Source organism: Cytobacillus oceanisediminis, from assembly GCF_003182355.1.
GTDB classification, from domain to species: domain Bacteria; phylum Bacillota; class Bacilli; order Bacillales; family Cytobacillaceae; genus Cytobacillus; species Cytobacillus oceanisediminis_A.
This window is the reverse complement of record NZ_QGTW01000004.1, coordinates 346,030-390,297: the sequence shown is the minus strand read 5'-3', so window position 1 is coordinate 390,297 and position 44,268 is coordinate 346,030. Positions and strand designations below refer to the sequence as shown.

48 protein-coding genes and 2 pseudogenes are annotated in these 44,268 nt (G+C 41.9%); 24 read left to right on the top strand and 26 right to left on the bottom strand.

Going from position 1 to position 44,268, the window contains the following annotated elements:
• Positions 1–236, bottom strand: a pseudogene (locus DFO73_RS10850) (L-glutamate gamma-semialdehyde dehydrogenase); the annotation flags it as partial.
• Between the two features lie 217 nt (positions 237–453).
• Here DFO73_RS10850 and DFO73_RS10845 point away from each other — a divergent pair.
• On the top strand, positions 454–1,875 hold the full coding sequence (locus DFO73_RS10845; protein WP_110064795.1) for a sigma-54 interaction domain-containing protein: 1,422 nt from the start codon (positions 454–456) through the stop codon (positions 1,873–1,875).
• A gap of 542 nt (positions 1,876–2,417) precedes the next feature.
• Here DFO73_RS10845 and DFO73_RS10840 read toward each other — a convergent pair.
• The 3 genes from DFO73_RS10840 to yugI form a co-directional block, all read right to left on the bottom strand.
• Complete coding sequence (locus tag DFO73_RS10840) at positions 2,418–2,783, bottom strand: group I truncated hemoglobin (protein ID WP_110064794.1); 366 nt, start codon at positions 2,781–2,783, stop codon at positions 2,418–2,420.
• Positions 2,784–2,934: 151 nt separating this feature from the next.
• On the bottom strand, positions 2,935–4,362 hold the full coding sequence (nhaC, locus tag DFO73_RS10835) for a Na+/H+ antiporter NhaC (protein ID WP_110064793.1): 1,428 nt from the start codon (positions 4,360–4,362) through the stop codon (positions 2,935–2,937).
• Positions 4,363–4,652: 290 nt separating this feature from the next.
• The gene (gene yugI / locus DFO73_RS10830; protein WP_110064792.1) at positions 4,653–5,051 is read right to left on the bottom strand and encodes a S1 domain-containing post-transcriptional regulator GSP13; all 399 of its coding nucleotides are present in this window, start codon (positions 5,049–5,051) and stop codon (positions 4,653–4,655) included.
• 307 nt (positions 5,052–5,358) lie between these two features.
• Between yugI and DFO73_RS10825 the strand changes: the two genes are divergently transcribed.
• Positions 5,359–6,702 (top strand): sodium-dependent transporter, encoded by a 1,344-nt coding sequence (locus DFO73_RS10825; protein ID WP_110064791.1) that lies wholly within the window; start codon positions 5,359–5,361, stop codon positions 6,700–6,702.
• A 243-nt stretch (positions 6,703–6,945) separates the two neighbouring features.
• On the top strand, positions 6,946–7,308 hold the full coding sequence (locus DFO73_RS10820; protein WP_110064790.1) for a helix-turn-helix domain-containing protein: 363 nt from the start codon (positions 6,946–6,948) through the stop codon (positions 7,306–7,308).
• Positions 7,309–7,418: 110 nt separating this feature from the next.
• Here the strand turns inward: DFO73_RS10820 and DFO73_RS10815 are convergent, their stop codons facing one another.
• Positions 7,419–8,594, bottom strand: a complete 1,176-nt coding sequence (locus tag DFO73_RS10815; protein WP_110064789.1) for an aminotransferase — start codon at positions 8,592–8,594, stop codon at positions 7,419–7,421.
• On the bottom strand, positions 8,594–9,097 hold the full coding sequence (locus DFO73_RS10810; protein WP_110064788.1) for an Lrp/AsnC family transcriptional regulator: 504 nt from the start codon (positions 9,095–9,097) through the stop codon (positions 8,594–8,596). Before DFO73_RS10810 ends, DFO73_RS10815 begins: the two co-directional genes overlap by 1 nt.
• A gap of 178 nt (positions 9,098–9,275) precedes the next feature.
• Between DFO73_RS10810 and DFO73_RS10805 the strand changes: the two genes are divergently transcribed.
• Positions 9,276–10,115: an alpha/beta fold hydrolase gene (locus tag DFO73_RS10805; protein ID WP_110064787.1), complete on the top strand. Its 840-nt coding sequence runs from the start codon at positions 9,276–9,278 to the stop codon at positions 10,113–10,115.
• A gap of 74 nt (positions 10,116–10,189) precedes the next feature.
• Here DFO73_RS10805 and DFO73_RS10800 read toward each other — a convergent pair whose 3' ends face one another.
• Entirely contained in the window at positions 10,190–10,450 is a 261-nt protein-coding gene (locus DFO73_RS10800; protein ID WP_110064786.1) for a DUF1871 family protein, read from the bottom strand.
• Positions 10,451–10,568: 118 nt separating this feature from the next.
• On the opposite strand from DFO73_RS10800, the gene DFO73_RS10795 reads away from it, so the two are divergent.
• Positions 10,569–11,738 carry a MalY/PatB family protein gene (locus tag DFO73_RS10795; RefSeq protein ID WP_110064785.1) on the top strand — a complete coding sequence of 390 codons (1,170 nt, stop codon included), beginning with the start codon at positions 10,569–10,571 and terminating at the stop codon, positions 11,736–11,738.
• An 811-nt stretch (positions 11,739–12,549) separates the two neighbouring features.
• Here the strand turns inward: DFO73_RS10795 and DFO73_RS10790 are convergent.
• The 5 genes from DFO73_RS10790 to DFO73_RS10770 all read right to left on the bottom strand — a co-directional run bounded on the left by DFO73_RS10790 (position 12,550) and on the right by DFO73_RS10770 (position 15,790).
• Positions 12,550–13,386, bottom strand: a complete 837-nt coding sequence (locus DFO73_RS10790) for a nuclease-related domain-containing protein (RefSeq protein ID WP_258309383.1) — start codon at positions 13,384–13,386, stop codon at positions 12,550–12,552.
• A 174-nt stretch (positions 13,387–13,560) separates the two neighbouring features.
• Positions 13,561–13,935, bottom strand: a complete 375-nt coding sequence (locus DFO73_RS10785) for a PH domain-containing protein (protein ID WP_110064783.1) — start codon at positions 13,933–13,935, stop codon at positions 13,561–13,563.
• 112 nt (positions 13,936–14,047) lie between these two features.
• On the bottom strand, positions 14,048–14,611 hold the full coding sequence (locus tag DFO73_RS10780; protein ID WP_110064782.1) for a superoxide dismutase family protein: 564 nt from the start codon (positions 14,609–14,611) through the stop codon (positions 14,048–14,050).
• A gap of 108 nt (positions 14,612–14,719) precedes the next feature.
• The gene (locus DFO73_RS10775) at positions 14,720–14,929 is read right to left on the bottom strand and encodes a hypothetical protein (protein ID WP_110064781.1); all 210 of its coding nucleotides are present in this window, start codon (positions 14,927–14,929) and stop codon (positions 14,720–14,722) included.
• Positions 14,930–15,058: 129 nt separating this feature from the next.
• The gene (locus DFO73_RS10770) at positions 15,059–15,790 is read right to left on the bottom strand and encodes a peptidylprolyl isomerase (RefSeq protein WP_110064780.1); all 732 of its coding nucleotides are present in this window, start codon (positions 15,788–15,790) and stop codon (positions 15,059–15,061) included.
• 160 nt (positions 15,791–15,950) lie between these two features.
• Between DFO73_RS10770 and DFO73_RS10765 the strand changes: the two genes are divergently transcribed.
• Positions 15,951–16,331 carry a kinase-associated lipoprotein B gene (locus tag DFO73_RS10765; protein WP_110064779.1) on the top strand — a complete coding sequence of 127 codons (381 nt, stop codon included), beginning with the start codon at positions 15,951–15,953 and terminating at the stop codon, positions 16,329–16,331.
• 39 nt (positions 16,332–16,370) lie between these two features.
• Here the strand turns inward: DFO73_RS10765 and kapD are convergent, their stop codons facing one another.
• On the bottom strand, positions 16,371–16,991 hold the full coding sequence (kapD, locus tag DFO73_RS10760) for a 3'-5' exonuclease KapD (RefSeq protein WP_110064778.1): 621 nt from the start codon (positions 16,989–16,991) through the stop codon (positions 16,371–16,373).
• Between the two features lie 218 nt (positions 16,992–17,209).
• On the opposite strand from kapD, the gene DFO73_RS10755 reads away from it, so the two are divergent.
• Complete coding sequence (locus DFO73_RS10755) at positions 17,210–19,066, top strand: transglycosylase domain-containing protein (RefSeq protein WP_110064777.1); 1,857 nt, start codon at positions 17,210–17,212, stop codon at positions 19,064–19,066.
• Between the two features lie 116 nt (positions 19,067–19,182).
• Here DFO73_RS10755 and DFO73_RS10750 read toward each other — a convergent pair whose 3' ends face one another.
• Complete coding sequence (locus tag DFO73_RS10750; RefSeq protein WP_110064776.1) at positions 19,183–19,740, bottom strand: DUF5366 family protein; 558 nt, start codon at positions 19,738–19,740, stop codon at positions 19,183–19,185.
• 163 nt (positions 19,741–19,903) lie between these two features.
• Between DFO73_RS10750 and DFO73_RS10745 the strand changes: the two genes are divergently transcribed.
• Positions 19,904–20,446 (top strand): hypothetical protein, encoded by a 543-nt coding sequence (locus DFO73_RS10745; RefSeq protein ID WP_258309381.1) that lies wholly within the window; start codon positions 19,904–19,906, stop codon positions 20,444–20,446.
• Positions 20,447–20,549: 103 nt separating this feature from the next.
• Here the strand turns inward: DFO73_RS10745 and DFO73_RS10740 are convergent, their stop codons facing one another.
• A complete protein-coding gene (locus DFO73_RS10740; protein ID WP_110064775.1) occupies positions 20,550–20,768 on the bottom strand; it encodes a hypothetical protein in 219 nt (72 codons plus the stop codon).
• A gap of 577 nt (positions 20,769–21,345) precedes the next feature.
• On the opposite strand from DFO73_RS10740, the gene DFO73_RS10735 reads away from it, so the two are divergent.
• From DFO73_RS10735 to mnhG, 7 genes are read left to right on the top strand one after another with little or no spacing between them, the layout of a single operon-like run.
• Positions 21,346–23,748: a Na+/H+ antiporter subunit A gene (locus DFO73_RS10735; protein ID WP_110064774.1), complete on the top strand. Its 2,403-nt coding sequence runs from the start codon at positions 21,346–21,348 to the stop codon at positions 23,746–23,748.
• Positions 23,735–24,157, top strand: a complete 423-nt coding sequence (locus tag DFO73_RS10730; protein ID WP_026584030.1) for a Na(+)/H(+) antiporter subunit B — start codon at positions 23,735–23,737, stop codon at positions 24,155–24,157. The genes DFO73_RS10735 and DFO73_RS10730 overlap by 14 nt, the downstream gene beginning before the upstream one ends.
• Positions 24,157–24,498, top strand: coding sequence for a Na(+)/H(+) antiporter subunit C (locus tag DFO73_RS10725; RefSeq protein ID WP_110064773.1), 342 nt, complete (start codon positions 24,157–24,159; stop codon positions 24,496–24,498). Before DFO73_RS10730 ends, DFO73_RS10725 begins: the two co-directional genes overlap by 1 nt.
• On the top strand, positions 24,491–25,984 hold the full coding sequence (locus DFO73_RS10720) for a Na+/H+ antiporter subunit D (protein WP_110064772.1): 1,494 nt from the start codon (positions 24,491–24,493) through the stop codon (positions 25,982–25,984). The genes DFO73_RS10725 and DFO73_RS10720 overlap by 8 nt, the downstream gene beginning before the upstream one ends.
• Before the next feature lie 2 nt (positions 25,985–25,986).
• Positions 25,987–26,463: a Na+/H+ antiporter subunit E gene (locus DFO73_RS10715; RefSeq protein ID WP_110064771.1), complete on the top strand. Its 477-nt coding sequence runs from the start codon at positions 25,987–25,989 to the stop codon at positions 26,461–26,463.
• Positions 26,463–26,747, top strand: a complete 285-nt coding sequence (locus DFO73_RS10710; protein WP_110064770.1) for a Na(+)/H(+) antiporter subunit F1 — start codon at positions 26,463–26,465, stop codon at positions 26,745–26,747. The genes DFO73_RS10715 and DFO73_RS10710 overlap by 1 nt, the downstream gene beginning before the upstream one ends.
• Complete coding sequence (mnhG, locus tag DFO73_RS10705; RefSeq protein ID WP_110064769.1) at positions 26,731–27,096, top strand: monovalent cation/H(+) antiporter subunit G; 366 nt, start codon at positions 26,731–26,733, stop codon at positions 27,094–27,096. The genes DFO73_RS10710 and mnhG overlap by 17 nt, the downstream gene beginning before the upstream one ends.
• 69 nt (positions 27,097–27,165) lie before the next feature.
• Here mnhG and DFO73_RS10700 read toward each other — a convergent pair whose 3' ends face one another.
• The gene (locus tag DFO73_RS10700; protein ID WP_110064768.1) at positions 27,166–27,549 is read right to left on the bottom strand and encodes a hotdog fold thioesterase; all 384 of its coding nucleotides are present in this window, start codon (positions 27,547–27,549) and stop codon (positions 27,166–27,168) included.
• A gap of 106 nt (positions 27,550–27,655) precedes the next feature.
• Between DFO73_RS10700 and DFO73_RS10695 the strand changes: the two are divergent.
• Positions 27,656–27,837 (top strand): annotated as a pseudogene (locus DFO73_RS10695) (asparagine synthase).
• 60 nt (positions 27,838–27,897) lie between these two features.
• On the opposite strand, the gene DFO73_RS10690 reads toward DFO73_RS10695, so the two are convergent.
• Positions 27,898–28,521 (bottom strand): DedA family protein, encoded by a 624-nt coding sequence (locus DFO73_RS10690; RefSeq protein WP_110064767.1) that lies wholly within the window; start codon positions 28,519–28,521, stop codon positions 27,898–27,900.
• 282 nt (positions 28,522–28,803) lie between these two features.
• Here DFO73_RS10690 and DFO73_RS10685 point away from each other — a divergent pair, with 282 nt between their 5' ends.
• Complete coding sequence (locus DFO73_RS10685; protein WP_110064766.1) at positions 28,804–29,220, top strand: hypothetical protein; 417 nt, start codon at positions 28,804–28,806, stop codon at positions 29,218–29,220.
• 58 nt (positions 29,221–29,278) lie between these two features.
• On the opposite strand, the gene DFO73_RS10680 is transcribed toward DFO73_RS10685, so the two are convergent.
• The 3 genes from DFO73_RS10680 to DFO73_RS10670 form a co-directional block, all read right to left on the bottom strand.
• Positions 29,279–29,524 carry a hypothetical protein gene (locus tag DFO73_RS10680; protein WP_110064765.1) on the bottom strand — a complete coding sequence of 82 codons (246 nt, stop codon included), beginning with the start codon at positions 29,522–29,524 and terminating at the stop codon, positions 29,279–29,281.
• Positions 29,525–29,914: 390 nt separating this feature from the next.
• On the bottom strand, positions 29,915–31,045 hold the full coding sequence (gene ald / locus DFO73_RS10675) for an alanine dehydrogenase (protein WP_110064764.1): 1,131 nt from the start codon (positions 31,043–31,045) through the stop codon (positions 29,915–29,917).
• 117 nt (positions 31,046–31,162) lie between these two features.
• Positions 31,163–32,419: a PucR family transcriptional regulator gene (locus DFO73_RS10670; protein WP_110064763.1), complete on the bottom strand. Its 1,257-nt coding sequence runs from the start codon at positions 32,417–32,419 to the stop codon at positions 31,163–31,165.
• Between the two features lie 319 nt (positions 32,420–32,738).
• Here DFO73_RS10670 and DFO73_RS10665 point away from each other — a divergent pair, with 319 nt between their 5' ends.
• Complete coding sequence (locus tag DFO73_RS10665; protein ID WP_110064762.1) at positions 32,739–34,148, top strand: alanine/glycine:cation symporter family protein; 1,410 nt, start codon at positions 32,739–32,741, stop codon at positions 34,146–34,148.
• 91 nt (positions 34,149–34,239) lie between these two features.
• Here the strand turns inward: DFO73_RS10665 and DFO73_RS10660 are convergent, their stop codons facing one another.
• On the bottom strand, positions 34,240–34,485 hold the full coding sequence (locus DFO73_RS10660) for a hypothetical protein (protein ID WP_110064761.1): 246 nt from the start codon (positions 34,483–34,485) through the stop codon (positions 34,240–34,242).
• 186 nt (positions 34,486–34,671) lie between these two features.
• Between DFO73_RS10660 and DFO73_RS10655 the strand changes: the two genes are divergently transcribed.
• The 5 genes from DFO73_RS10655 to DFO73_RS10635 all read left to right on the top strand — a co-directional run bounded on the left by DFO73_RS10655 (position 34,672) and on the right by DFO73_RS10635 (position 38,552).
• Entirely contained in the window at positions 34,672–35,445 is a 774-nt protein-coding gene (locus DFO73_RS10655; RefSeq protein ID WP_110064760.1) for an SDR family oxidoreductase, read from the top strand.
• 83 nt (positions 35,446–35,528) lie between these two features.
• Positions 35,529–35,978 carry a hypothetical protein gene (locus DFO73_RS10650; RefSeq protein ID WP_258309380.1) on the top strand — a complete coding sequence of 150 codons (450 nt, stop codon included), beginning with the start codon at positions 35,529–35,531 and terminating at the stop codon, positions 35,976–35,978.
• Position 35,979: 1 nt separating this feature from the next.
• Positions 35,980–37,011, top strand: coding sequence for an alpha/beta fold hydrolase (locus DFO73_RS10645; protein ID WP_110064758.1), 1,032 nt, complete (start codon positions 35,980–35,982; stop codon positions 37,009–37,011).
• 387 nt (positions 37,012–37,398) lie between these two features.
• Complete coding sequence (locus tag DFO73_RS10640; protein ID WP_110064814.1) at positions 37,399–37,929, top strand: undecaprenyl-diphosphatase; 531 nt, start codon at positions 37,399–37,401, stop codon at positions 37,927–37,929.
• Between the two features lie 101 nt (positions 37,930–38,030).
• A complete protein-coding gene (locus DFO73_RS10635; RefSeq protein WP_110064757.1) occupies positions 38,031–38,552 on the top strand; it encodes a MerR family transcriptional regulator in 522 nt (173 codons plus the stop codon).
• 141 nt (positions 38,553–38,693) lie between these two features.
• Here the strand turns inward: DFO73_RS10635 and DFO73_RS10630 are convergent, their stop codons facing one another.
• From DFO73_RS10630 to DFO73_RS10620, 3 genes are all read right to left on the bottom strand, one after another.
• A complete protein-coding gene (locus DFO73_RS10630) occupies positions 38,694–39,455 on the bottom strand; it encodes a DeoR/GlpR family DNA-binding transcription regulator (protein ID WP_110064756.1) in 762 nt (253 codons plus the stop codon).
• Between the two features lie 135 nt (positions 39,456–39,590).
• The gene (locus tag DFO73_RS10625) at positions 39,591–40,184 is read right to left on the bottom strand and encodes a sulfite oxidase-like oxidoreductase (protein ID WP_110064755.1); all 594 of its coding nucleotides are present in this window, start codon (positions 40,182–40,184) and stop codon (positions 39,591–39,593) included.
• Positions 40,185–40,285: 101 nt separating this feature from the next.
• Positions 40,286–41,599 (bottom strand): Na+/H+ antiporter family protein, encoded by a 1,314-nt coding sequence (locus DFO73_RS10620; protein ID WP_110064754.1) that lies wholly within the window; start codon positions 41,597–41,599, stop codon positions 40,286–40,288.
• Between the two features lie 168 nt (positions 41,600–41,767).
• Here DFO73_RS10620 and DFO73_RS10615 point away from each other — a divergent pair, with 168 nt between their 5' ends.
• Entirely contained in the window at positions 41,768–42,025 is a 258-nt protein-coding gene (locus DFO73_RS10615; protein WP_110064753.1) for a hypothetical protein, read from the top strand.
• Between the two features lie 114 nt (positions 42,026–42,139).
• On the opposite strand, the gene DFO73_RS10610 is transcribed toward DFO73_RS10615, so the two are convergent.
• Together DFO73_RS10610 and DFO73_RS10605 are read right to left on the bottom strand one after the other, a co-directional pair.
• Positions 42,140–43,642: a leucyl aminopeptidase gene (locus DFO73_RS10610; protein ID WP_110064752.1), complete on the bottom strand. Its 1,503-nt coding sequence runs from the start codon at positions 43,640–43,642 to the stop codon at positions 42,140–42,142.
• Positions 43,643–43,738: 96 nt separating this feature from the next.
• Positions 43,739–44,116: a DUF309 domain-containing protein gene (locus DFO73_RS10605; RefSeq protein ID WP_110064751.1), complete on the bottom strand. Its 378-nt coding sequence runs from the start codon at positions 44,114–44,116 to the stop codon at positions 43,739–43,741.
• Positions 44,117–44,268: the final 152 nt, after the last annotated feature.

The window sequence follows — 44,268 nt, the reverse complement described above, 5'->3', positions numbered from 1 at the left end:
ATCGCTTTCTCAGCATGCTCGCGGTTTGCCTTTGAAACACGGCCAACCACTTCTTCTTTATTAGAAGGATTGATTGATACGATTTTATCTTCAGTGGAGATTCTCTCTCCCCCAATGAATAAGTCATAGTCCTGGCCCAAATAGCTTTCGACTGTTTTTAATCCCTGTAAGTATGCTTGGCGATTTTCTTCTGTTTTAAAATTTGTGAAAGGTTCATGTTTGTACGGCTGTACCATGATTCCATCCCCCTTTAATTCGGTTTTTTGCATCCGTCATTTTATAATGCAAGAACTGTGCCAACTTTAAAAAGCTATTAAATAAAGATTTGTTGTTTTCGATAGCAAAATATTTTTGCGCATCGATAGACCGAAGTTATCTTTGGGTGCAAATTTCCATTGCACTATTTCAATTTAGTTTATACTATTAAATAAAATACAGGATAAGGAGACCACAATGAATCAGCATGAATTCGAACAGCTTCAATTAAAAAATAAGATCTTTCAGCGAATTTTGGATGAAATTGATGTCGGTGTCCATGTCGTAGATGTCGAGGGAAAAACGATTATCTACAATAAAAAAATGGTTGAGATTGAAGGCATGAACTATGAAGATGTGTTGGATAAGAACCTGCTTGATGTCTTTTCTTTTAACCAAAATGAAGACAGTACACTCCTTCAAGCCCTGCAAAAGGGAAGAAATATTAAAAACGCCAAGCAAACGTACTTTAACAATAAGGGCCAGGAAATTACAACAATTAATAACACTTTTCCAATCATTGAAGGAAGTGTGCAAATTGGCGCCATGGAAATTGCCCGCGATGTTACTAAACTTGAAAAACTGATCCGGGAAAACATGAACAAAAGGGGAGATACGCGCTACACCTTTGATAGCATCATTGGAAGCAGCGATGAGATTCGGGAAGTGATCGAGGCAAGCAAAAGAGCTACCCGGACGAGCTCGTCTGTTTTGATCATCGGCGAAACCGGTACCGGGAAAGAGCTTTTTGCGCAAAGCATCCATAACGGAAGCAGCCGCTCTTCTAAACCATTTATCTCGCAAAACTGTGCAGCATTGCCAGATAGCTTGATAGAAGGCCTTTTGTTTGGCACCAAAAAAGGGGCCTTTACCGGTTCAATTGAGCGCCCGGGATTATTTGAGCAGGCAGATGGCGGAACCCTTCTGCTGGATGAGATCAACTCTCTTAACCCATCCCTGCAAGCGAAACTTCTAAGAGTTTTGCAGGAAAAAACAGTCCGCAGAGTCGGCGATACGAAAGATCGGACCGTAGATGTAAGAATAATTGCCACAATCAACGAAGATCCAATCGATGCGATCTCAGAAGGCCGTTTGCGGAAGGACTTATACTATAGACTAAGTGTCGTGTCCCTCTTCATTCCGCCATTAAGGGAGAGAACAAAAGATATCGGGGACCTCGTTCAATTTTTCATCGAAAAATATAATCAGCTTTTCGGTATGAATGTAGAAGATGTCGACGAAGACGTAATGAGCAAATTCGAGCAATACGACTGGCCTGGGAATGTCCGTGAATTGGAGCATATTATTGAAGGCGCCATGAACCTGATCGACCTGGAAGAAGCCATCAGCTACATCCACCTGCCGCTCCATTTCCGGAACAAACCGCAATTCAAGGAGGAAGAGAACGAGACAGGCACTATGGATGATCTGCTGATCCAGAAAAATAAGCCGATCAAGCCGCTGGAGCAATACATCCAGGAAGCAGAAACCTATTATCTAAAAAAAGTACTTAAGCATCATGGCAATAATATAACCCAAGCTGCAAAATCTCTTGGCATGAGCCGGCAAAACCTGCAATACCGGCTGCGAAAGTATGGAGTTAAGAAGGATAATAGCTAATTGGGCCAGTGAATAGCCGTTTCGTTGATATGTCTTAAAAGGGCGGGCAGTTCTCCGATGAGGATGCAGAACTTTCTAGAAAAAGAAGGCAATCTATTAAAAATTGCAGCCTAATTCATTTTTTGCAGTTGGAATCTGCCTAGAATTCCATGAACATAGCCAATTTCCGGCCGGTTTAAAATATTGAAAGTTCTGCGGATAAAACTGATAAACTGTTCTTTTTCCAAGCATAAAATTATCCGGCAGCTCTTTTTATATTGGCTCTGTTAAATTTGCCTGTTGATTTCAGCACGAGGCACTCCCTTTCCGCGGGCGGTCCGACGCTCCTCGTCGCTTTGCTCCTGCGGGGTCTCCCTTTGATCCGCACTCCCGCAGGACGTTGAATAAGCATCCTCGAATAAACACCTCGTCGTAAGAAAATGCGAATGCATTTTCGAGGAGTCTCGTGCCTTCCGCTCCAATTAACAGGGTGCTAAAAAACAACAATAAGCTTTAACAGAGCCTTTATATTAAAAACAACTAAAAGCTCCCCGCGGGGAGCTTTATTTGTATAGAATATCGTCCCGAAGCGCCGCAACTCGAGTTAAAGCTCCGTCAATATCCCTTTCGCTCAAACCAAAATGGGCAAGTGCATCATGGAGGTGCTTGGCGATGGCGTTAAAGTGCTCCGGCTGCAGGTTCATGCCTTCGTGTGCCTTTGCCATTGAATTGCCTGAGTATTGATTAGGCCCTCCCAACGCATAGCTGATGAATTTAGATTGATGGCGTTTCTGTTTGACCATATCGGTGTGCTCGAAAAATTGATTGACGGTTGGATCCTTCAACACTAGTTCCTCATAAAAGTAATCAACCACTTTTTCAATTGCTTCCCCGCCGCCTACTTTTTCGTAAAGTGTTTGCTCTGCCATAAAAGTCACTCCTTTCAACAAAATGTATTTTTTGATTAATTGAAACTCCCTATTCATAATTATACTGATTTCCTTCTATTTACCTTTACCCGAAGAACTATCCATTAACCTATAAAAGAGAAAGGCTCTGAAAAAATCCAGAGCCTTCTTTTTAAGATGCCTTCTGATCGTTTGCTTCTATTTCTTTTCGCTCTTTATCACTCATAAAAGTAATTTTGTAGCCAAGCAGGGCAAAAATTATGGCCAGGATTGGCACAGTGAAATTCAATATCGCATATGGTGCGTATTCAAATGGATGTACGGACAGTGTTGAAAAAATAAACACCGCGCAGGTATTCCACGGGACAAATACAGAAGTTACAGTTCCTCCATCCTCCAGTGCGCGTGAAAGATTTTTGGATTGCAGATTTCTATCCTTATAGGCCTGTGCATACATCCTACCAGGCAACAGGATGGATATATATTGCTCTGCTGCGGCAACATTTGTGAAAAAGGATGATAGAACCGTTGTAGCCACAAGGCTTCGCGCTGAACGGGCCAGCTTCAGAATCTGATCGACAATCGCTTTAAGCATTCCTGTCTGTTCCATCACACCGCCAAAGGTCATCGCGACAATGGTTAACGAAACGGTGTACATCATATCATCGATGCCGCCTCTGTTGAAAAGGTCATCCACAAGGCCATTTCCGCTTTCGATTGAAAATCCGCCCTGCAGCGTATTTACAGCATCTCCTACTGAACCGCCTTGAATGAAAATATGGCAGAACCAGCCAAGCACAACTCCAGCCGCCAAGGCAGGCAGGGCCGGAACTTTTTTGGCTACCAGAAAAATGACCAATACAGGTACAAGCAGAAGCCCGGGAGAAATGACGAAGCTCTCTGAAAGCACCTTCATTACCTCTGAAATATTTTCATTGTTTAATTCATTGCTGCCAAACTGCCTGCCCATAAACCAATACACAAGTACTGCAATCACCAGAGCAGGAATGGTCGTGTAAAACATGTGGCGGATATGCTCAAACAAGTCCGTGCCGGTAATCCCTGCAGCCAAGTTCGTTGTATCAGATAGCGGCGACATCTTGTCCCCAAAATACGCACCGGAAATAATAGCACCTGCCACCATCGGAGCCGGAATACCCATACTGATCCCAATTCCCATGCCTGCAACCCCGATCGTTCCCATTGTGGACCAGGAGCTTCCAATAGCCAGTGTTACAATCGCACTGATGACGCATATTGAAACCAAGAACATGGAAGGCGTAATAAGCTTTAATCCATAGTAAATCATCGTTGCGACAATTCCGCCGCCAATCCAGGACCCAATCGTCAGGCCAACCATAATAATAATGAGGATTGCTGGAAGAGCCAATCGAATCCCTTTATAAAAACCTTCTTCTATATCATTCCATTTAAATCCAAAACGCCAAGCGATGAAAGCGGATACAATTGTTCCTGTAATTAATGGCACATGCGGACTACCCTCAAATTTTACAATCGTGACAGCCATAACAGCGATCATCACCAAAAGCGGCAGTACAGCCATCCCAAACGGAATCTTCTTCCCTGTCGTTTCTCCCATATATGTTCCTCCTTTAAAGTAATACCCTTTTAATAGTCATTGCAAGATTAATGCCAAAACATTTAATTCCTCCATTTTTCTGAATTTTTATGTTAAAAAAATGCATCGGCTGGGGATTTCTATGTAAATTAGTATGCAAAATATTTTTTCGAGCGCACGCTCATTTTGCGTGTAAAAGCAAGGATTTTTTGCATAATTAAAAAGCACTCTTTCCAGCATGGGCAATTAAGGAAACTCAGCTTTGTAACCAATAAAATAAAAAACCGGGCCAAAGCCCGGCTTCCCAAGTATTACTTCTTGATAAGGTCTTCGCGCTGGGATTGTTCGATCCACTCTTGAAGCTTATCTTTAAGTGTGTTGAATCCTTGTGCAGATTCATCTTCCATTTTGATTGGCGCTGCCTGGCGTTTGCGAGGCTTCTTAGCTTTTGCCTCTGCTTGTGGCGCTTCTTCTGTTGCGCGGATTGATAATCCGATTTTACCTGCTTCTTCGTCAACAGATAAAACTTTTACTTTTACTTCGTCGCCGACTTTAAGATGTTCGTTAATATCTTTAACGAATCCATGAGTTACCTCGGAAATATGCACTAATCCTTGTGTATTCTCATCCAGTGCCACGAACGCACCGTATGGCTGAATACCTGTAACCTTTCCTGTAATAACACTGCCTACTTCGATTTTCTCAGACATGAAAACACTCCTATTTATATTCATATTTTATCTCTTTATACGCAATAAAAAATTATATCACAACTAAGGAGAAATATCAAAAATGAAAAAGGATTAACAACTAACCCATTTTATTCCATTCTCGCTTTCCACCCTAAACATTTCCTTTCTTTTAATATAATGAAACATTCTGCAAACAATAGAATTACCCTACACAATTTTCGGAAAGCATAGTAAGATGGACAAATATCTTTTCTGGAGTCTTTAATATCTAAGGGTAAAAAACCTCCAGCTAAAAAAGTTTCACATTATTTTAAAGGAGTAATTTATGAAAAAACATGAACAATGGACTTCAAAACTTGGCTTCATTTTAGCTGCAGCCGGATCTGCCATTGGTTTAGGAGCTATTTGGAAATTCCCTTATATTGCTGGCACAAATGGGGGCGGAATCTTTTTTGCCATTTTTCTTCTATTAACCATTTTTATTGGCGCTCCCATTTTAATTGCTGAATTTATTATTGGGCGCAGAACACAAAAAGATGCTGTTACAGCTTACAAGGTTTTAGCACCGGGATCTGGCTGGCATTGGCTTGGGATTGGCGGAGTCACTGTCTCGTTTATTATCCTGTCCTTTTATAGTGTTGTCGGCGGATGGATTCTTTCATACCTTTGGAGAAGCTTTACAGGTACGCTAACAGGCCTTTCACAGACGGAATACGCAAGCCTCTTCAAAAATATTATTGCCAATCCAACAGAGGTTGTTGTGCTGCAACTGATTTTTATGCTTATGACCATTTCGGTTGTTCAGGGCGGTATCCAAAAAGGGATTGAACGGGCCAGCAAATACATGATGCCCGCTTTATTTATTCTTTTTATTATTTTGGTATTCCGTTCGCTTACCCTGGAAGGTGCGCTCGAGGGAGTCGAGTTTTTATTAAAGCCTGATTTTAATAACATAAATGCTGAAACGGTACTTCTTGCGCTCGGGCAATCCTTTTTTGCATTAAGTGTAGGTATTTCCGTCATGGTTACCTATGCTTCTTACCTTTCAAAAGAAGATAATCTAACCAAGTCGGCCTTCTCAGTTGTTGGCTTAAACATTATCATTTCCCTTTTGGCAGGCTTGGTTATTTTCCCTGCGGTTTTCGCTTTGGGATTTGAACCTGGCGCCGGACCGGGTCTTGTATTTGTCGTACTGCCAGCCGTATTTAATGAAATCGCATTTGGCGGTATTTTTTTAACGGTCTTCCTTGTGCTGCTTTTATTCGCTACGTTAACATCCGCTTTTTCCATCCTGGAAATTGGGGTGGCAGCCCTGGTAAAGGACAAAACCGAAAAAAGAAAAACAGCGGCATGGTCTTTCGGATTGCTTATTTTCCTTGCCGGCGTTCCAAGTGCCCTTTCATTTGGCGTTTTGTCGGATGTATTGATTTTTAATAAATCCATTTTTGATTTTGCGGATTTTATTGCCAGCAATATTGGCCTTCCGCTTGGTGCATTATTTATTTCTCTGTTCGTGGGCTACAGAATTCCCCGACAAGCTGTAAAGGAGGAACTGCATGCCGGCACAAAGGGGATTGGCCTGATCTTTGATCTATGGTACCTATCTATCCGGTATCTCGTGCCCGTAGCAATTTTATTTGTTTTCCTGCATTCTTTTGGGATTCTATAGTAAAGTGCAACTTCCGTCATCGGGACTCTTTTACACCCAATGCTGTTCAGTTGAACCAATCTGGCATTTCCAAGCAGTTTGTATTCCCATTTATGCCTTCGGATACTAAACTTTCTTGCAGGAAAGTCTTGATGCCGTTTTATGCGGGAGATGTTAACGAAATGTTCACGAAGAACGGCCATAACAGACAGCCCCACATGATAAAATAGTAATCGGAGAAAATGATAAAAGGGGTGATGGATCATGTCAAACATCGGCAATAACATTAAGGCATGCCGGGAACGTGCGAATATGTCCCAGCAGCAGCTTGCGTTAAAAGTGAGGGTTGGAACTGGTACCATTGCAAAATATGAAAGCGGGGACCAAATTCCGGATACCCAAACTGTTCTAAAAATTTCTACAGCACTTGATATTCCTGCTTCAGAGCTTCTTGAACAGGAGCTGCTGACAAACCAGACTGGAATTGATTATGAAATCGAACAGCTAGTACGTGAAATCGGCACAAAAAAGGCAAAGCTCATACTAAGAAAAGCAAAGGAAATCAGTGAAGAGGATTTTCTGAGGGTCATGCAAATGCTCTACGAAATCAAGTATCATAATAAATAATTTTAAAAATCAAGTATAAAAAGGGGAATACTGGTTAGCCTTGTATTATAAGGCTTTCTAGTATTCCCCCCCTTTTTGAAGTTGACAATCTGTAATGGATTGTCCTTTTTTTATGCCTTTTGGCTTCGTTCAAGGAAACGGCCGATTCGCTTTATGGCTTCCTGAAGCTGTTCCATGGATGTCGCATAGGAGCAGCGCACGTGACCTTCACCGCTTTCGCCAAAGATATTGCCTGGGACGACTGCTACTTTTTCCGCCAATAATAGCTTTTCTGCAAATTCCTCTGACGAAAAGCCTGTACTTTCAATAGACGGAAACGCATAAAACGCTCCACCAGGCACATGGCATGTTAATCCAAGATCATTAAGTGACTGAACGAAATAATTCCGCCTGCGCCTGTAGCTTTTTTTCATTTCTTCTACTTCTGTCCTGCCTGTTTTTAAAGCTTCCAGGGCCGCGAATTGCGCCATGGTCGGAGCACACATCATCGCATACTGGTGTATTTTAAGCATAGCCTGGGAGATTGCCTCCGGAGCGCAAACAAACCCCAGCCTCCAGCCTGTCATTGCAAACCCCTTTGAAAAGCCGGATATTAAAATCGTTCTTTTGCGCATCCCGCTGATGGCAGCAAAACTTGTATACTCTCCCTCATACGCCAATTCAGCGTAAATCTCATCTGACAGCACTAGCAGGTCATTCTTTTCTGCGATTTTCGCAATATTCTCGAGCTCACTTTTGCTAAGCATGGTTCCTGTCGGATTATTTGGGGAACAAAGCATGATCGCTTTTGTCCGTCCTGTAATTGCTTTTTCCAGCTGTTCAGGCTGAATTTTAAAGCCGAACTCTTTTAGCGTTTGAACCTGTACAGGGACCCCGCCAGCAAGAGCTACTAAGGGAACATAGGAAACAAAGCTCGGTTCAACAACAATCACCTCGTCACCGGGATCAAGAATGGCTCTTAGGGCAATATCCAAGGCCTGGCTCGCCCCAACTGTGACTGTGATTTCCTTTTGTGCAGAATAGGAAACACCGAAGCTTTTCTGCATATAACTCGCAATCTCTTCCCGAAGCTCCATTAAACCAGCGTTGGCAGTATAAGACGTATATCCCTGCTCAAGGGACAGGATTGCAGCTTCCCTTACAGACCAGGGCGTTACGAAATCAGGTTCCCCCACCCCCAGGGAGATGACGCCTTCCATACCTGCAGCCAGGTCAAAAAAGCGGCGAATTCCTGAAGGCTTCAGTTCTTCAACCGTTTTAGAAAGATAGGTTTTAGTACGGTTCATTATGGTGACACCACGATTCGTTTGTCATCTTCATTTTGTTCAAAGATTGTTCCGTCATGCTTATATTTTTTCAAAATAAAATGGGTCGTAGTTGACAAGACCGAGTCGAGTGTGGACAATTTTTCAGAAACAAACCGGGCTACCTCATTCATGGAACGTCCTTCAACAATAACGGAAAGATCATAAGCGCCAGACATTAAATAAACCGACCTTACCTCTTTAAAGCGGTAAATTCTTTGGGCAACCTCATCAAAGCCCACTCCGCGTTTAGGAGCCACCTTCACATCTATCATCGCGGTAACACCCTCATGACCATCTACCTTCGACCAATCAATAACCGAAGTATAGCGGACTAAAACCTTTAATTCCTCAAGCTTTTCTAAAGCCTCATTTGTTTCCTCAATACTCAATTCAGCCATTTTCGCAATGTCTTCAACCGGGATTCGCGCACTATTATTTTCTAAAATTTCCAAAATCTCTATTTGTTTTTCTGATAATTTCATCTTTGCAGCTCCTATCCTTTAGTGATTTACTCTATAAAATAGTTCCATTATAGCAAAAACTGCTGAAAATAAATGTGTCACTTTTATTATTTTTTAAAATTTATAAAATCATATGTGTCAGGATTGAAATTGAGGGGAAAATATAGGGAAGTTTAGAAAAACAAGGAGGGGAAAGCCAATGGAAGAGACGACTTTTTCAGGAACGGAGCCTATCAATGGAACGGATGTTTACTTTGAGTATTACAAACACGAATCTTCCAGGGAAACACTGGTTCTGCTGCATGGCTTCCTGTCATCGACTTTTAGCTTTCGCAGGCTGATTCCTTTATTGAAGACAGAATTCAATGTCATTTCAGTCGACTTGCCGCCCTTTGGCAAAAGCGGCAAGTCCCGCCAGTTTGTTTACTCCTACGAAAATCTGGCGAAAACCGTCATCCAATTATCAGAAAAGCTCGGCTTTGAAAAAGTTACATTAGTTGGCCATTCAATGGGAGGACAGATCGTTTTGAATGTCGCCCATTCCAAGCCTGAACTCGTAGACCAGGCGGTGTTATTATGCAGCTCCGGCTATATGAAAAGGATGAAGCCCCATCTTATTTTTTCCAGCTACATACCGTTCTTTCATTTGTATGTAAAATTATATCTTCAGCGTTCTGGAGTAAAACAAAATTTGAAAAACGTTGTCCATGATCATTCCATGATTGATGACGAGATGCTCTATGGGTATTTGTCGCCATTTTTAGAGGATGATATTTTTCGTGCATTGACCAGAATGATCCGCGACCGGGAAGGCGATTTGCCGCCGGCTGCCTTGAAAAGGATTGTAACTCCATGCCTGTTAATTTGGGGAGAGCATGACAGAGTCGTTCCGCTTCACATTGGGAAACGGCTGAATAAGGATTTGAAGAACTCCAGGCTGGTTGTATTAAAAGATACCGGCCATCTTGTGCCGGAAGAACGGCCTGAAGATGTCCTGCAGCATATTAAAAGGTTTATGAAGACTGCAGAGAGTGTTTAGACGAAAAAAACGGCACACCATGGAGGGCTGCCGTTTTATTGAGTCTAAACTGCTTATCTGCCGTATTAGGTTAATTAAATGGTGCATGAACCATTATTCTTGATATCAAGAAGCTGGGCGGAAATTTCCTTGCATTTTTCCAAGGGGATGATTTCCTCAAAAGAGAATTCATATATGGACTGAATTTTCCTTGCAAGCTTGTCCCTGTCATCGAGATCGTGGACAGCCTGGACTGAATCTGCAATTTCTGTATCATAATTTCCCGGTCCGATTCCAAATGGATCCCATTGATCCAGGGTATGGACGAGCAAAAGGTTTGTCTGCTGAATTTCCATGTTTATCACCTTTTTATCGTTCGGCTGCCAGCCTGGAGCCGCTTTGTTTTAATTTTTAGTATCAATATCATATCATAGAGTCAGGATACATAAAAGAATCATAAAGGCGGTGACAGTATTGAATCAATTTAATTTTCATCAAAAAATCGACCGGGAAAATACAGCTTCTGTTAAATGGGATATGACCAAGGCGGTTTTTGGCACTACAGATGTTTTGCCAATGTGGGTGGCGGATATGGATTTTCAGCCTCCTGAAGAAGTAAAGAAAGCACTTGAGGAAAGAATGGATCATGGCATCTTCGGATATACATACGCACCTGATTCTACTGCTGAAGCAATTGTTCAGTGGTTGAATAACCGGCATAGCTGGAAAGTTGACAAAGTTTCGATCCTGTATAGCACCGGAGTCGTTCCATCCATTGCAACAGCCATCCAGGCTTTTACCGAAAAAGATGATAAAGTGATGTTACAGTCTCCAGTGTATACACCCTTTTTCGAGATGATCAAAAAAAATGGGCGAACAGTTGTTAATTCCCAGCTGAAGCTCGAAAATAGCCGCTATCAAATCGATTTTGAGGATTTTGAAAGCAAGCTTAAGGAAGGCGTGAAATTATTCCTGCTGTGCAACCCGCATAACCCCGGAGGCAGAATGTGGACTGAGGAAGAGCTGCGGAAAATCGGAGAGCTGTGTGTGAAATACGATTGTACCATCCTCTCGGATGAAATCCACTCCGATCTAATTTTCAAAGGGAACAAGCATATATCAATTGCTTCTCTTGATCAGCGTTTCGCCGATATTACCATCACCTGCATTGCGCCAACAAAAACATGGAACCTTGCAGGAATACAGGCGTCCGCTGCAGTCATCAGCAATGATCAACTGCGGAAAGCCTTCCAGGAAGAACAAGGCAAACAAGGCTTTTTCACCCTTTCCGCCTTCGGAATCCTTGGCATGGAAGCAGCTTATCGCCATGGGGAAAAATGGCTTGATGGATTAATGGCCTATCTGGAGGAAAATAAAAAGACAGCAGCGCAGTTTATAAAAAAGGAATTGTCCGGCATTAACATGATCGAGCCTGATGGCACTTATTTATTGTGGCTTGACTGCCGCAGGCTTGAAATGAATGATGATGAGCTTAGAAAGCAGCTGCTGGAAAAGGGTAAACTCGCCCTGGAACCCGGACCAAAATACGGCCCCGGCGGCGAAGGCTTCGTCCGCATGAACATCGCCTGCCCGCATGAGGTCTTGGTGGATGGGCTGGAAAGATTAAAGAGAGCGTTTGGGTGAGTAGGGATTGAGCACGGATGGGGTTCCGTGCTCTTATTCTTTTTACTCCGGCCTAAACCTGTTATCATCATGAGATGTATTAAATAATTTAACTACAATACCAGGTTCCCTTTACAAGATTCGTCGTTTAATCTAACAGGATTAACTACCATTTTTCATTTGCTACCTCTAGTTTCGTCGTTAATCACATTGATTAACTACCATTTTTCACTTACTGCCTCCTGTTTCGTCGTTGATTACATAGATTAACTACTATTTTTCATTTACTACCTCTAGTTTCGTGGTTAATCACATTGATTAACTACTATTTTTCACCTACTGCCTCCTGTTTCGTCGTTAATCACATTGATTAACTACCATTTTTCACTTACTGCCTCCTGTTTCGTCGTTAATCACATTGATTAACTACCATTTTTCACTTACTGCCTCCAGCTTCGTCGTTAATCACATTGATTAACTACTATTTTTCACCTACTGCCTCCTGTTTCGTCGTTAATCACATTGATTAACGACCATTTTTCACTTACTACCTCCAGCTTCGTCGTTAATCACATTGATTAACTACCATTTTTCACTTACTGCCTCCTGTTTCGTCGTTAATTACATTGATTAACTACTATTTTTCACCTACTGCCTGCTGTTTCGTCGTTAATCACATTGATTAACTACCATTTTTCACTTACTGCCTCCTGTTTCGTCGTTAATCACATTGATTAACTACCATACTCCGCTTACTGTCCATAGTTTCGTCGTTAATTATAAAGATTAACTTCAAAACTTTTATACCTGTATTAAAACTAAAATTAACGGCCTACTTACTAACATAAAAAGAAGCTTTGCCTCTTCCTTTTTTCTCATAATTCCTCGAAAGGATCCTTTGAATTACTTTAGTAGAACTAATTATGCTGCACCATTCATAAATACCATTTGAGGTAATCTTCATTTCAGGGAAGAGGGTTTTAAATTCCTCAACACTCCTAAGGACTGCGGAGTCATTTTCTTCTTTGCAGCCACATTCGCTGCATATTAAAATGCTCTGGCTAAATGGAGTTAGAAATGATGAACAAGATCCACAAGGGATCCCTTTTCTAAACTGCTCATATGAATAGCCTGGAACTCTAAAAAAAGGGTTCTCCTTCAAGCAACGGGAGTTTAACTGTTCTGCCAGCTTTGCATTTCTTACTTTTGATGCTGCAGGCGTACCTTTTAATTTTTCTATAAAACGGTTTTGTTGGGCTGGAAAAACGGCAGGCAGGTTCAAGGGAGCCTGGTAGAGTTGAAAACCGGGGTTTACGAAGACAAGGTATGGTTTTATGGGGAGGTTGAAGCCTAATTCCTTGAGGAGTCCTCTCAGCAGTGTTTCACTTCTATGAAGCTGGAGCAGGGGATTTTTAATTTCGGTTTTCGAGGTGGTAAACCAGTGGTCATTTTCAATATAAAAATCACCTTCGTAATTTTTGACTTCAAAAATATAGAGGATTGCACCAGCTAGTAGCAGAGTATCAATTTGAAAAAGAGTGCTGCTGCTTTCCAGCAATAGGTCATTAAGGATCATCCAATCATCTGGAACCTCTTGCATCAGCCTGTCAAACTGCAGTTCGCCGGCAAAACCTTTTTCCAAATTTAGATAGTGATTTTCATCCTTCACCGATGATTCCAAACGGCGATATAAATAGCGGAGTAACTTTAATTCTTCCGGTTCAAAACGGGGTTTAATGATCATATTCCACATCCCTTACTTAAGATAAATCCATTCTATGAAAAATCACCTAGTTTCACAAGTAAAATAAAACCCTTTACCGACGGCCAGTAAAGGGTGATATTACAGTACATATTCAGCAAGAACGCTTTGTACTTCGTATATATTTAGGCTTTTGTTAAATTGCTTTTCAATCGGTTCTTCAGCCCCTGAGATCCAAATCTTCAATTCGGCTTCAAGGTCAAAGCTGCCTGCGGTTTCAATGCTGAAGTGGGTAATACTTTTATAAGGGATGGAGTGGTATTCTACTTTCTTCCCTGTTATCCCTTGTTTATCAACCAGGATAAGGCGCTTGTTTGTAAAAATGAATAAATCCCGTACCAGCCGATAAGCTTTTTCCACCTGTTCGCTCGGAGCAAGTACTGCTGCAAATTCCTCCTGAACCTCTTCAATTTTCGCTTCAGAAGCATTGCCAATAAACCCATCAAAAATCCCCATATAAACAATCTCCTTTAAAAGGTTTAATTTTATTATAAGGGTTAAACCAGAATTTTCCTAGCTTTCTGATTAAGAAAAAGCAGCCCCCTTTACCAGGAAGCCACTCTCCATTTTATCCTTCAGTTGTTTGGTCATCCTGAGCCTTTTTCTGGCCCTTTTCATCTTTATCCTTCGAGATCCTGCCGCAGGCGATGCGCTCTCCGGAATCTCCTGCTGGCGACGTCATTCCGTCATCCATTCCCTCATGGATGACAATTGAAGTTCCTTCCTTAGTCAGCAAAGAGGTTTTGCCATCTTTTAATGTGACTTGCGGAGCCATTAAATCCACCTTCACTTTGCCGTCATCCTCAACAATTAAATTAGGCAGGTCACCGGCATGGGCGCCTTTTGGATGCAGGAGTCCATGTTCTTTGTTGTCAGGGTTAAAATGATTTCCAGCAGATTTAAAGTCGGGCGGCTCGCATTTGGCTTCTTCATGAATATGAATAGCATGCTCCCCCGGTGGCAAGCCGTTTAAATCGAGGCTCAACATAACCCCGCTTGACTGTTCCTCCACCTTGATGGTTCCTAAAGAATCTCCCACAGCATTAAACATTTCCACTTCCGTATTTGTAATGTTTTCTTCTGCACAACCTGCCAAAAACAAAACAAAAACAAGCATCCAAGCTTTTCTCATGATTGAATCCTCCATCAAGACATTTTGTCTTTAGTGTTGCCCAATCATTTTTTTGATAAACAGGAGAATAAAAAAGGTGGAGGGATCAGGCAAAAAAAGAACAGCTTCTCAGCTGTTCTCTTCCTGCTTATTTTGCCTGCTGAGGTGATCCTCAAGTTCCTTTGCCTTGGCAGCCTCGCGCTTTGATACGCGGATGATCAATCTCATTGTCAGGATGGCTGCAACTAAAAAGATGGCAAAAGTAACGGCTGCAGGGCCGTATTCTGATTTATCTTCCGGAAAATATAGAAACAACGACAGTACGTACCATTGCAGCATAATATTCTATCCTTTCTGCCAAAAGCAGTGGTTCAATGGTTTATTATATCAGCTATGAAAATACTGTCCAATTTTTTTAGCGGTTGTTCAAATGTCTTGCTTATGGCCGACGCTAATAATCTTTATTAATTACTTCAATACCTCAATCTTTTCAATCACCACATCTTCAACAGGCTTGTCCTGCTCCGCTGTTTCGACTGCTGCAATGCTGTCGACAACGTCCATTCCTTCAACGACCTGGCCAAAAACGGTGTGCTTGTGGTCAAGCCATGGGGTGCCGCCTTTTTCATAGGCTTTAATAATGTCTTCCGGATAGCCGGCCTTTTCCATTTGCTCCTTCAAGCTTGGGTCCACTGTTGTGTTTTGCACGATAAAGAATTGGCTCCCGTTTGTATTCGGGCCGGAATTGGCCATGGATAACGCTCCACGGATATTAAAGAGCTGGTTGGAGAATTCGTCTTCAAAAGCTTGTCCATAGATGCTCTCTCCGCCCATGCCGGTGCCCTGTGGGTCGCCGCCCTGAATCATAAAGTCTTTAATGACACGGTGGAAGATTAAACCGTCATAATAGCCATCTTCGCTATGTTTAATGAAGTTTTCGACTGTTTTTGGAGCCTGCTCAGGAAAGAGCTTGATTTTTATATTGCCTTTGGATGTCTGCATTTCAACCAGTCTTTCATTGTCCTGGACCTCTTCTGTCAATTGCGGAAAGCTATCCGGAGTTTCACTAGCCTGGTTTTCAGTTTTGGTTTCTTCTTGTTCGGAACCGTTCGCATTGTCTGTCTCCTTTTCAGTGCTTGTCCCGCATGCTGCCAGGATTAGCATTAAGACAAGAAGCGGAGCTAAAATACTCCATTTCATACATTCATTCCTCCTATATACTATGTTGATTCCCTCTTCATAAGGCAAAACGAAATTCTGCTATTTTTTAGCTTACCTGATTTATTGAAAATTTGCACTTTGTTTTTTCAATCATGTGAGTCATAATAGGGCTAAAGAAAAAAGGAAAGGAGAGATTACTATGGCAGAAATCAATATCGGCGACAAAGTAACAGCCATTTATAAAACAGGCAAGTATATCGGGGAAGTAACGAATATTCGCCCGCAGCATTACCTGGTGAGAGTATTGGCGGTTTTAAAACATCCAATGCAAGGTGATTTACATAACCCTAAACAGGCGGATGTCATGCTTTTCCACGAGCGGCGCGCACTGGCATATAGGGAGCAAACCAATGTGCCAAAGCAAATGGTCAAACCCTTCGAAGAGGAAATACCTGAATATAAAGATTCTCTTAAAACGGCACTTGATAAAATGAGGACAGAGTTGACGGGGGATTCATCCGCATGGGCTGAACAAAGCCTTAAAAATATTGAATCCTTGGAAAAGGACTATTTTAAGTAAAATGAAAACAAGCCAAATCGTTTTGCTGGATTTGGCTTGTTAAGCAAATTTATTAAAAAGCTTGGAAAAATCGACCCGGTCTCCGATCGTCGTAGGCTCCGGCTTTTGAAGATACCTTTTATCCTTTTCTACCAATCTGAAAATATTATAAGTAGTCAATGCATCATCCAAAGCCCGGTGATGTTTCCCAGTTCCTTCTTTGCCGTATTCCTGGACGGCTTTCCATAATCCTGTTTGGTTTTGATCTCCAAAAAATCGCTTATATTCCATCGACAGGTCAACTTCTTTGCCTCTGAATGGAAAGGCTATTCCCGCCTGATTGCAATTATTCCTTAGGACCCTCATATCCATATTGCCCCATGTAATGATTGTACAAGGCCGATTTTGGTTCATGTCCTTCATTTTTTCAACGAGCTCATGAAAAGTGATTCCCTGGTCCACCTGTTCCTGTGAAATATGCAAAAAAGACTTGCATCGCTCGGACAAATTTGGAAAACGGACAGGAGTTACATAGGAAGAAAACTCTTCACAAATTTGGCTGTTGATAACAGACACGATTCCAGCTTCAATTATTTCCGGATAAAACCCTCTAAATCCACCGCCCTTTTCAGGCATTGTAAACTCAAAATCAATAAATAAATATTGGTGCTCCTCCCCCACGCTTTCACCTGCTTTCATTTTAAAATTAACGCACATAATTTTTCTTATATTATAGCACGAAATATTTCAATTTTCTGTGTAATTTCGTTTTCATCCTGATTTTTTAGCAGGCCGTCCCCGGTTTCACATACAACGGCAAAAACACTTAACTCCTCGAGGAAAAAGCCGAAAAATAGGATAGGACTTTAAAAACTGCAAAAAGGCGGTGTTATGGGTATTTGCGTGCATGGACAGGCTTTTTTATCATACTTTTATTGCTGCCCATTTTTGTCATACTTGTGTATGCCACTTCCTCGGAAATCCAAAAGGTGCAAGGCTTTCATGAGGTGCTGGATGAAAACCTGCAAATAAAAGAAGTCCATTTGCCGCAGACAAGCTACATAAAAGCAGGCAATGGACAGGTCATCTCAGAAATCCATCAGCCAGTGAACAGGGTGTACTTGTCTTCAGATGACATTTCGCCCTTCCTTAAGGATGTATTCATCACTGCAGAAGACCAGCATTTTTATGATCATGCCGGATTTGACATCCCTGCCATCGGCCGGGCATTGGCGATCAATATCCAATCTGATGATATTGAACAAGGAGCCAGCACGATTACCCAGCAGCTTGCGCGAAATGTATTTTTGAATCATGAACAGTCCTACAACCGCAAGCTCAGCGAGATTTTATATGCCTATGAACTGGAGCGGAAATTTTCAAAAAAGGAAATTTTGGAATTGTATATCAATGCGATTTATTTCCAAAATGGCGCTTATGGAATTGAAGCTGCATCCCGGCTTTATTTTCAAAAAAGTGCTGAGGATTTGTCTAAAGCGCAGCTTGCATTTCTCGCTGCGATCCCCAATAATCCTTCCTTTTACGATCCAGTTAAGCATTTTGACAGGACAAAGAAGAGGCAGGAAAGACTGATTGACCAATTAAAAGAAGAAAAGCTCCTTAGCAAGGAGAACGCTGAAACGATCAAAAGCGAATCTATCAGCCTTCAGATGAAGCAAAGAATTGACTTGTATCCGGACTATGTAACGCATGTTGAAGCAGAATTAAGGGAATTGATTTCAAAAAAAGAAGGCTATCATAAAAAGCTCTCCTTTGCGGATGATCAGAAGAAAGCAGAATTGAATGCACAGCTCGATGAAAGAATTGCCAGGTTAATGGAGCAGGGTATCATAGTTGAAACAGCCTTGAACCCCGCTCTCCAGGAAAAAGCGAAAAGTTCACTCGAAAAGCGGCTGCCCTACAAGGATGTTGAAGGTGCAGCAGTGGTAATTGACAATGCCAGCAATGAGATTGCAGCTATTGCCGGCGGAAAGAATTATAAAAAATACGATTTTAACAGAGCGTTCCAGGCCTACAGGCAGCCGGGTTCTGCCATTAAACCGCTGCTCGTTTATGCGCCATATATCGAAAGGACGAACGCTTCTCTTCAGGATCAAGTAGATGCAGGCACTTTTTGCAAAAACGGCTACTGTCCTCAGAACTTTGGCGGAGCCCGCTATGGAATGGTGTCTTTGGAGAAAGCCTTTATCCATTCCTATAATACACCTGCTGTAAGGCTTCTGGATTCAATAGGTATTGAAATAGGATTCAAGGATTTATCCCAGTTTGGTTTTAAAATGGTATCAAAAAAAGACCATGTTTTATCGGCGGCTGTCGGCGGCTTCTCGTACGGAATGACACCGCTTGAACTTACCTCGGCATATACTGTCTTTGCAAATAAAGGACACTACCGGCCGGCAAGATCGATACGAAAAGTGACCAATCTGGAAGGCGAGCTGCTTTATAGCTGGGATGATCCTTCTGTTCAGATATGGAGCAGTAAGACAGCAAATAAGCTCAGACAACTCATGGCGAAAACGGTTCAATCCGGAACTGGACGAAAAGCCAGCCTGCCCAATGGATATGCAGGCGGCAAAACAGGAACAACCAACGGCTATAAAGATTACTGGTTTATTGGCTTAACTGGCCAGTATACAGCCGGTATCTGGGTTGGAAAAGACAATCCCAGCACCCTCGCGTCTATACAATCGCAGGCTCCCCAGCTGCTGATTTGGAAGGATATCATGTCGGAGTAAAGGCCGTTTGGCCGATAAAAAAGGGTTTTTCGTTGATATATTCGGTTTTTCGCTGACTTATTCAAAATTTCGTTGATTAGCATAAAAGGAGGGCACCCTGGGGGATGCCCTCCTTTTTATATCGGCAGGCTTGCCATAATACTGTTGTAAATTTTAATAGAAAGATAAAATACACCAGTCAAAATGGAAGACCAGATAATGACCTGAAAAAAGATTACGCCAGTTATGCCTGCAAATGTTAGCGATACACTTGCCTTATACACAAAATAAATGAAGTAAATAAGAGTCGCGGCCGCGAAGATGATTGCAATACCTGTATAACTGAACAAGCTAAAGAGCGATAGAGCTCCTCCGATAAAATAAATAGCTGAACCATGGCGGGCCTTAGCCAGGCTCTCCCCTTCTAAATCCTTCGAAAAAAACAGCAGTGAAAGTCCATTAATCGTATCAGCTACCAGTTTTAAGGCAGCAAAAATCATAAAATACATAACCAATAGAAGGATAGTCAGTGCAAGCTTTACGCCGCCTTCTGAGAAAAACTCCAGCATTCCCCGATAAATCCCTGATTTCTTCAAGAAGTTAACCAATTCCATCTGAGTTTTGATTGCTAGAGAAGTACTAAACAAAATAATCGCCAAAAGCGGAAAATAACTCGTTATATATGTATTTTTCATTTTTTCCCCATCCAAATAACTCTTTATTCTAGCTATCTATTATCTTCGATTTTCATATTTTTTACAATAGCAGGTCCGATCTGTATATTTCAGTTTTTCCCAGCATAGATATAAACCATATTCTAGCATCCATTTTGTTCTAAAGGTAAAGGGGGGAATGCAATTGAAAAGTGGATTATATGTTCTTATGGCCATACTTTTGTTATTGGTTTTATTTATAAACCCGGCAGGAGCTTCTGAAGTAGAAAGAGGTTATGAGGAAGAGCTTGAAAAACAGCTGCGCAAGACTGTTCACTATTATAATGAGCACTCATTTGAGGTTATTGATGCATATGGAATGCAGGGGAAAGTTACAAAAATTGTTACACCGGATGATCCCTCCACCTCGGAGAATGAGGAAGTGATCGAGGAATACTCCTCACATATCGGAGTGGTATTTCTGGAACTAGAACAAGAAAGAGATGATTTATTTATCTTTAAGAAAAAAGACTTTTATTATTATGACTTTGACAATGAAGAATTTCTCACAGCCACCAATGTTTTAGGCAATGATTCTATTCGTGAATTCTTTGATATTTATGTAGATGATCTTGAGAAAAGAATTACCCCATTTTCCAAGTTTTTACTTTTGTTTTTCCTTTCGTTTATCATAACCGTGCCGCTTTCCATTATGATTTTTCACAATCGCGGCAGAAGCAAATATTAATATAACAGCAGTCAAGAGGATGAGGAAACTCATCCTCTTCTTTATTGTCCAGCTCCAGTGCCTTGTTTAGCCCCGAGGGGTTAACAGAACGCGGTAGCTTTTCCTATGACGCTGTCTGTATCCTCACATATTCCCTTGATTCAAATACCTTCAGCCTTTGTTTGACCCCGGCTTCCATTTCGTAATTTGCCGGTATCATTTCGACCACTTCTTCATCTCCAGGAATATAGAAATCCCGTTTCGTCTGATGATCGAGTATCCAGGCTCCTGCAAAAAGCAGGACAAAGATGGAAATGGCTGCTGAGATTTTATGTTTGATCATACACAACACCACCCTAAAAGTAGTGTGTATAATAAATGCATTTTTTATTCAATATAGGGTGCAGCTCTTTTTAAGACTGTCGCCATTTTTCGTTTTTTAAAAATTATTTTCAAAAAAATTTTCCTGATGGATTCGTGTTTCTACCTATTTAATAAAGAAGGGATAAAACCTGTAATGATAAGGGTTTGATGAATGCAGAGACTTTTATTTTAGGTTATAATTTGTTCTAGGTGCATGAGCGGGTGCTATAGATGATTTTTAGGATCTCATTCTGGCGGGCAAAATCAAGGCGCACTGCCATATGGATTGGATATTATTACGCAAGAAGGAAAAACTTTTTATAAAGCGCTTCAATTTCGGAGAGCAATGTGAAGGTTTTTACAATAAGATTTAGGAGATAAATGAGGGGAGTTTATTCATTCTGATTAGGGAAAAATACATTCTTTCTATCTATACGGAGTTTAATCCCAGATGGTAAGAAAATTTTCCTATCTAAGAACGTAGGCACTTTAAGAGTTACACGTAAAAACAATGGCCATGCTGCTGAAAATTACATACATTTAAAGGGGGTAATGTTTTGTCTTTGCTTCACCTGGCAATAATTTCACCATTTTTTCTTGCCATACTTGTGCCATTTGCGTACAAGCTCTTTAGGCAAATACATACGGGTTGGTTTATTCTTCCTCTGCCAATCCTTTTATTCAGTTATTTTATCTCTTACTTATCCATCACCGCTAATCAGCAATCAGTAACAAAATCTTTCTCATGGATTCCATCACTTGGGATCGATTTCACGGCAAAGGTTGATGGGCTTGGTTTGTTGTTTTCTTTGCTGATTACCGGAATTGGAGCCTTAGTCGTTCTTTATTCCATCTATTATTTGGATAAAAACAAGGAACAGTTGAATACCTTCTATGTTTATTTGCTTCTTTTCATGGGAGCGATGCTGGGAGTTGTTCTATCGGATAATTTGCTCGTGCTTTATACTTTCTGGGAATTTACAAGTTTTTCTTCCTTCCTATTAATCGGATATTGGTATCACAGAGAAAAATCGCGTTACGGGGCACAAAAATCAATGATCATAACGGTTTTCGGCGGTCTTTCCATGCTTGCGGGGATTATTCTCTTATATCTGATGACAGGTACCTTCAGCATTACTGAAATCATTGCACAATCAGATGAAATTTTTACGAACCCATTATTTGTTCCTGCTTTGCTTTGCATCTTGCTTGGTGCATTTACAAAGTCTGCACAATTTCCTTTTCATATCTGGCTTCCTGATGCCATGGAAGCACCAACGCCTGTCAGTGCTTACCTTCACTCGGCAACTATGGTTAAAGCCGGTATTTATTTAGTGGCAAGAATGAGCCCGGTATTTGCCGAGCATTCACTTTGGCTGTGGCTTGTAGCCGGGTTTGGTATTGTAACGCTATTCTGGGGCTCCTTCTCGGCGGTCAAACAGACAGATCTTAAATCCATTCTTGCTTTTTCAACTGTCAGCCAGCTGGGGATGATTATGTCCCTTCTCGGAATTGGCGCTGCAGCCCTTCACTTTGAAACAGTAGAGGACAGTTATTTTACAGTTGCTACAACAGCTGCTGTATTCCATCTGATTAATCATGCGACCTTTAAGGGCAGTCTTTTCATGGTAGCTGGAATAGTCGACCATGAAACCGGCACCCGTGACATCCGCAAGCTTGGCGGATTAATGAATTTTATGCCGATTACCTTTACTTTGGCTATCATTGGCACATTCGCAATGGCGGGACTTCCGCCTTTCAACGGATTCTTGAGTAAAGAAATGTTCTTTACCGGCATGGTCCGTGTTCTGGAAATGGACATCTTCAATTTGGATACATGGGGCTTTCTATTCCCTGTTCTTGCCTGGGTGGCAAGTGTGTTCACGTTCATCTACAGCATGGTGTTAGTATTCAAAACGTTTACAGGCAAATTCCAGCCTGAAAAATTGGAAAAGAAACCGCATGAAGCTCCACTAGGAATGCTGATTTCACCTATTGTGCTGGCTTCATTGGTTATCATTATCGGTTTCTTCCCTAACATTATTTCAAACACTCTAATTTCTCCTGCACAGGCAGCCATAATGCCGGTCCCAGGATTTGTGTATGATACCCATATCTACTTCTGGCATGGCTTTACGCCTGAACTGTTTATGACATTAGGAGTTATTACATTGGGAATATTGCTTTTTACAACTTTACCGAAGTGGAGAAAAGTATATGATATGTTCCCTGAGAAGCTTGCTTTAAATCGTTTTTATGATGGCATGCTTGAAGTCTCACAGAGAGCTTCCTTTAATTTGACAAGATTATATATGAATGGGTTTATCCGAACCTATCTTGTGTATATTTTCACCTTTTTCATTGTCGCATTGGCGGCTACATTATTTATTAAAGATGCATTTAAATTCGATACGAGCAATGTAGCACCGATCCATTTTGCTGAAGTCCTGCTGGCATTAGGGATTGCAGCTGCTGCTATTACAATCCTTTTTGTCAAATCAAGAATGACTTCAATTATTTTGTTGGGGGCAGTTGGGTACACCGTTTCGCTTTTCTTTGTCATTTTCCGTGCACCTGACCTTGCCCTGACACAGCTTGTAATCGAAACCATTTCAGTTTCATTATTCCTGCTCGCCTTCTACCATCTGCCAAAGCTGCGGCATGAAGAGCGAATCCGATTTAAAATGACGAACGCGCTTATTTCTGTTGGAGTTGGTGCGATTGTAACCATGATTGCCCTTTCAGCGCACAGCAATAAGATGTTTGATTCGATTGCACAATACTATGTAGAAAATACGTATAAAGAGGCCGCAGGGAAAAACATGGTCAACGTTATCCTTGTTGATTTCCGTGGTTTTGATACCATGTTCGAGATTACCGTTCTTGGGATTGCGGCACTTGGAATTTTTGCCATGATCAAGCTTCGCCTGGAAGGAGGAAAGAAAAATGAAAACAAATGACATTATTTTACAGACAGCAACAAAGGTTGTTTTGTTTATCATTGTTCTTTTTTCTGTCCATATCTTCTTTGCAGGGCACTATACTCCAGGCGGGGGCTTCGTTGGCGGTTTGCTGACATCCGGAGCAATCGTTCTGCTGTTATTGGCTTTTGACATGAAAACAGTATCAAAAATTCTCCCTGTCAATTATATTCATATGATTGCAGTAGGGCTGCTTTTTTCAATAGGAACAGGGGCGGGAGCATTGCTGTTTAACGTTCCCTTCCTAACCCATGCGTTTGGTCATGTCGAATTGCCTGTATTGGGAGATACTTCACTCCATACGGCTACACTGTTTGATCTGGGTGTTTTCCTGGTTGTTGTTGGCGTTACGATGACCATTATTCAAACGATAGGGGAGGATGAATAATGGAAATATTAATGGCTTTTGTTATTGGCATCTTATTTATGTCAGCTACTTATCTAATGCTGTCAAAAAGCTTGCTGCGCATTATCGTCGGGACTGGGCTGTTGAGCCATGGCGCACATATGCTGATCTTAACAATGGGCGGTTTAAAAAGGGGAGCTGCCCCGCTGCTCGGCGAACACGCAAGCTCATATTCTGATCCGATTCCCCAAGCACTCATCCTGACTGCAATTGTAATCAGCTTTGGGGTTACAGCCTTCTTCCTAGTGTTGGCCTACCGTGCTTACCAGGAGCTTGGCACAGATAATATGGATCGAATGAGAGGAACTGAAGGAAATGATTAACTTTTTGATATTGCCTATCCTGATCCCATTAATTACGGGTGTCCTTCTAATCTTCGCTGCTAAAAGAATCATGCTGCAAAGGTGGATTGCAGGCCTTTCGTCAGCAGTTACGATTATTGTTTCAGCTTTATTGGTTCAGAAGGTGCGAAATGACGGGATACAGACATTGGATGTTTCAAGCTGGGAGGCCCCCTTTGGGATTACGCTTGTTTCTGATATGATGTCTGCCATTCTCGTTCTGACAACCAGCATAGTCGCTTTTGCATGCCTGATTTATTCCTTTTGGAGCATAGGAGAAGATCGGGAAAAGTTTTATTATTATGCTGCATTCAACTTTTTGATTGTTGGCGTGAACGGTGCTTTCACAACCGGTGACATCTTCAACCTCTTCGTCTTTTTTGAAGTTATGCTGATGGCCTCCTATGTTTTGCTTGTTTTGGGAGGGAAGAAAGCCCAGCTCAGGGAGTCAATTAAATATATTCTAGTGAATGTAATTTCTTCCGCTTTATTTGTTATAGCTGTAGCCTACTTGTATTCCGTCGTCGGCACGCTTAATATGGCGCATATTTCTTTTCGCATCAGCGAAATAAGCCAAGTTGCACAACTTGGAATTATAACAGTTATAGCCGTTCTGTTTTTGATTGTATTCGGATTAAAAGGGGCCATTTTCCCTTTATACTTCTGGATGCCAGGCTCGTATTACGCACCGCCGGCTCCGATATTGGCTTTATTCGGAGCTTTGCTGACAAAGGTCGGCGTGTATTCAATAACAAGGACCTATACGTTGTTCTTTTACCATGATACCGGGTTTACCCATCAGCTCCTAAGCATTCTGGCGATTATGTCGATTATCGTCGGTGTAATTGGCGCGATTGCTTACTGGGATGTTAAAAAGATTATTATCTACAATATTATTGTGGCTGTGGGTGCGATCCTATTTGGAATTTCAGCAATGACACCGGATGCTCTTTCCGGATCCATCTTCTATCTGGTCCATGATATGATTATTAAAGCGGCTTTATTTCTACTTGCCGGAATTGTTATAGCGATTGCAGGAACGAGTGATTTGCATAAGATAAGCGGTTTGATCAAACGCTATCCAGGCTTAGGCTGGACCTTCTTTATCGCTGCACTTGCCCTGGCTGGAATCCCGCCGCTTAGCGGCTTCATTGGAAAGCTTCTCATTGTGAAAGGCGGATTTGAAGCGGAACAATACTGGGGAGCAGGAATCGTTTTAATGTCCAGCCTTCTGGTCCTATTTTCAATCATGAAGATTTTTATCAATGGATTCTGGGGAACTCCTCGCGCTTATAAAGGGGAAGATACAGTACCTGTAAGAAAAATGATGATTGCCCCTGTTATCCTTGTTGCCATTGCCGTTCTTTACGGTGTCGGCTCTGAATTTGTTTATCCGTATATCTCACAGGCTGCTGAAACTCTTGCAAATCCAAATATCTATATTGAAGCAGTTTTAAAGGAGTATTGAGTATGGCATTTCAAATATTATTAAATGTGTTCCTTGGATTTATGTGGATGTTTTTAACAGGGTCATACGAACCGGTTGCGTTCCTTAAAGGATACCTTTTTGGCCTGCTCATCATCTTTACTTTCAGAAGATTTTTCGATTCGCGTTTTTATCTTTTAAGAGTTGTGGCAGTGATCAATCTTTTGTTTATTTTCATCAAGGAGCTTATCCTTGCTAATATTGGCGTGCTAAAAGTATTGTTAAAACCAAAACTTGATATGCGCCCAGGAATTTTTGCCTATCCTACTGTCCTGAAGGAGGATTGGGAAATCATGGTACTTTCCAACCTGATTACGCTGACTCCGGGGACACTGGTTGTAGACGTTTCGCCTGATAACAAGATTCTATACATTCATGCAATCGATATCGATGATGCAAAGGAAACCATTGATTCAATTAAAAACACGTTTGAAAAAGCGATTATGGAGGTGAGCCGATAATGCTGAATACCGTTGTGTTAATTGCCATTCTGATCATATCGGCTGCCACCATAGGATTGATTTACAGAGTCATTAAAGGGCCTACAACTCCAGACCGAGTGGTAGCGCTTGATGCAATCGGCATTAATCTGGTGGCAATTGTCGCTCTTATTTCAATCGCCCTGAATACAAATGCGTTTGTGGAGGTCATCCTTCTTATTGGAATTCTCGCTTTCATCGGGACTGTAGCCTTCTCTAAATATTTGGAGAAAGGGGTTATTATAGAAAATGAACGAGATCGCTAATATTGCCATCATTGTGCTAATCATAATTGGAGCCTTTTTAAGCCTTGTTGCAGCATATGGCGTCATTAGGCTTCCGGATATCTATACGCGAAACCATGCGGCTTCAAAATCAGCTACTTTGGGCGTCATGTCCATACTGCTTGGGACGCTGCTCTTCTTTTATGTTAAAGATGGCTTCTTCAATTCCAGAGTGCTTCTCGGAATTGTGTTCATCTTCATGACATCTCCTGTTGCCGGGCATTTAATCGCCCGTGCTGCTTATAATTCCGGCGTACAGCTCTGGGATAAAAGCGTACAGGATGATTTGAAAAATGCACCGCATATGAAAAAGTCAGCCAGTAAGGATTAATAGGTTTAAAAACCGCAGGAGTGATGCACTCCTGCGGTTTTTTATATTGCTTATATAAAAGTTAATCCTTTATTTTCTTTTAATAACGGCCATTGTACATCTTGAGGTACAGATCAGATTATCGTTTTCATCCGTAATTTTAATATCCCATACCATGGTTGTCCGGCCATGATGCAGGACTGTTGCGACTGCTGTCACGGTTCCGTCCTTTTTAGCCCGGATATGGTTGGCATTGATTTCAAGACCCGCAACTGATTCTGTTTCCTTGTCACAAAGTTCATAGGCACCAATGCTTGCAACTGTTTCAGCGAGAGCGACAGAAGCCCCGCCATGCAGCAGTCCAAATGGCTGCCGGGTCCGTCCGTCTACAGGCATAGTGGCCACAACACGCCCTTTTTCGATTGCCACGATTTCCATTCCCAGTGTTTGGATTAATGTATTTTTCAAATCCATTCCCCTATCCCCTTTCCTTATGTAAAATGTTGTCATACTATTATTCATTATATAAGAACAAATTAGGTATGTCCTGTTGGACAATCACGATAAAGAGGTGACTGCCATGAATCGTGTTCATAAAGGATTAGTTCCGGCTGTACTCGGACCGCTGTTACCTCTGCAGGCTATGCAATGAATCAAAGCCGCAGAACAAATAAAACGGTATCAAACACAATCGTTGGTTTCGGGCTTGCCCATATTGTACTTGGCGCCATCGACCTGGTTGAGCACCGAAATCAGTATTAGACACTGAAAAATCAATTTTCCTTATAATACAACAGGCAGCTTCTTAGCTGCCTTTTTAATCTATAATCCCAAACCTTGATCATGAAGCTTTTCGTTCTCTTTCCCGCGCTTTCTTCTGCCAAGGCGGACGGCAATAATGAGCACGGCCAGACCCGTTAGTCCAAACAATAATTCTTTTTCATGTTTGATAATCGTATCAATGTGGTCCCCAAATACATATCCAAGTGTAAAAGTAAGGGACAGCCATAAGAGCGCGCCACTGTATGCAAACAGAGCGAATTTTTTAAAAGGCAATTTACTGAAGCCATACAAAAAGGGAAGGAAGTTTCGGATGCCCGGAACAAAATAGCTGAAGGAGAGGGAAAAGGCATGATACTTTTCCATTAGCTTTAAAGAAGAATCAATCGCCCTGGAAAACCTTTTGCTTCTCTGGAAATATTGCAGAAGCGGCCTGCCGATAAAACGGCCTATTGTATAGCAAGTTGTAAGGGCAGCCAGTATGCCGAAATAAATCACGATAAAAGCAAGCGCAGGATGAAGCGATTTTAAAGAGGCAGAAAGGCCTACAGTCATGACTATCAATTCATTGGGAACAGGAAAAATAAAAACGCCTACCCACAGCCATAGAAAAAGCCCCAAATACCCGTTATTTTCAATGACTTCCAAAATCAATTCCAATTCCATATGGGGCCTCCTATCCTGTTTTAATTGCGTTCCCGGATTTCATTAATACGCACTTATATATTCTTCATTCCCTTCCTTTACCCCTTTAATTATTATATCAATCCTTTTAAGATTTGCCCTTCTAAAGCAACCATATGCGAATGCCTTTTTTCTATGACGGAGGACAAAGAGTGAATTTGGGTTTCGCAACATTTCATAAAATGCCTCTCATAGGAAAAGCTATTTTTTCATATATTGGGAATGCGTGCATTGACTATATATGACAGAAAGGGGCAGAACCGGATGTACCCCTATTATTACTTTCGATATCCAAGGCCAGGACCATATCCGCCAACCCATGGCAGCTGGCATTATCCTGCAAATTATCAAGGCTCTTACCATCCTGTATATTTCTACAGGACAATTCCTGGGGTTGATCCCGAGATCTTTATAAGCTCGGCTAAAAAAATGGAAATTCTTATGAGGAATGCCAGCACTTTGCTGGTAAATATGGCGGAATCAAAGAAGTTTTCGTATGAACTGATGTCAGCTGCCCAACAGTCCAAAATGAGTGAAGTCGAAAAGATGATAAAATCGACAGGGATTTCCCAAGTACCTTCTGTGTCGTATACCCCAGATGGCCTCACCCTGCATTTCGAATCCGAGAAGGAAGATAACGTGAAATGCTGTGATTTGACGCTTAAGCTTCGGTGGATGTAGAGGAAGATTAATTTCGTGAATAAAATAAAAAGCTCTCCAGCCAGAGAGCTTTAACTTTTTATCGATAATAAGGACTTCCTCCGTATCCATAAGGGCCGTAACCCGGGTATCCGCCGCCATACGGACCGTAAAAGGGTGCCGGTGGTCCATAGAATGGCCGTGGCGGACCATAGAATGGCCGAGGAGTAAATAATGCTGCTCCTAATCCGCCTCCCAAAAATCCTCCCAGCAGACCTCCGATAAACGGTCCTCCTAAAAAGAATCTGTCGCCCCCGCGATAATAAGGGCTTCTATAGTGATGCATATTGGGTAACCTCCTTGTTTTTCAATCCCTTCTCTATTTAATATGCAGATGTCCGCATTTTGAGTGGGCTATTAAGAAAAGCACAAGCGCCTTGCCCACCCCTGACACCTCGAGGGGGCAAATGCTCGAGCTAGACAGCTTTCGAAGTTCAAATATACAAATTCTTATCTATTGAAAAAGGAGTGTCCTAAAGGGCAGCATAAAAAAGCCCTTTCCTATTGAATAAGGAAAGGGAGGAAATAATAAGGCTTACCAACCTTGTTATAAATATTCGCAGCATGACCTCCATTTTTGGTGGGGTTTAAACAAGGAAAATTTGGTAACTATACTTTCTCTATAATTTTTAAGCAAAAACCCCCTTAGCCTAATCAGCCAAGGGGGTTAAAAATATTAGTTAGCTGCCTTTACTTTAGCAAATGCTTCTTCTACTGTAATGTAGTCATAGCCAAGATCTTTTGCAACCGCTGGGTATGTGATGCTTCCGTTTACAACGTTAACCCCAAGCTTAAGTGCAGCGTTATCTTCAATTGCTTTTACAACACCCTTGTTGGCAATTTGCAGAGCGTAGTTAATTGTAACGTTTGTAAGAGCGATTGTAGATGTTCTTGGAACTGCACCAGGCATGTTCGCAACTGCATAGTGTACAACGCCATGCTTTTCATAAGTTGGGTTGTCGTGAGTTGTAATATGGTCAACAGTTTCGAAAATACCGCCCTGATCGATTGCCACGTCAACAACTACAGAACCTGGCTTCATTGTTTTGATCATTTCTTCTGTTACAAGCTTAGGTGCTTTTGCTCCTGGGATCAGAACGGCACCGATGACAAGATCTGCATCTTTAACCGCTTGTGCGATGTTGAATGGGTTTGACATTAACGTTTGAATGCTGTTTCCGAAAATATCGTCAAGCTGGCGAAGTCGCTCTGGGCTTAGGTCAATAATTGTAACCTGTGCGCCAAGGCCGATTGCCATTTTTGCAGCATTGATTCCTACTACACCGCCGCCAACGATTGTCACTTTGCCGCGGGATACGCCAGGAACGCCTGCTAAGAGGATTCCCATACCGCCATTTGTTTTTTGAAGGAATTGAGCCCCAATTTGAGAAGCCATGCGTCCTGCCACTTCACTCATTGGAGTTAGAAGAGGCAATGTACGGTTCACTTCAACTGTTTCATAGGCAATTGCAATAACGCCTTTTTCAGTTAATGCCTTTGCAAGCTCAGGTTCAGCTGCAAGGTGAAGATATGTGAAAAGCACCAAACCTTCGCGGAAATAGCCATATTCGGATGGAAGAGGCTCTTTAACCTTCATAACCATTTCAGCAGCCCATGCTTCTGCCGCAGTGTCTACAATAACAGCTCCAACTTCTGTATAATCTTCATTAGTGAAACCGCTTCCAACCCCAGCATCGATTTCAACAAGTACTTTATGTCCGGATTTAACTAATGCATCAACGCTTGCTGGTGTTGCAGCAACACGGTTCTCGTTGTTTTTAATTTCTTTAGGTACTCCAATAATCATGGAAAAATCCCCTTTCAATCTATCAAGTATGAAATTTACTATAATCAGTATAATAATTTTATTAAAGCGCTGTCATTGTTGATTCGGTAAAATGAAAAAGCCTTCATTTGTGGAAATCTACAAATGAGGGCTTTTTTTTTCCAAACGCTTCATTTTCAATTCAAGATATAAGGAAAGCTTGGTATTCGTATTTTTTAAATCGATTTCGCCGATCTCCGTGATTCTCTTTAACCGATAGTTAAGTGTGTTCATATGGACATGAAGTTTTTTTGCTGTTTCATTTACATTGCTGTCATGGTCGATAAAAGCTTCCAGAGTCGCTAATAAATTGGTTCGATGCTCAGCGTCGTATTTGATCAGCTTTTCGATACCCGGGTGCTCATAAGGCTCTGTCCGCTTTTTCTCCAGAATAGCATCAAGATAGCGGAAAATGCCGAGCTGCTGATAGCTGTAAATCTGCTGGATTTCATCTTTAAATTGATCTTTAAGCCGAAGAACCTTTAATGCCTCCTGATAGCTTTTTTCTACTTTTTCATAACGTTCATAGATAGTTCCTGTCGCTCCGCTAATGTGATCGATGTTAAACCGGGTCTTCATTTGATCGATGAAGAACTGGATGAACTCAGTGAACGTTTTTTCGGATAAGGAAGGTTCCGGCGGTGCTGCCAGGATGATAAACTCATTCCCCATCCCTGCATAAAAGGTAATATTAATTTTCTGGCTTGTTGTAATCAGGTAAATAATATTCTGTTCGATTTTTGAATTGATTTCTTCCTTAAATTGAAAGACTAGAACCGCAAAGGGTGATGGAGGTTTAATACTTAAGTCCTCAAATCTGCCCAAAATTTCATTATGGTTTTGGAAGTGGCCGGTTAAAAGCTCCCAGAAAAAGTCCTGGTACCCTTCCACTCTTTTCTTTTTTTGCGAGTTTAATTTTAACAGTTCGGTCCTTGCAGACTGGGCAGCCAACTTAAGAAGGTTCAGCTTGCTTTCTGTTAAGAGGGTTTCTTCCTCCACAACCCAAATATAGCCGAGCACTTCATTATGATTGCGGATGGAGATTGCTACCCGATTGCCAAGGCCGATTTCCTTTATTTCCGTAATCCTCAATGGTTCACCGCTTTGCATCAGCTGGGGAATCATCCCCTCCTTCCATAAACGGTTGATTACCTTTTCCGGCACCTTTCTGCTGATAATCGTCGCAATTCTGGCCGTATCCGTCTGATCGTCATGCGTACTGTAGGCAAGCAGGCGATGATTGACATCCTCAATTGTAACCGGACATTCCAAAACATCCCGAATCTTATCAACCAATTCCTCGAGATTGCCAAACGTCCTCTTAAACGGATCTTTTCCCATTTTATCTTGACCCAATCCTAAAACCCCTTTAAACCACTAAAATAAATTTTAATAATTAATATGCTTTTAAAAACCCAATAACACTATTTCTTACCTATAATATTATACCTCATTCCACCCCCATCACTCTACCAAAGCCATAATGGCGATTCGACAAAATTCGGGTGGTACCTGGTACCTGTTTTTATAAAATTCTCAATAGTTTTAATTCATGAAAATGGGTTGAAGTTATATTCCGATAATTTTACAATAGAACTTGTTCACAAAAATTTCATAGTTTATTAGTCTATTTTACAAGAATTGAAAGCGTTAACAACTGGGAGGCGACGATTTTATGCTTGAAACGCTTAATAAAATTAACGGGGTGCTTTGGGGCACACCAAGTTTGGTTTTACTTTTTGGTACTGGTGTTCTTTTAACATTCATGCTGAAAGGCCTTCAGTTCAGAAGGCTCCTGTATGCATTTAAATTAGGATTTACAAAGGAAGGGCAGGCTTCCTCTAACGATGAGGGTGATGTTAGTAACTTCAAAGCCCTTATGACAGCTTTGGCAGCTACAATCGGGAACGGTAATATTGCCGGTGTAGCAACCGCGATCACGCTAGGGGGACCTGGAGCCATTTTTTGGATGTGGATCGTTGGCTTACTGGGAATGGCAACTAAATATGCAGAAGCCTTATTGGCCATGAAATACCGTGTGAAAAACGCGAATGGCGAGTACTCAAGCGGACCTATGTATTATGTAGAGCGCGGCCTTGGCAGAAAGTTCAAGTGGCTTGCCGTTGCATTTGCTATCTTTGGTGCTTTTGCGGCCCTTGGAATTGGAAACAGCGTTCAATCTAACACAATCGCAGCAGTGATGGATACTTCTTTTGGCGTTAGTAATTGGATTACAGGTATTGTTTTGGCAGTACTTGCTGCGTTAATTATTTTTGGCGGAATTCAGCGCATCAGTACAGTTGCAGGTTTCTTTGTACCGATTATGGCAGTGCTTTATATTGGCGGAGCCTTGATTATTCTAGCGGTTAACTACGACCAGATAATCCCTGGTTTCGAAACAATTTTCTATTATGCTTTCAATCCGGTTGCTGCAACTGGCGGGTTTGTCGGTGTTGTAGTATCTGAAGCGATTAAAAATGGTGTATCAAGAGGAATCTTCTCAAATGAAGCCGGTCTTGGTACAGCAGCCCTAATTGCCGGAAATGCAAAAACAGATCACCCTGTTAAACAGGCGCTAGTAGCGATGACAGGTACTTTTATTGTGACAATTGTTGTTTGTACTATGACTGGATTAGTTCTTATTATTACAGGTTTCTGGGATACAACAGGCGGATTGCTATCAGGTGTACAGCACGAAGCCAATCTTGACGGCGGTGCATTAACAAGTGCAGCCTTTGCACACGCACTTGGCACTATTGGCGAATACATTGTGGCGTTCTCTGTTATCTTCTTCGGTTTTTCCACAATTGTCGGCTGGTATGTTTACGGTGAAAAGTGCTTTGAATACCTTGTTGGAACAAAAGGAATTATGGGATACCGCGGAATTTACATTCTTGCCACTGGAATTGGAGCGGTTGCAAACCTGACAACGGTTTGGGCTTTCGCTGACATGGCAAACGCATTAATGATGATTCCGAACTTAATTGCCTTAATCCTGCTTAGTAAAGTAGTTGTGAAAGATACGAACGAATTCTTTGAAAACCACTATAAAGCAGCTAAAAAGCAGCATAAAATGGCTAGTTAATAGGAAAAGGGCCAGCGCCTGACCAAGGCGCTGGAGCTAGACATATATTTTCAAAAACAAACACAGGTCTCTGATCTGTGTTTGTTTTTGTTTACCACGAGAAAAAAGAAAGGTCATTTTTTTCCGTAATATATTTAAAAATGCGATAGTGACAGAGAAGTTCATCTGCATATAGCTCATTTTCCTCAACAAAGGAAAAAACATTCAGAAAGTCCGCTATATCCTCCCCACCTTCCGAATCCCATTCCCCCTTCAGCCAGATTTTAAATGCCAGTCCGCTGTTAAGCAACGGAGAGCCAGATTCATCAAAGATTTCCTCGATTCGCTCCCTATTCATGTTTCTGCCTCCCTCAAGTTTATTATTCATCCTTTTCTCTTTCCTTCTTCCTTATACATTTTGGGACAAGGCGAAAAAACCAATTTTGGAACCACAAGGGATCTGCTTGTCTATACTATATCGAATCCTATTTTAAAATGAATCCGCTAGAAGCGTGACATAATTTTCTTCAAGGGAGGGATGACATTGGAACTGAATGAATTATTTCATTTAGAAAATAAAACTGCAATCGTGACAGGCGGCGGACGGGGACTCGGCGAGCAAATGGCAAATGCACTTGGAGACGCAGGCGCAAATATTGTAGTGTGCTCACGCAATCTCGAAGCATGCGAGCGCGTCAGCAGCAGTTTAACTGGAAGAGGCATTAAATCGCTTGCCATTGAGTGTGACATTACGAATGAAGAAGACATTCAGAAAGTAATCAATGAAACTCTAGGCAAATTCGGCAGCATTGATATCCTCATTAACAATAGCGGCACATCATGGATTGCTCCCGTACTGGAACTGCCTGCTGATAAATGGGACAAAGTGATGAATGTGAATCTAAAAGGCATGTTTTTATTTTCTCAGGCTGCTGCTAAGGTGATGCAGAAACAAGGAAGCGGAAAAATCATCAATATATCATCAGTAACAGGCATGAGAGGAACACATTCGGCTTTCTTGGACGCAGTCGCTTATAGTACCAGCAAAGGAGCGGTTATCTCCCTCACAAAGGATTTGGCTGTAAAACTGGCCCCTTCAGGCATCCAGGTGAACGCAATCGCACCCGGGTTCTTTCCAACCAAAATAACAAAGGAATTAGAAAAATCAGGATCTGTTATCCTTAAAAACATTCCTGCCGGAAGATTCGGCAATGAGGAGGACTTAAAAGGGACAGCTGTCTTTCTATCCTCTAAAGCCTCCGATTACGTCACAGGCCAGGTTTTAGTTGTAGACGGAGGCATGACCGCATCACTTTAGTTATTGAAAATTTAATCAATGATAACGGTTCAGAAAGGGGAACCGGATTTTCAGAACTGCATCTTAAAGAAAGGAGAATGTATATGACCATAAACCATACAGAAGCCCTATTAAACTCTATTAAAAAGGTAGGGATGAAGGTAGAGAAAGAGCTGAATGATTCAATCCAAAACTCCCTTAATAAAGAAGATGTTTTAAAAGATATGCTCACCCGCTCGGAGGTGGCAGCCGCCGCTATGAAAAAGCTGCAGCACGCCATAGAAACTCTATCCATCCCTCTTAATTTCCCTACAAAAACAGATGTGGCAAATGCTGCTAAATTGACTGTTCAGGCGGAAGAAAAAATGGATCTGATCGATGAAAAAGTAATGGCTTTGGCTCAATCGATGGAAGAGTTAAAAAGATCGCTTGCCGCCTCATCATCAAATTCTAAATCTGAACCGAATGAAATCCTTAAAGCTCTCTCGGATCTAAAACAGACCCTTGACCAGGAATTGGAATCTTCCAGCAGCAGTGAAAGCGCGGATCAATAAAATGGCGGAAAATCCATTTTCTAAAAAACTGCAAGGTTTCTTCAAAACCATCCAACAGCCTGAACCGGCAACCGGATTAACCCCCCGTACGGCTGTATGGAAGAAAAACAAAGCTGTTCTCTGGCATTATGCGCCTGCTGACAAAAAATATAGGGTGCCAGTTTTCCTTGTTTATTCCCTTGTAAATCAAGCTTTTATTCTTGATTTGGGACCGCAGAACAGTTTAATCGAAGCCTTAACCAATAGCGGCTATGATGTTTACTTGCTTGATTTCGGCATTCCAGGCTATGAGGATAAAGACATCACGATGGATGACTATGTTGTCCAATACATCCAGAAGGGGGTCAGGAGAGCTCTATACCACGCCAAAGCAGATGAAATAACGGTTATGGGCTTTTGCCTGGGCGGCACTTTTGCAGCCATCTATGCTGCAATTTCAGAAGAACCTGTTAAAAATTTGATCCTATCCGTTGCACCGATTGATTTCAGCATGGTTCCCGCGTTTGACCAATGGGCAGAGGAATTGCGTGAAACTGACGCTGACCTGGATTCCATATTGGATGCCTGGGGACTGATTCCTGCCCCGGCCATTAAATCGGGAATGCGGCTGGTTACATCGCCTATCTATTATTCCCCTTATTTATCCCTTCTGAGCCGTGCCGATAATGAAGAATACACCAAAAGGTGGAAGCGGTTCAACCACTGGACAAACAATCATATTCCTTTTGCTGGAGCCGCTTTAAAGCAAATTCTGCATGATCTGGGAAAAGAAAACAAGCTTGTTAAAGGCAGCCTGGTTATCGATGGAAAACAGGCTGATTTAGGCAATATTAATGCCAATCTGCTTGCAATTGCTTCGAGCTTTGACCGCCTTGTACCAAAGGAACAAATTCTCCCTGCCATGGACCTGGTTTCAAGCAAAGATAAAAAATTTCACCTGCTGAAGGGCGGACACGCCAACCTTACATCGGACGGCAAGGTGCCTGGCTATTTGGATGACTGGCTCTCGGTCCGTTCCGGACAGATAAAATAAATCTCTTCCCTGCCAATGCGGGGGAAGAGATTTTAAAGGAGGTACTTCAATGTTTTTTTGGAATTACGCCAATTTTGTTAAAAGCGGCTATACTGTAAGTGCTTATATGGGCTTCGCTTCCCTCGTCTTCAAAGATTTTTTTAGAAAATAATACCGTTAGGACCATGCTATTGCTGCATGGTTTTTGTTTTTAAAAAAGATATATTTAGCCAATTTGAATTTTATCTGCTAAAAAATAAATACCGCGGAATGTTACTTATATCCGCGATTATTAATATACATTTTGACCTGCAAACGGAACAGCTTCAGCAATTCCGAAATAGGTTTGAGTTATTAAAGGTAAAGTGGCAAATATTAAGGGTATTAAGGCTAAAGGAGATTTTAAAAATGGACGTAAAAATTTTCAACGCAATAAACCGGATATCCGGCCGTTTTGCCCCCCTGGATCTTCTGATGATTCTCATTTCAAATAAGGCAAGGTATGTATTTTTATTTACACTGGCAGCTATGTGGCTGGCGAAAGGACCGGCAAGGAGGACAGCAAAAAAGGCAGCGTTTGCTTCCCTGCTCGCACTGGTCCTGAACAGGATCATCAAGCTTTTTTATTTTAAACCGCGGCCATTCGTCAGAAGCAAGGTCGGAATTCTGATTCCATCAAAAAGAGATTCCACTTTTCCAAGCAAGCATACAGTACTGGTGTTTGCTGCTTCTGTTGTCATCCGAAGCGGTAACCGATTTATAGGACGTGTTTTGTGCTGGCTTTCAGCCCTAACAGGCTTTTCCCGTATTTGGGCAGGCCACCATTATCCTTCCGACATAATTGGGAGCGCCTTAATTGGGAGCGCTGTTGGCTGGATTACCGATAGATGTTTCAAAATGGATTCATCTGAAGAAAAAGAAGAATTCAAAAAAATGTAAAATTAACACTTTCTTTGCCGAAAGAGAACTTGTTTTGTCACCTGGGAAGGACTTCCCGTTTTCAATAGAGAATTGGGTTTGGAAAACGGGAGGGGATCAGGATGAATACGAGTGCTGTAGCCAAATTATTAGGAGTTTCGCCAAGCACTGTGCAGCGATGGGTCAAACAACTGGAACTCCGGACGGAACGAAATGAATTGGGGCATTATTTATTTACGGATGAAGATATTGATCTGTTAAAGCAGGTTCAAGATCAGCTTAACCAGGGAATGATTTTGCAGGAAGTAACCGTGAAGGGCAAAAAGGCCAGAAAAGGAACTGTACAAAGCGAACTAACGAACCCGGCCATGGAAAAGGTTTTATTAAAAATAAGCGAACTCGAGCAGCGACTTAACGGAAAAGCAGATGATGTTGTCTCTTATCAGCTGCTTCAGCACCGCAGTGAAATCGAAGAATTTCAGAAAGAGATTGAACAGCTGAATAAACGGATAGAAGCACTTGAAGCCAAGCAAGCTGGAAACAGCCGAAAAATACCGGCTGATACTCTTTTGGTTTTTGATCAGGATAAGCCAAGGAAAAGGCTTAAAAAGAAAAATATCTTTTCCATGCTCTTTGGATTTTAGTTGGATGGCTGCCTCCTCTCTTACACAAAAAAGCGTTACAGCTGGCTCTCAGCTAGTAACGCTTTTTATGGTTAAGGGAATGCTTCAGTTAGAGAGCACAGGCCGTCACGCCCCAATCGGGTTACGCCGGCGCCTATTTGATTAGCCCTCTGCTATCAGCAATTCCACATTAAACCTCTGCAATATGTCAATAAAAGCTTTATCGGGCATTTTATCCGTTATAAGAAGATCAATATCGCTTAACTCCGCAAACCTGAAAAACTCGGTTACACCGATTTTTGTATGGTCAGCAAGGACAATTACCTGGTCCGCCTGGCTGATCATTTTTCTTTTAACCATACCGTCTTCCTCATGAGCAAGAGTAAGGCCGCTCCCCGAAAGGCCTACTACTCCAATGAATGCTTTATCCACTTTATACTGGGACAGTTTTTCGATAACAGAAGAGCCGTATAAAAAGCGGTGCTCTTTTTGCAGCATGCCGCCAAGCAGCAATATATCCGCATTGGGGTTTGATGAAAGTATTTCCGCCTGGTTAATTGAATTAGTCATAACAGTACAAGGAATTTCCCCCATATTCTCGGCACATGCCTGAACGGTCGTGGAGGTATCCAAAATAATTCTTTCGCCGTCATGGATCAGGGATGCTGCCCTTTGCCCGATTCTTTTTTTCTCGGAGGAAACCATCTTTAGCCGATTGGCATAATCCTTTATTTCATGGCGGGGAGTTGGCAGAATTGCTCCCCCTCTCGTCCGAACAATCTTCTGGTCCTCTTCAAGCCTAACCAGATCGCGCCTTGCCGTGTCTCTGGATACATCAAACAATGTACAAATTTGATCTGCTGAAATCCGCTTATTGTTTTCCAGATAATTCAAGATCGCTATCAATCTTTCTTCCTGGTACATAATTAACCGCCTGCTTTTTTAAATGGAATTGCTTTTCAGTAAGTATTTATAAGTAACTAACTTCATTATAAGCGTTTTTCATAAGTGTTTTCAAGTGTATATAATGAAAAAAATCCTCAAATGCTTATGATGGTGTTAATCCCAGCTGAAACGCTGTTCTTTAAAGGGATTTCCATAATTATGGTACCCGTTTTTTTCCCAAAATCCCGGCTTATCAGATTCTGAAAATTCAATGCCTCTTACCCACTTGGCGCTTTTCCAAAAATAAAGATGGGGAATCACTGCACGCAACGGAAATCCGTGCTCAGGTGTTAATGTTTCACCATTATGTGTATGTGCCAGCATGCTGGTCTCCTTTAAAAAATCTTCAATCGGAAGGTTAGTTGTCCATCCCTCTTCTGCATGGAGGATCACAAATTTCGCAGCCTCTTTTACACCTGCAAGCCTGGCCAGATCTGCAGCGGAAATTCCTTTCCATGCATTATCAAGCTTTGACCAGCCAGTAACACAGTGGATGTCATTTTTGTACTCAGTCTGCGGCAGGTTCATTACTTCGTCATAAGACAAGGAAATCTCCTTTTCCACTTCCCCAAAAATCTTTAGAGACCATTCCTGCATATTGCTGTAATATGGAACATTTCCATAATGCAGTACAGGAAAGGCAGTTGTAACGTTCTGGTTGGGCGGTACTCTGCCGGAAACCGTCTTTCTTACTTTGCCAAAATACACTGCAGCCACCTCGGTTCGTTTTTCTTTATGGTAACCTACTTTGAAGGCGGTTAAAAGTATATAGAAAAGCGGCTTCTCCTATAAAGAGAAGCCGCTTTTAATTAAAGAATAACTGCTGCAAGCCATCCGAAGAGGATAAGCGGAATGTTATAGTGCATGAATGTTGGCACACAAGTGTCCCAGATGTGGTTGTGCTGTCCGTCAGCGTTCAAACCTGCTGTTGGTCCTAAAGTACTGTCAGATGCCGGGGATCCGGCATCTCCAAGCGCTGCCGCAGTTCCCACTAATGCAATTGTCGCCATTGGGCTGAAGCCAACCTCAAGTGCAAGCGGAACGAAAATGGTTGCAATGATTGGAATCGTTGAGAAGGAAGAACCGATTCCCATTGTTACAAGCAAGCCTACAAGAAGCATAAGCAATGCTGCAAGTGATTTATTGTTGCCAATGATTCCTGCTGCCTGCTCAACAAGCCTTTCCACATCTCCCGTTTCTTTTAAAACATCAGCAAATCCGAAGGCAGCAAGCATCACAAACCCAATGAACGCCATCATCTTCATGCCCTCTGTTAATAGCTGGTCAGCATCCCGCCATTTAACGGCACCACTGATATAAATAACCAAAATTCCTGTTAGAGCGCCAAAAATCATGGAATCAAGCTGCAGCTGAACAATTAATGCTGCAACAATCGCAACCAGAGAAAGAATAATACCAGCTTTTGAATATTCTCCTCTTTCCGTCTCAACGATTTCAGTTGTTTGATAGTCTCTTTTCTTTCGGTAAGAAACAAAAATCGCAATGAGTAAACCCACAACAAGACCTGCAGTCGGAATCAGCATTGCTTTTGGAATGTCAGACATATTTACCGCCAAACCGCTGCTTTCCATATTTTCTGCAATGATTCCTTGGAAAATTTGGCCGAAGCCCACCGGCAACAGAATATAAGGTGCCGTCAAACCAAACGTCAGTGCAGACGCAATTAATCGCCGGTCAATTTTCAACTCATTCATGACCTTCAATAAAGGGGGAATTAAAATAGGAATAAACGCAATATGGATCGGAATCAGGTTTTGGGAAAAAATCGCCATCATTAAAATAGAAAATACGATAAGTGCTTTTGATAAAGTCTTCCCTCTGGACTCGCCGTCCTTGCCGACTTTTGCAAGAACCCATTCTACCATTAGATTTGGAAGTCCTGTTGCCGAGATCGCAATCGCAAAACCACCTAATAAGGCGTAGCTTAACGCAACTTCAGCGCTTCCTCCAAGTCCGTTTGAAAAGACCTCAATCGTTTTATCTATGCTTAATCCGCCTGCCAGCCCGCCTGCTAGTGCGCCCGCCACAAGGGCAAGAACCACATTTACACGTAAAAGGCTGAGAACAAGCATAATTAGAACTGCAAGTACAACTGCATTCATGATGCAACCCTCTTTCTGTTTGCTTTGTTTTTATATTTTGCTTTACTCTGCTAAATCGGTAGAGAATTAAAACACAAGTATTAAACTATCATATCCGCTCTTTTCATGTCAATCGGTTTTTAATAGATTGATATTGGGAGTTTGGACCAGAGGAGGAAATAGGGCTGGATGCTGGAAGATTTACGAAAAATAGAGGAGCAGCGGACCGTAAGATGCATAGTTATCTATCTGCCCGTAAATCCTGCAGTTTGGCCGGTATTTTGCCAATTTTGGCCGGTAAATTACTCACCATGGCTGGAAAACGTTCTTATTCTGCCTGCTTTCTTAATGTTAAACTCGGCCAGAGACGAATTTAAGCTGAATTTTCACGGATATGGAGTACAAAATTTGTTTTTGAACGTTCCAACCCCATATATTCACGAATAACTTTCTTTTAACCGCGATATCCGCGAAATTCCCGTTTTATCCATGAAAACGATTTTACCTGCAAATTCTTTCCCAATAAAAAACTCCGGATTCCTCCGGAGTTCTAAGAATATCTTATTTAGTTTCAAATCTTTCTACCAGCAGTGCCAGTGTGCGGACCATTACGCCTGTTGCGCCTGATGGACCAAGGTCATAGTTTTTCGCGGTTGTAGCTGTGCCTGCAATATCGAGGTGCACCCATGGCGTGTCTTCGGCAAATTCGCCAACGAAGCCTCCACCCATGATCGCATGTCCGGCACGGCCAGGGGAGTTGTTCAGATCAGCGATTTTGCTGTTTCTGATTCTTTCCTTGTCTTTTTCAAAAAGCGGCAAGCGCCAGATTGGCTCGCCTGCCTCATAGGATGCTTCAAGCACCTGCTCGAACCATTCTTCATTATTGGCTAAAGCGCCAGTTGTTTCCTCGCCAAGCGCGACGATCACACCGCCTGTCAGTGTTGCTACGTCAACCAGGTAGTCCGCTCCATGATGCTTTGCATACGTTACCGCATCCGCTAGAGCCAGACGGCCTTCCGCATCTGTGTTAAGGACTTCAATCGTTTTACCGCTCATGGATGTGATGACATCATCTGGCTTGAAGGCTGTTCCGCTGATCATATTATCGGTTGAAGGAATGACAGCAACTACGTTTTGCTCAGGCTTTAGCTCACCAATCACTTCCATTGCGCCGAGCACGGCTGCCGCACCACCCATATCGCTTTTCATGCCGACAATGCCGTCCTTCGGCTTAATGGAATAACCGCCTGTATCAAAGGTAATCCCTTTGCCGACCAGACCAATTACGTCTTTCCATTCTTCCTTGCCCTGATATTTAAGGACAATCATTTTAGGAGGCTCTGCTGATCCCTGGTTAACTGCCAAAAGGGCACCCATGCCAAGCTTAAGCATGTCTTCTTTATCAAGGATTTCAACTTCGAATCCGTATCTCCATGCAAGCTCTGACGCGTAATTTGCCATATCTGTAGCTGTCAGCATATTCCCTGGCAGGTTCACGAGTGTACGGGCTGAGTTCGTTCCCTTTCCGTATGCATACCCAACAGTTAGGGATGCTTTAACATCTTCTTCATCCGCTGCATCGCTATAGACCACAACGCTTTCAATTTCTTTTTCCGGTTCATTCGATTTCTGTTTGTAATCTTCAAATTTGTATGTAGCAAGAGCAAAGGCTTCGCTGACTGCGTGGGCTGCATCAAGCGCATCTACTTTTTCGCTTGTAAAAGTGTCAAGGTATACCGCTGCATCCAGAAGCTTATAAGATTTCACTTCTTTAAAGGCTTTTCCCAATGCTTCACGCAGAAGCTCAAAGCTATACTCTTTTTCCTTACCTAGACCTACTGCAATTAAGCGTTTTGCGCCGATTTTTCCAAATGTATGTATTTTTGCAACTGCTTTTTTCCTTGCAGAAATATCCCCGCTTTTCACAAGCTCTGTCAGCTGACCGTCAAACTGCTCGTCTGCACCGGCAAGAACACCTTCAAACTTGTTTGGTCTATCAAACACACCGACAATCAGGCATTCGTGTTCAGCAGAATAATTAAATTCCTGTTTTACTGAAAACATCTTTACACCCCCATAATAACTAATGTACTTCATCTTATTATATCGAAAATACAGAATTATTTCGACTATCTAATTTTATGAACACACTACTTCTGCCTAATCCTCCAGATACAATACGAGCTGAGGCAGATTTGGAAGATTTCCAACCTCTTCAAAAGGTACCCGATCAATTTTTTTCGGAAAAATAGAGAGACATTCTTCAATAAACCTGTAGACATGCTCCAAGTCGAGCCCCCAATGCTTCGGCCGGTACGGCTGCAGGTAGTCGCGGGCCGCCTGCATCATAACCCTTGCCCCTTTAACATTGCCATACTCATAGTGATAAATGCTTACACTCATTTGCAGCAATCCTTTAAAAAAGAGATTGCCCTTGTCTGTCATCCACATTTCCTCAAGGAGGTCGTGGCACGTATAGTAGTCACCTTCATTAAAACTTACGAAGAACTCGTAATATTCAATCGGGTAATCTTCCAAGAGAATCCTCTCCCACAACATTTTATAAGTCCCTAGACCAGTGTTACTGCCCATTTTAGCAAAAGGAAAGAACATTCGCACATTTACAGCATCCAACACATTCTCTTAATGATATTCGGGCATAAATGGGTAAAGAAGATTAGAGATAGAAA

Excerpts from the sequence above, each read along its gene's own strand:
- DFO73_RS10845 (WP_110064795.1), top strand. The coding sequence starts at position 454 with ATGAATCAGCATGAATTCGAACAGCTTCAATTAAAAAATAAGATCTTT.
- DFO73_RS10840 (WP_110064794.1), bottom strand. The coding sequence starts at position 2,783 with ATGGCAGAGCAAACACTTTACGAAAAAGTAGGCGGCGGGGAAGCAATT.
- nhaC (WP_110064793.1), bottom strand. The coding sequence starts at position 4,362 with ATGGGAGAAACGACAGGGAAGAAGATTCCGTTTGGGATGGCTGTACTG.
- yugI (WP_110064792.1), bottom strand. The coding sequence starts at position 5,051 with ATGTCTGAGAAAATCGAAGTAGGCAGTGTTATTACAGGAAAGGTTACA.
- DFO73_RS10825 (WP_110064791.1), top strand. The coding sequence starts at position 5,359 with ATGAAAAAACATGAACAATGGACTTCAAAACTTGGCTTCATTTTAGCT.
- DFO73_RS10820 (WP_110064790.1), top strand. The coding sequence starts at position 6,946 with ATGTCAAACATCGGCAATAACATTAAGGCATGCCGGGAACGTGCGAAT.
- DFO73_RS10815 (WP_110064789.1), bottom strand. The coding sequence starts at position 8,594 with ATGAACCGTACTAAAACCTATCTTTCTAAAACGGTTGAAGAACTGAAG.
- DFO73_RS10810 (WP_110064788.1), bottom strand. The coding sequence starts at position 9,097 with ATGAAATTATCAGAAAAACAAATAGAGATTTTGGAAATTTTAGAAAAT.
- DFO73_RS10805 (WP_110064787.1), top strand. The coding sequence starts at position 9,276 with ATGGAAGAGACGACTTTTTCAGGAACGGAGCCTATCAATGGAACGGAT.
- DFO73_RS10800 (WP_110064786.1), bottom strand. The coding sequence starts at position 10,450 with ATGGAAATTCAGCAGACAAACCTTTTGCTCGTCCATACCCTGGATCAA.
- DFO73_RS10785 (WP_110064783.1), bottom strand. The coding sequence starts at position 13,935 with ATGGGGATTTTTGATGGGTTTATTGGCAATGCTTCTGAAGCGAAAATT.
- DFO73_RS10780 (WP_110064782.1), bottom strand. The coding sequence starts at position 14,611 with ATGAGAAAAGCTTGGATGCTTGTTTTTGTTTTGTTTTTGGCAGGTTGT.
- DFO73_RS10775 (WP_110064781.1), bottom strand. The coding sequence starts at position 14,929 with ATGCTGCAATGGTACGTACTGTCGTTGTTTCTATATTTTCCGGAAGAT.
- DFO73_RS10770 (WP_110064780.1), bottom strand. The coding sequence starts at position 15,790 with ATGAAATGGAGTATTTTAGCTCCGCTTCTTGTCTTAATGCTAATCCTG.
- DFO73_RS10765 (WP_110064779.1), top strand. The coding sequence starts at position 15,951 with ATGGCAGAAATCAATATCGGCGACAAAGTAACAGCCATTTATAAAACA.
- DFO73_RS10750 (WP_110064776.1), bottom strand. The coding sequence starts at position 19,740 with ATGAAAAATACATATATAACGAGTTATTTTCCGCTTTTGGCGATTATT.
- DFO73_RS10740 (WP_110064775.1), bottom strand. The coding sequence starts at position 20,768 with ATGATCAAACATAAAATCTCAGCAGCCATTTCCATCTTTGTCCTGCTT.
- DFO73_RS10730 (WP_026584030.1), top strand. The coding sequence starts at position 23,735 with ATGAAAACAAATGACATTATTTTACAGACAGCAACAAAGGTTGTTTTG.
- DFO73_RS10725 (WP_110064773.1), top strand. The coding sequence starts at position 24,157 with ATGGAAATATTAATGGCTTTTGTTATTGGCATCTTATTTATGTCAGCT.
- DFO73_RS10720 (WP_110064772.1), top strand. The coding sequence starts at position 24,491 with ATGATTAACTTTTTGATATTGCCTATCCTGATCCCATTAATTACGGGT.
- DFO73_RS10715 (WP_110064771.1), top strand. The coding sequence starts at position 25,987 with ATGGCATTTCAAATATTATTAAATGTGTTCCTTGGATTTATGTGGATG.
- DFO73_RS10710 (WP_110064770.1), top strand. The coding sequence starts at position 26,463 with ATGCTGAATACCGTTGTGTTAATTGCCATTCTGATCATATCGGCTGCC.
- mnhG (WP_110064769.1), top strand. The coding sequence starts at position 26,731 with ATGAACGAGATCGCTAATATTGCCATCATTGTGCTAATCATAATTGGA.
- DFO73_RS10700 (WP_110064768.1), bottom strand. The coding sequence starts at position 27,549 with ATGGATTTGAAAAATACATTAATCCAAACACTGGGAATGGAAATCGTG.
- DFO73_RS10690 (WP_110064767.1), bottom strand. The coding sequence starts at position 28,521 with ATGGAATTGGAATTGATTTTGGAAGTCATTGAAAATAACGGGTATTTG.
- DFO73_RS10685 (WP_110064766.1), top strand. The coding sequence starts at position 28,804 with ATGTACCCCTATTATTACTTTCGATATCCAAGGCCAGGACCATATCCG.
- DFO73_RS10680 (WP_110064765.1), bottom strand. The coding sequence starts at position 29,524 with ATGCATCACTATAGAAGCCCTTATTATCGCGGGGGCGACAGATTCTTT.
- ald (WP_110064764.1), bottom strand. The coding sequence starts at position 31,045 with ATGATTATTGGAGTACCTAAAGAAATTAAAAACAACGAGAACCGTGTT.
- DFO73_RS10665 (WP_110064762.1), top strand. The coding sequence starts at position 32,739 with ATGCTTGAAACGCTTAATAAAATTAACGGGGTGCTTTGGGGCACACCA.
- DFO73_RS10660 (WP_110064761.1), bottom strand. The coding sequence starts at position 34,485 with ATGAATAGGGAGCGAATCGAGGAAATCTTTGATGAATCTGGCTCTCCG.
- DFO73_RS10650 (WP_258309380.1), top strand. The coding sequence starts at position 35,529 with ATGACCATAAACCATACAGAAGCCCTATTAAACTCTATTAAAAAGGTA.
- DFO73_RS10645 (WP_110064758.1), top strand. The coding sequence starts at position 35,980 with ATGGCGGAAAATCCATTTTCTAAAAAACTGCAAGGTTTCTTCAAAACC.
- DFO73_RS10640 (WP_110064814.1), top strand. The coding sequence starts at position 37,399 with ATGGACGTAAAAATTTTCAACGCAATAAACCGGATATCCGGCCGTTTT.
- DFO73_RS10635 (WP_110064757.1), top strand. The coding sequence starts at position 38,031 with ATGAATACGAGTGCTGTAGCCAAATTATTAGGAGTTTCGCCAAGCACT.
- DFO73_RS10630 (WP_110064756.1), bottom strand. The coding sequence starts at position 39,455 with ATGTACCAGGAAGAAAGATTGATAGCGATCTTGAATTATCTGGAAAAC.
- DFO73_RS10620 (WP_110064754.1), bottom strand. The coding sequence starts at position 41,599 with ATGAATGCAGTTGTACTTGCAGTTCTAATTATGCTTGTTCTCAGCCTT.
- DFO73_RS10615 (WP_110064753.1), top strand. The coding sequence starts at position 41,768 with ATGCTGGAAGATTTACGAAAAATAGAGGAGCAGCGGACCGTAAGATGC.
- DFO73_RS10610 (WP_110064752.1), bottom strand. The coding sequence starts at position 43,642 with ATGTTTTCAGTAAAACAGGAATTTAATTATTCTGCTGAACACGAATGC.